Consider the following 55186-nt stretch of genomic DNA (forward strand, 5'->3'; position numbering starts at 1 on the left):
GGCCTTGAACTGGATGTGGTCGTTGCCCAGATCCAGGCCGCTGGTCGCGTCGAAGCCGATGTTCAGCACGATCTCGTTGTTGGACACGTACTCCATGGGCACCTGCACCGAACGGTCGACGTGGACCGCGATATAGGGCGTGAAGCCGTTGTCCGTGCACCAGTCGTGCAGGGCACGGATCAGATACGGGCGGGTGGAAGACCCCCCACCCGCACCGCCGGAAGCAGGGGTCTGGTCCATCAGCGGCGCATCACCTTTTCGGAGGGCGTCAGCGCTTCGATGTAGGCCGGGCGGCTGAAGATGCGCTCGGCGTACTTCAGCAGCGGCAGCGCGTTCTTGGACATGTCGATGCCGTAGTAGTCCAGGCGCCACAGCAGCGGGGCGATGGCCACGTCGAGCATCGAGAAGTCGTCGCCCAGCATGTACTTGTTCTTCAGGAAGATCGGGGCGAGCTGGGTCAGGCGGTCGCGGATCTGCGAGCGGGCCTTCTCGAGCTGCTTGTCCGTCGCCTTGGTCGCCGTGCCGCGGCCTTCGAGGATGTTCACATGGGCGAACAGCTCCTTCTCGAAGTTCAGCAGGAACAGGCGCACGCGGGCGCGGGCGACCGGGTCGCCGGGCATCAGCTGCGGATGCGGGAAGCGCTCGTCGATGTACTCGTTGATGATGTGCGATTCGTACAGGATGAGGTCGCGCTCGACGAGGATGGGCACCTCGTTGTACGGGTTCATCAGAGCGATGTCTTCGGGCTTCGCGAACAGGTCAACGTCACGGATTTCGAAGTCCATGCCTTTCTCGAACAGCACGAAACGGCAGCGGTGCGAGTAGGGGTCGGTGGTACCGGAGTAGAGGACCATCATGGCTTGGGCTCCCGAGGGGTCAGTCAATCAAAACACACGCGGCAGGCCGCCGCGCAAAAAGCAAACGCAGTGGGTGGCGGAAAGCCCTCCCCACTGCGTGTTTGGCGCCCTTTTGAGGTGCGCCGGAACGTCCAGGCTTACTTCACATCCTTCCAGTACGAGGCGTTCAGACGCCAGGCGAACACGGTCAGGACGGACAGGAAGATCAGCACGATGACGCCGAGCTGGAAACGCTGGCCCTGTGCGGGCTCACCCATCCACTGCAGATAGGCGACCAGGTCGGCCACCGCTTCGTCGTACTGGCGATCGGTCAGGGTACCGGGCGTCAGCTGCTGGTAGCCGGCGAAGACATGGGTCTTCTTGGCGTGGTCGTGCGGATCGGCGACCTCCTCGAACTTGGCGGCGCGCTGGCCCTGCAGTTCCCACATCACATGCGGCATCGCGACGCTCGGGAAGGCCAGGTTGTTCCAACCCGTGGCCTTGGTGTCGTCGCGGTAGAAGTTCCGCATATAGGTGTAGAGGTAGTCCGCACCCGAGCCCTTGGCGCCGTCGGCACGCGAGCGGGCGATGACGGTCAGGTCGGGCGGGTTGGCGCCGAAGAAGGCCTTGGCCTCCTTGGCGTCCATGCTGACCTTCATGGTCTCGCCGACCTTGTCGGCCGCGAACAGCAGGTTGTTCTTGATGTCGGCTTCGGTCAGGCCCAGGTCGCGCATGCGGTTGTAGCGCATGTAGGCGGCACCATGGCAGTTCAGGCAGTAGTTGACGAACAGCTTGGCGCCATGCTGCAGCGCGGCCATGTCCGACATCTTCTCCTTGGGGAACTTGTCCCACTCGATGCCGCCGCTCGAGGCGTGGGCGGCACCGGCCAGGCTCAGCGAAGCCAGCAGGATGGCGATCAGCTTTTTCATTTGTGTTGTTGCTCCGCGGCTCAGTGGGCGTGGAAGGTCACACGGTCGGGCACGGCCTTGGGCGTTCCCAGGCGGCTCCACCACGGCATCAGCAGGAAGAAGCCGAAGTAGAACAGCGTACCGGCCTGGGCGATCAGCGTGCCGATGTCGCTCGGCGGCTGGATGCCGAGGTAGCCCAGCCACAGGAAGAAGACGACGAAGACGGCGTACACATACTTGTGCCAGTCGGGGCGGTAGCGGATCGACTTGACCGGGCTGTGATCCAGCCAGGGCAGGAAGAACAGGATGATGACCGCGCCGCCCATGACGACCACGCCCCAGAACTTGGCGTCGAAGACCTTGAGCAGGAAGATCAGCACGGCAGCCGCGACCAGCAGGGCCACCTTGGCGGCGCCACCGAACTTGCCCTTCAGGAAGCTCACGATGGCGGCGACGGCGATGACGCCCACCAGCACGTTGACCATGGTGTCGGTCGTGGCGCGCAGCATCGAGTAGAACGGCGTGAAGTACCAGACCGGGGCGATGTGGGCGGGCGTCTTCAGCGGGTCGGCCGGGATGAAGTTGTTGTACTCCAGGAAGTAGCCACCCAGTTCCGGCGCGAAGAAGATGATGGCGGTGAAAGCCATCAGGAACAGGCAGACGCCGTAGAGGTCGTGCACCGTGTAGAAGGGATGGAAGGGCACGCCGTCCACGGGCTTGCCATTGGCATCCTTCGGGCCCTTCTTGATCTCGACGCCGTCGGGGTTGTTGGAGCCGACATCGTGCAGGGCCAGCAGGTGGGCCACCACCAGGCCCAGCAGCACCAGCGGCACGGCGATGACGTGGAAGCTGAAGAAGCGGTTCAGCGTGGCGTCGCCGACGACGTAGTCGCCGCGGATCATCAGGGCCAGGTCCGGGCCGACGAATGGCACGGCGGCGAACAGGTTCACGATGACCTGGGCGCCCCAGTAGGACATCTGGCCCCAGGGCAGCAGATAGCCCATGAAGGCTTCGGCCATCAGGCACAGGAAGATCGCGCAGCCGAAGATCCAGACCAGCTCGCGCGGCTTGCGGTAGCTGCCGTAGATCAGGCCGCGGAACATGTGCAGGTAGACGACCACGAAGAAGGCCGATGCACCGGTGGAGTGCATGTAGCGGATCAGCCAGCCCCAGGGCACGTCGCGCATGATGTACTCGACCGACGCGAAGGCCAGGCCGGCATCCGGCTTGTAGTGCATCACCAGGAAGATGCCGGTGACGATCTGGATCACCAGCACCAGCAGGGCCAGCGAACCGAAGATGTACCACCAGTTGAAGTTCTTCGGCGCGTAGTACTCCGACATGTGGACCTTGTAGGCGTCGAACGCGGTCGGGAACCGGTTCTCCAGCCAGGTCATGGTCTTCACGCCTACCGAGGCGCCTGCGGGAGCATCCTTGAATTCAGCCATGGCTTGTCCTTATGCCTTCTTGTCTTCGCCGATCAGCAGCCGGGAGTCGGACAGGTAGAAGTGCGGCGGCACCTCGAGGTTGTCCGGTGCGGGCTTGTTCTTGAAGACGCGGCCGGCCATGTCGAAGGTCGAGCCGTGGCAGGGGCACAGGAAGCCGCCCGTCCAGTCGTCGGGCAGCGAAGGCTGGGGGCCGGCGGCGAACTTGTCGCTCGGCGAGCAGCCCAGATGGGAGCAGATGCCCACGGCGACGAAGAATTCTTCCTTGCGCGAGCGATAGGCGTTCTTGGCGTATTCCGGCGTCGGATAGGCCTTGCGATCGGAATTCGGGTCGGCCAGCTGGCCCTCGTTCTTCTTCAGGGCCGCGACCTGCTCCGGCGTGCGGCGCACGATCCAGACCGGCTTGCCACGCCATTCGACGGTGAGCTTCTCGCCCGGCTTGATGCCGGAGATGTCGACCTCGACGGGGGCACCGGCGGCCTTGGCGCGCTCGCTCGGCGCGAAAGTGCTGACGAAGGGCACGGCTGTCGCGATACCACCGGCGGCGCCGGCGCAACCGGTTGCAATCAACCAGGTCCGCTTGCCTTGGTCCACTTGCTGGTCACTCATGAGGGTCCTCTAAAGAGACTTCTGATCAGGGGCAACTCAGGATTCTAGCGGACGCCCACCGCACCTCCCGGGCTTGCGCCGACCTGCCGACCCGAGGTTTACCCGGCTTCTGGCCTCCCGCACTTGGCGCCAACATCGGGCCCGCCCTGTTACATGCACCGCCAAGGAGGCGTGAATGAGTTTCCTCTCCGAGTTCAAGGAGTTCGCCGTCAAAGGCAATGTCGTCGACCTCGCGGTCGGCGTGATCATTGGCGGCGCGTTCGGCAAGATCGTCGATTCGCTGGTGGGCGACGTCATCATGCCGGTCGTCAGCAAGATCTTCGGTGGACTGGATTTCAGCAACTACTTCATCCCGCTGGCCGGCCAGACGGCCACGACGCTGGCCGACGCCAAGAAGGAAGGCGCCGTGCTGGCCTATGGCAGCTTCATCACCGTGTCCCTGAATTTCATGATCCTGGCCTTCGTCATCTTCCTGATGATCAAGCAGATCAACCGCCTCAAGCGCGAGCCCGCGTCGGCGGCGCCGGCCGAGCCGGCGCCCACGCCGGAAGATATTCAGCTGCTGCGTGAGATTCGCGATTCGCTGAAGCGCTAAGCTCTCACTCCGCTCCGCGGCCCGGTAAGCAATGGTTACCGGGCTTTTTTTTGCCACGGATTTGGCAGCCCGCTGAAAACCCGCGCTTGTTGCAGGCGCGATACTTTAGAAGCCGCTCGTGCCACTTGATTGATGAACGCGCCTGAGATACGCCTGAATCCGCACCTGGAAGCCTCGCTGACCCGCATCCGTCTGGCGGGAGAGCAGGCGGCCGAGCGCTGCGCGGAAGGCCTGGGCCTGTCCGCCCTGTCCGCCGGCCAGATCAAGAAGCGCGACACCCTGCTGGCGGCCCAGTTCGTGTTCCGGCAGCAACAAGGGGTGTTTTCACAGCGCTTCGTGCAGAGCCTGCGCAAGCAGGTCGCGGCCGAACAATCGGAAACACCGCCCGCCGCTGCGCCGACGGCGAAAAAGAAGGATTGGGGCGAGCTCTCGCTGATGGACGACGACCAGGTCAACAACCTCGTCGCCGCCGACCGCATCGGCCTGGCCATCGGCCACCACTGCGAGTGGGAGCTGCGCGAGGTCGAGTCCTATGTGGCGGGCATCCAGGTCGGCGAGCGCAACCCGCTGCGGCCCGAACTGATCGGCCAGGGCCTGCTCGATGCCATCCAGACCATCACCGACGACGCCATCACCCGCCAGACCCTGACCGATGAGCTGACCCGCGCGCTCGCCCAGGAGATGCGCGCCTGCTATGCCGACATCGCCGAGCTGCTGCGCTCGCGCGGCCTGCGCCCCCAGGACCTGCGCGTGCGCGCCACGCCGGACGGCAACTCCCGCCTGGGCGGCCTGGGCGGCGCCACCCAGCCGGGCGATCTCGACTCCGGCCATGGCGGCATGTCCACGCGCAGCGGCGGCTATGGCGGCTCCGGCCATGGCGGCCTGAGCCAGGGCGGCGGCCGCAACACGGGCTTCGGCGGCTTCGGCGGCGGCACGGGCGGCGGCTATGGTGGCCGGGGCGGTGGCGGCGGCATCGGCCGCGTCGAGCCCCAGATGATGGACCTGCTGCGCCGCCTGGCCCAGGCCCCCGCCGCGGCCTATGAGCCGAGCTTCGACAGCCACGGCAATTCCGGCCGCATGGGCCTGGACACCCTCAATGGCGAGCCCAGCGCCTGGGGGCAGATGCCCCTGCCGACCAACCTCATCCATCAGCACCGCGACGAGCTGCGCCAGATGGCCACGGGCCGGCTGGACCACATGGTCATCGACGTCGTCGCCGGCCTGTTCGACCAGATCCTGTCCGACCCCAAGGTGCCGCCCCAGATGGCGCGCCTGCTGGCCCGCCTGCAGCTGCCGGTGCTGCGCGTGGCCCTGGGCGACGAGACCTTCTTCTCCTCGCGCCGCCATCCGGTGCGCGTGTTCGTCAACCGCATGGCTTCGCTGGCCTGCGCCTTCGACGACTTCAGCGACGACCCCGGCCGCTCCTTCCTGTCCCATGTGCGCGACCTCGTGCAGGACGTCGCCCAGGGCGACTTCGACCGCATGGACGTCTACACGGCCAAGCTGGACGCGCTGGAAGCCTTCATCGCCGAGCAGACGCGCAACACGCTGAAGGCCGCCGGCGACGCCGCCGCCGTCGTCGAGCGCCGCGAGACCGACCTGCGCCTGCAGCAGCGCTACGCCCTGCAGCTGCAGCAGCAGCTCGCGCGCGTGCCGATGCAGGACTTCCTGCGCAGCTTCCTGGCCCAGGTCTGGAGCCAGGCCATCGTGCTGGCCTCGCGCGAAGGCGCGCCCGAGCGGGCCCTGCGCCTGCGCACCCTGGGCCGCACCCTGGTCATGAGCGTGCAGCCCAAGGGCGGCACGGCCGCGCGGGCCGATTTCCTGCGCGAGCTGCCCAATCTGATGCGCACCCTCAACGAGGGGATGGATCTGATCCGCTGGCCGGACGGCCCGCGCAAGGACTTCTTCGGCGTGCTGCTGCCCGCCCATGCCGAGTCGCTGAAGGGCCAGGCCCCCAGCGCCCTCGACACCAACCTGCTGATCAAGCAGCTCGACCAGATCTTCGGCGTCGCGCCGCCGGGCGAGGCCGATCTCGCCAAGCCCATCGCCGGCGAGTCCGCGCCTGGCGAACTCGACGCCAGCCAGCGCCTGACGCCGGCCGAGGCCAAGAGCCTGGGCCTGGTCGAAGAGGCCAACGTCGACTGGAATGGCGAGCTGGACCTGGACCTGTCCGGCAACGATGCCGTGGCCGCCGCCGAGCCGATGCAGGCGGTGGACATCTCCATCGATGGCCTGCCCGCCGCCGAAAGCGCGCCCGAGCCCAGCAGCAGCGCCCTGCTGATCGACAACATGGAGCTCGGCTTCGCCTACCAGATGCACACCGGCGAGCAGTGGCAGAAGGTGCGCCTCGCCCATGTCAGCGGCGGCCGCAGCTTCTTCATCTTCACGCACGGCAGCCGCCACCAGGAAACCGTGACCATGACGGCCCGCATGCTGAGGAAGCTCTGCGAGACCGGCCGCATGCGCGCCTACGAGCACGCGCTGCTGCTGGAGCGCGCGACGGCGCGCGCCCGCGCGCAGCTGGCGGCCCTTACACCCGCGCGCTGAGCCGGCGCGCCATCGCCACCGCCGCGCCGAGGCTGGCCGGATCGGCAATGCCGCGCCCCGCAATGTCAAAGGCCGTGCCGTGGTCGGGGCTTGTGCGCACGAAGGGCAGGCCCAGCGTCACGTTGACGCCCTGCTCCACGCCGAGATACTTGACCGGGATCAGGCCGTGGTCGTGCACCATGGCGACGACGACATCGAACTCGCCGCGGCGAGCGCGCATGAAGATGGTGTCTGGCGCGTAGGGGCCGCTGGCGTCCCAGCCTTCGGCGCGCGCAGCCGCGACCGCGGGCGCGATGTGGTGGATTTCCTCGTCGCCGAACAGGCCGCCCTCGCCGGCATGGGGATTCAGCCCGGCCACCGCGATGCGCGGCCTGGCAAAACCCATCTGGCGCAGAGCGGCACCGGTGATGCGCAGCGTCTCCAGCACGCTGTCGCGGGTCACGCGCGCGATCGCCTCGCGCAGCGAACAGTGGATGGTGACCAGCACCGTGCGCAGCTCCTCGTTGGCCAGCATCATGCGCACCGGCACACCACCCGCCAGCGCCTGCAGCATCTCGGTGTGGCCGGGATAGGGCGAGCCGGCCGCGTGCAGGGCTTCCTTGTGGATGGGCGCGGTGACCAGGGCCCGCGCGCGGCCGGACTGGATCAGCACGACGGCGGCCTCGATGCACAGCGCCGCCGCCGCGCCGGCACGGGCATCGACCTGGCCCAGCGGCGCATCGACCAGCCCCGCCGGCAGCCCGGCGGGCTGCCACACCGGCAGGCAGTGGGGCGGCACGCGGCCTAACTCTTCAGGCCCATGCAGCTCGGCCACGGCCAGGCCACCGCCCACGGCCGCGACGGCGCGACGCATGACGGCCACATCGCCGACGACAAGGGCGTCGCGCGGCGCCTGCTGCAGCCACAGCCTGGCAAGGATCTCGGGGCCGATGCCGCAGGCATCGCCCATGCTGAGGACCAGGGGCTGGCCTAGGGAGTTTTCCGGGGTCATGCCTGATTCTTTCATCACCCTTGGCGCCCCGCTGGCAGACTGCCTGCTGACCTTTGTCCGCTCTGGAGATCCCCTTGCGCACCACCCTCGTTGCAGCCCTGATCGCGGGCCTGCACCTGGCCGCACCGGCAGCCACACCCGCTGCCGCCAAGCCGGCCACCGCCACATCCGCCACCGACGCCTCCAGCAAGGCCCAGAAGGCCCTGCTGGCCCTCTTCGACGAAGCCTGGGAGGCCGAGGCCCAGGCCGCGCCCGAATGGGCGACGCTGCGCGGCGACCTGCGCTTCAACGACAAGCTCAGCGACCGCTCCGCCGCCGGCCTCGCGGCCCGCGACGCCTTCGCCCGCGACATGCTGGCCCGCGCCCGCGCCGTCGATGCCAGCCAGCTGGGCGACACCGATCGCGTCTCGCTGGCCCTCTTCATCAACCGCTACCAGCAGGACGTCGCCATGCAGGGCTTCGCCGGCTGGCGCACGCTGACGCTGGGCACGCTCTACGGGGCCCAGTCGGCCCTGGCCGGCTTTGCGCGCAATGTGCCGGTCAGCAACGAAACCCAGGTCAAGCAGTGGCTGGCCCGGCTGGCCGCCTACCCGGCGCGCGTCGACCAGGAGATCGCCATCCTGCGCCAGGGCCTGGCCCTGGGCTGGGTCACGTCCAAGCCGGTGCTGGCTCGCGCCATCGCCCAGGTCGAGGGCCAGCTGACCGAGGATGTCACCAAGAGCCCCGCCTACGAACCCTTCGCGCGCATGGCGGTGGATGCCAGCGTCAAGGCCGGCTACCAGGCCCAGGGCCAGGCGGCCATGCGCGAGCTCTTCTACCCGGCCCAGCGCAAGCTGCTCGCCGTGCTGAAGGACGAACTCGCCGCCAAGGCGCCCGACAGCGGCTCGCTGTCGACCTATCCGGGTGGCGACAAGGTCTACGAGGCCCTGATCCAGCGCCATGTGACGCTGCCGCTGGGCGCCGGCGACATCCACGCCACCGGCTTGCGCGAGGTCGCGCGCATCCGCGCCGAGATGGAGAAGGTCAGGGCCGAGGCCGGCTTCGACGGCGACCTGGCCGCCTTCAAGAAATTCCTCTACAGCGACCCCAGGTTCTTCAACCAGAGCGCCGAGGAGCTGCTGGACGGCTACCGCGCCATCGCCAAGCGCATCGACCCCGAGCTGCCCAAGCTGTTCGCCCAGCTGCCGCGCTCGCCCTATGGCGTTCGCGGCATGCCGCCCTACACCGGCGAAGGCGCAGCCGACAACTACAACGGCCCCTCGCTGGACGGCACGACGCCGGGCTGGTTCAACGCCAACGCCATCGCCTTCAAGCGCCGGCCGAAATGGGCCATGGAGACCCTGGTCGCCCACGAGACGGTGCCCGGCCACCATTTGCAGATCTCGCGCCAGGTCGAGCTCGGCGACCTGCCCAACTTCCGCCGCCAGTCGCAGTATTCGGTCTTCAGCGAAGGCTGGGCCCTGTATGCCGAGACCCTGGGCCCGCAGCTCGGCCTGTTCCGCGACCCCTACACCCGCTTCGGCCATCTGCAGGCGCAGATGTTCCGCGCGGCGCGCCTGGTCGTGGACACCGGCCTGCACGCCCTCGGCTGGAATCGCGACAAGGCCATCGCCTACATGATCGACCAGACCGGCCATGACGCCACCTTCATGACGGCCGAAGTCGACCGCTACCTGTCGCAGCCCGGCCAGGCCCTGAGCTACATGATGGGCGAGCTCAAGATCAAGGAGCTGCGCGCACGCTCGGAAGCCGCGCTGGGCGCGAAGTTCGACCAGCGCCGCTTCCACATGGCCGTCATCGACCAGGGCGCCATGCCCCTGCCGCTGCTGGAGCAGCGCATCATTGCCTGGATCACGAGCGAAAAGGCCCGGCCATGAGCTACCCCATCGGCATTCCCGGCCAGGCCTGGGGCCCGGCCGAGGTCAGCACCTGGCGCGCGCGCCTCGTCAAGCAGCGCAGCTATGCGCAAGACGTGCTGGCCGCCATCGAGGCCTTGAAGCAGGACTTCGACGTCAGCGAGTACGGCGCCGTGGACTGCGACGGCGAGCGCTTCCCGCTGCTGGCCATCCGCAGCCGCGGCTGGCGCGAGGACCGGCCCGTGCTGGTCGTGACCGGCGGCGTGCATGGCTACGAGACCAGCGGCGTGCACGGCGCCCTGCAGTTCCTGCGCGACCATGGCCAGGAAGCCGCCGGCCGCGCCAATCTGCTGGTGGTGCCCTGCGTCAGCCCCTGGGCCTATGAGCGCATCCAGCGCTGGAACTTCGACGCGCTGGACCCGAACCGCAACTTCCGCGAGGGCAGCCCGGTGGCCGAATCGGCGGCCCTGGTGGCCCTGCTGGCGCCGCTGCGCGGCCGCGTGCTGATGCACATCGACCTGCACGAGACGACGGACACCGACGAGTCCGAGTTCCGCCCTGCCCTGGCCGCGCGCGACGGCGAGGCCTTCGAGCCCGGCGTGATCCCCGACGGCTTCTACCTGGTCGATGACGCCGAGGCCCCCCAGCCGGCCTTCCAGCGCGCCGTCATCGACGCGGTGGCCCAGGTCACCCATATTGCCGAGCCTGACGCCAACGGCCAGATCATCGGCTGCCCGCTGCAGTCGCCGGGCGTCATCAGCTTTGCCGTGCGCAGCCGCCACCTGTGTGCCGCCATCACGGGGGCGCGCTTCACGACGACGACCGAGGTCTATCCCGACAGCCCGCGCGCCACGCCAGAGCAATGCAACGCCGCGCAGGTGGCGGCCTGCCGCGCCGCGGTGACCTACGCGCTGTCGGCCAGCTAGCTACCCATCGGTGCATTCGGGCCGAGCGCTGGGCCGCTTCCCGAGCCGGCCCGCCTGGGCGATGTGCTTGCGGCTCAATGCCGCAAGCATCGCCGTCTCCTCGGGGGACCGGTCAGGCTCGCCCGCGTCCAGCGCGGCGAGATTGGACGAGGGGCTCCAACTCAAGCCGGGTTGTCCACGTCGATGAACTGCCAGCTCAGGCCCAGGTCCCGCGCCAGCTGCGCGCCCAGGCCCTGCACGCCATAGCGCTCGGTCGCATGGTGGCCGGCGGCGATGAAGGCCACGCCGGTCTCGCGAGCGTAGTGCGCCTGGGGCTCCGAGATCTCGCCGGTGATGAAGACATCGGCGCCGGCGGCGATGGCGGATTCGAAATAGCCCTGGGCGCCGCCGGTGCACCAGGCGACGCGGCGCAGCGCGCGGCCGTCGCCGGGCACGGCGGTCACTTCACGGCCCAGGCTCTCGCGCAAACGTGCTGCCAATGACGGCAGGTCGGTGGATTCGATGGCGGCGCTGAAGCCCAGATCCTGCTCGCCAAAGCGCCGGTCGGCCGTCCAGCCCAAGCGCGCGCCGAGCTGAGCGTTGTTGCCGAGCGCCGGGTGGGCGTCCAGCGGCAGGTGGTAGGCGAAGAGGTTGATGTCATGGGCCAGCAGCCGGGCCAGGCGCTGCTTCATCCAGCCGGTCACGCGGCCGTCGTGGCCACGCCAGAACAGGCCGTGGTGGACGAGGATGGCATCGGCTTTCGCGGCGATGGCCGCGTCGATCAGCGCCAGGCTGGCCGTGACCCCGCAGACGAGATGGCGGACCTCCGCCCGGCCCTCGACCTGCAGACCGTTCGGCCCATAATCCTTGAAGCGCGCGGGCTCGAGCAGTTCGTTCAGTCGGCGTTCCAGCGCGGCGCGATCGGTCATGGCTTGGGAAGGATGTTGGGGTGTTGAAACGGCTCTGGCTGATTTTCGCGCAGGCGGTCACCGTGGTCCTGGCCGTCGTCTTCGTCGTCGCGACGCTCAAGCCCCAATGGCTGCAGCAGGCGCCCTGGCGCGAAACCTCCCGGGCCGTCACGGCCCAGACGGCCCGCCAGATCGCCCTGCCCCCGTCCCCCGCCGCCTCCGTCGTGCGTGCCGGCTTTGCGCAGGCGGCCCGCGCCGCGGCACCCGCCGTCGTCAGCATCACCGCCAGCAAGGCGCCGTCGCGCGCCGGCCGCGCCCACGAGCAGCTGTTCGGCTTTCCCTTCGGCTCGCGCCAGCCGCGCGGCAATCCCCAGCTCGGCCTGGGCTCGGGCGTCATCATCTCGGCCGACGGCGTGCTGCTGACCAACAACCATGTCGTCGAGGGCGCTTCCGATATCGAGGTGCAGCTCAGCGACGGCCGCCATGCACAGGCCAAGCTCATCGGCACCGACCCCGAGACCGATCTCGCCGTGCTGAAGATCGAGCTGGAAGGCCTGCCCGTCATTCCGCTGGGCGAGGCCGCCAACCTGCAGGTCGGCGACGCGGTGCTGGCCATCGGCAACCCGTTCAATGTCGGCCAGACGGTCACCTCGGGCATCGTGTCGGCGCTGGGGCGCAACCAGCTCGGCATCAACACCTTCGAGAACTTCATCCAGACCGATGCCGCCATCAACCCCGGCAACTCGGGCGGCGCGCTGGTGGACGGCGACGGCCGGCTGGTCGGCATCAACACCGCCATCTTCTCGCGCAGCGGCGGCTCGCTGGGCATAGGCTTCGCCATCCCCGTCGACGTGGCCCGCCAGGTGGCGTCGTCCCTGCTGCAGGACGGCGTCGTCGCGCGCGGCTGGATAGGCGTGCAGACGCGCGAGCTGACGCCGGAGCTGGCCGAGGCGCTGAAGCTGGGTGAAGCCAAGGGCGTGCTGATCGGCGGCGTCGTCAACGACGCGCCGGCCGCCAAGGCCGGCATCAAGCCCGGCGACGTGCTGACGCGCGTCGGCGAGCATGCGGTGGCGACACCGGCCGAACTGCTGGCCAGCGTGGCGGCCCTCAAGCCCAGGAGCCAGGTCGAGGTGGCCGTGCAGCGCTCCGGCAAGGCGATGAGCTTCCAGCTGGCCGTCGGGCAGCGCCCCCGGCCGCAGCGCGATCAGGACGACTGACCCGGCTCCTCGGGCGCCTTGGTGTGGCGCACGAAATAGGTGGCCGCGAACAGGCCCAGCTCATAGAGCAGGCACATCGGGATGGCCAGGGCCAGCTGGGAGACGATGTCGGGCGGCGTGATGACGGCCGCGATGATGAAGGCGACGACGATGAAATAGCCGCGCCATTCGCGCAGCTTCTCCACCGACACGATGCCCATGCGCGCCAGCACGACGACGACCACCGGGACCTCGAAGGCGGCGCCGAAGGCGATGAACATATTCATCACGAAGCCCAGATAGGCCTCGATGTCAGGTGCCGCCGTGATGCTCTTGGGCGCGAAGCTCTGGATGAAGGCGAAGACCTGGCCGAAGACGAAGAAGTAGCAGAAGGCCACGCCGCCGAAGAACAGCAGCGTGCTGCTCACCACCAGCGGCACCACCAGTCGCTTCTCGTGCGAGTACAGGCCCGGCGCGACAAAGGCCCAGGCCTGGTAGAGCACCACCGGCAGCGCCAGCAGGAAGCCGGCCAGCATGGTGATCTTGATGGGCACGAAGAAGGGCGCGATGACATTGGTCGCGATCATCTTGGTGCCTTCCGGCAGATGCGCGACCAGGGGCGCGGCCAGCCAGTCGTAGAGCTGGCCGGGGCCGGGGTAAAGGCACAGCACCCCGAAGCAGATGGCGATGGCGATGACGGCGCGCAGCAGCCGGTCGCGCAGCTCCAGCAGGTGGGCGACGAAGGGCTGCTCGGTGCCGGCCAGTTCGTCGTGGTCGGGATTCTGGAAGGAGCTCATGGTTTCAGGCCAGGCGGCCGGAACCGCGCCACGCGGGCCGCACCGGACTGGGTGTGGCGCTTCACGCCGGCTTTCTGCTTGAACCACATCGGCGTGGTCCCGCGCTTCAGGCGCCAGTTCTTCTTGGGATGGCGGTACTCGGGCGGCGGCGACGCGAGCGTCGTACCGCCGTCCCAGGACGTGTCGCTGGTCACGTCCTGCCAGGTCTGGTTGAGGGCCTGGGTGGCGGAGTCGACCTCCTGGCGCACGCTCTGTTCCACATCCTGGACCGCCGTCTGGAACTGGGTCTTCATCTTCTGAAGCTCTTCCAGCTCGATGGAGCGGTTGACCTCGGCCTTGACGTCGGCGACATAGCGCTGCGCCTTGCCCAGCAAGGTGCCTACCGTGCGGGCGACGCGCGGCAGCTTCTCGGGGCCGATGACGATCAGCGCGACCGCACCGATCAGCGCGATCTTGTCAAAGCCGAAGTCAAGCACTTAGGACTTGGTCTTGGCGTCGACGTCGACGGTGTTCGGATCGTTGACCTTGCTGGCGGTGACCTGCTGGGGCGCGGGGGCCGTCTCCGACGTGGAGGCCGTGCCGTCCTTCATGCCGTCCTTGAAACCCTTGACGGCGCCGCCCAGGTCCTTGCCGATATTGGTGAGCTTCTTGGTGCCGAAGATCAGAACGACGACCAGCAAGACGATCAGCCAGTGCCAAATGCTGAATGAACCCATGATGTTGACTCCTTGAGGACTGGCTCAAATTCTAGGTGAGGGATGACCCTGATTTAGGGGGTCGTTTCGAGGCGGAGTGCCCAGCGGTGCGATCGTGCTCAGACCTTAGGTTTGGTCACAAGTCAGCCTTTCAACCAAGGCCGCGGGCCGCCCATCACATGCAGATGCAGGTGAAACACTTCCTGACCGCCATCATGACCGGTGTTGATGACATGACGGAATCCGTTGCTCACGCCCAGTTCCTTCATCAGCTTGGGCCCCAGCGCCACCATCTTGCCCAGCAGCGCGGCCTCGGCCTCGGTCACATCGGCCATGGAGGCGATGTGGCGCTTGGGAATGATGAGGATGTGGACGGGCGCCCAGGGGTGGATGTCGTGGAAGGCCAGGACGTCCTCATCCTCGTAGGCCTTCTTGCTGGGGATATGGCCGGCGACGATCTTGCAGAACAGGCAGTTGGGGTCTTGGCTCATGCGTGTCTCCTTCAAACCGGCATGGGCTTGCCGTCGTTCCAGTTCAGGAAGCCCTTGACGATGCGGTAGAGGAACCAGATGCCGTCAATGGCGAGGATCACGAAGCCGATGCCGACCAGCATGGTGGCAATGCCCAGGAGGCACCACACCAAGCTCCACCAGAAGGTACGGATCTGCCAGGTGAAGTGGCTGGCATAGAGGGTGCCCGCGGTGTCCTCGCGCTTGATGTAGTTGATGATGATGGCGACGATGCCGGTGAAGCCGGTAAAGGCACTCAGCGCATAGAGGGCATAGACCACCATGGTCAGCTGCTTGAGACTGGCCAGCTTCTCGTCAGGCGCGCCGGCAAGCTGCGTCGCGGGGCTCAGGTCGTTGCTCATGGGGCGCCTTTCGCGGGCTGGTTGCGGGATGCGAATTCTTCCAGGCCCGACAGGCCTTCGCGACGTGCAAGTTCCCTGAGCACGTCCTCGGGCTTGAGGCCGAAATGGGCCAGGGCCACCATGCTGTGGAACCACAGGTCGGCCACCTCGTAGACCACCTTCTGCGCGTCGCCGTCCTTGGCCGCCATGACCGTCTCGGTGGCCTCCTCGCCGACCTTCTTCAGGATGCTGTCCAGACCCTTGTCGAAGAGCTTGGCGACATAGCTGGTGGCCGGATCGGCGCCCTTGCGTGATTCGATGACCGCGCCGACGCGGCGGAGGATGTCGTCACTCATAGATCTTGCTCGGGTCCTTCAAGACCGGCTCGGTGGCGCTCCAGACACCGTTTTCCAGCCTCTGGAAGAAGCAGCTGTGCCGGCCGGTGTGGCAGGCGATGCCGGGTTCATGGCCGAGCTGGGTGATGCTCAGCAGCACGACATCGTTGTCGCAGTCCATGCGGATGGCATGCACCTGCTGGAAATGGCCGCTCTCCTCGCCCTTGTGCCAGAGCTTGTTGCGCGAGCGGCTGAAATAGACCGCCTGGCCGCGTTCGGCCGTCAGGGCCAGGGCCTCGCGGTTCATCCACGCGAACATCAGCACGTCGCCCGTGCCCTGTTCCTGGGCGATGACGGGCACCAGGCCCTTGTCGTCCCATTTCACTTCGTCCAACCAGTTCATGGGATCAGTCTAGGTGAGTAGCGCCGACATGGCCGCGCTCCTCGGCAAACCAGTTCAGCACGGGGATGGTGCCGGGCAGCACGGGCTTGACCTGCACCGGCAGGCTGGCCCAGGCCATCTGCTGGTTCTCCAGCATCTGGAACTCGCCCGTCCACTCGAAGACCTTGCAGAAGTTCAGCCTCACCAGCGCATGGGGGTAGTCGAAGATCTCCGTCTTCCAGGGGTGGGCGGCACCGATCTCGATGCCGATCTCTTCCTTCAACTCGCGCGCCAGGGCCTGCTCGACGGTTTCGCCAGCCTCGACCTTGCCGCCCGGGAACTCCCAGTAGCCGGCGTAGACCTTGCCCTCGGGGCGCGAGGTCAGCAGGAACTGGCCGTCAGGGGCCACGAGCACGCCGACGGCCACCTCGGTGATGGGACGCTCTTGGCTCATTCCGCCCGCCCCGCCATGTCGCGCGCGAACTGGAAGGCCACGCGGCCCGAGCGCGAGCCGCGCTCCAAGGCCCAGATCAGCGCCTGCTGGCGCGCGCCGTCGATGGCCGCCTCGTCCAGGCCGAAATGGCGCAGCCATTGCGCCACGATGGCCAGGTACTCGTTCTGGCTGAAGGGGTAGAAGCTGATCCACAGGCCGAAGCGCTCGGACAGGGAGATCTTTTCCTCCACCGCCTCCCCGGGATGGATCTCGCCATGCTCGCCGTGGGTGCCGGAGAGGTTGTCCACCATCTTCTCGGGCAGCAGATGGCGGCGGTTGCTCGTCGCGTAGATCAGCACGTTGTCGCTGGCCGCGGCGACCGAACCGTCGAGGACGCTCTTCAGCGCCTTGTAGCTGGCCTCGCCTTCGTCGAAGCTCAAGTCGTCGCAGAAAACCACGAAGCGCTCGGGGCGGGCCGCGACCTGCTCGACAACATCCGGCAGGTCGACGAGGTCGGCCTTGTCGATCTCGATGAGGCGCAGACCCTGGCCGGAAAACTCATTCAGCACGGCCTTGATCAGCGAGCTTTTTCCCGTGCCCTTGGCGCCGGTCAACAGCACGTTGTTGGCCGGCTTGCCGGCGACGAACTGGGACGTGTTGCGCAACAGGCGCTCCTTCTGCGGCTCGACTTCCTTCAAGTCCGACAAGGAGATACGGCTGACCGACCGCACCGGCTCCAGGCACAGCGCGCCATGGCGTCGACGGGCGCGGAAGGCGGTGGAAGCGGCCCAGTCGGGCGGCGTCGCGGCATGCGGCAGGACGGCCTCGAGCCGGGTCAGCAGACCCTCGGCGCGGGCAAGGAAGGATTCCAGGGCGGCGGACATCCCGCCAGTGTAGTTAGCCGATGCTCTTCAACGAGGCTTCCAGCTGCTCCGTCGGCATCCGCTTGAAGCCCGAGCGCGCATAGCGCTGCAGCCGCCCGATGATGAAGCTGACCCAGACCGAGGCCTGGGCGTTGGCCTGCACGGTCGGCGTCATCGAGCCCTGCGCCTCGGCCGCGGCCCGCAGCACCTGGCGCAGCGAGGATTCGATGCGGTCGAAGAACTGGTTCATGCGCGCGACCAGGCGCTCGTTCTCGTAGACCAGGGCGTCACCCACCATCACGCGGGTCATGCCGGGGTTCTTCTCGCCGAACTGCAGCACGACGCTGGCGATGCGCGCGGCTTTTCCAGGCGGCGGCACCGGGTGCGGGTTGTCCGCGATCTGATTGACCAGGCCGAAGACGCTGGTCTCGATGAAGTCGATCAGCGCCTCGAACATCTGCGCCTTGCTGGCGAAGTGGCGGTACAGGGCCGCCTCGCTGACGTCCAGCTTGGCCGCCAGGGCGGCCGTGGTGATGCGGTCGGCCCCCGGCTGCTCCAGCATGCCGGCCAGCACCTGCAGGATCTGCGTGCGGCGCTCGCCGGGCTTGGGGCGCTTCTTCGGGGTGGAGGTGGGGTTGTCGGCGGGCTGGTCGGCGTCCATGGACGCGGATGCTAATCCCGCAACCAGCCCAGTCGACGCGCTTCATAAATCGCCTCGACCTTGGAGCGCACATGCAGCTTGCGGTAGACCCGCTTGACATAGGTCATCACCGTGTGCGGCGAGACCTGCATGAACTGGGCGATCTCGTCGAAGGTGAAGCCCTTGGCGGCCAGGTGCAGCACGCGGGACTCCTGTTCGGACAGGGCGACGACCTCTTCGTCCGCCATCGTCGCGGCCATGGCCTCCGGCGACGGACCGGTCGAGCCTTGCGTGCCGGGCGCCAGGCGCACCAGCAGGCGGCGCGCGATGACGGGGCTGATGGGGCTGCCGCCGGCGCGCAGGGAGCGCAGCTGGCCGGGCAGGTCCAGAGCCAGGCTGTCCTTGAGCAGATAGCCGGTAGCGCCGGCCTCGATGCTGGCCACCACATGCTGCTCGTCGCCGAACACGGAGATGACCATGACCTCGCACTGCGGCCGGGTCTGGGCGGCATGGCGGATCAGCTCGATGCCGCTGCCGCCGGGCAGGTCCAGGTCGACGAGAAGGACGTCGGGCTGCAACTGATCAAACATGCGCCGGCCCTGGGGCAGGTCGGGCGCGATGCCCAGCAGCTCGATGTCGGGCACGCTGCCCAGGGCATGCGTGAAAGCCTCGCGGAAGCGGGCTTGATCTTCGACGATCAGGACCGAAAAGGGCGTCATGGACTCGGTGGGACTCTTCAAAGCGCGGAAACCCCATTGTCCGACGAAGATTTGCCCTCAGCCATGCGCGTCTTCCTTCATTACTGGGGGGACCGTAACAGCGCCGCCAGGGAGCGCACCCGCCGGTCCACATAGGCGGGGCGGTGCTGCAGGCGGCGGCCGTCGGCGGCCTTGCGCAGCCAGCGCTGCATCCAGACCGTGCCCATGCCCAGGCTGCGGGCCGATTTCTGGTGGATCAGCGTGTCCTCGACCAGGATGCACTGCTCGGGCCTGAGCTTGAGCCGCGCCAGCACCATGCGGAACATGCGCGTATCCGGCTTGGGCCGGGAGTGGCCGAAGAGGATCATGTCCTCGATGCAGATCAGCCGCTCGAAGACGTCGGTCAGGCCCAGGGCCGCCAGCACGCGCTCGGCATAGCTGCGCGGCGCGTTCGTCATCAGCAGCTTGCGCCCCGGCAGGCGGCGCAGGGCCGACAGGTCATGGCCATGGCCGTGCAGATGCGCCTCCAGGCCGGGCAGCTTATGGGTCTCGGCGAGGAAATGGGCCGGCTTCACGCCATGGTGGCGCTGCAACCCCGTCAGCGTGGCGCCATAGCGCTGCCAATACAGCGTGCGCAGCACGGCCGCCTCCTCCTCGGTCAGGCCGAGGTAGGTGACCATATAGGCCGACATGGAGGTGTTCAGTTCCGTGAAGGCGCGGTGCGAGGCGTTGTGCAGCGTGTCGTCGAGGTCGAACAGCCAGACTTTGGAACGTCGACTCATCGTGAGCTGATCATCGTCCCGTACGCCTGATCTGTCAGCACCTCCAGCAACATCGCGTGCGGCACGCGGCCGTCGATGATGTGGACGGCGTTGACGCCGCTCTTGGCCGCGTCGATGGCGCCGGCGATCTTGGGGATCATGCCGCCGCTGATGGTGCCGTCCTCGACCAGCTCGTCGATGCGCCGCGGCGTCAGCTCGGTCAGCAGCTCGCCCTGTTTGTCCAGCACGCCGCGGATATTGGTCAGCATCAGCAGCTTCTCGGCCTGCAGCACGGTGGCCAGCTTGGCGGCGACGACGTCGGCGTTGATGTTGTAGCTCTCGTTGCTCTCGCCGAAGCCGATGGGGCTGACGACGGGGATGAACTGGTCGTCCTGCAGGGCCTTCACGACGCTGGGGTCGATGGAGACGATGTCGCCGACCTGGCCGATGTCGTGTTCCTTGCTGGGATCGTCCTTGTCCAGGATCTTCAGCTGCTTGGCGCGGATCATGCCGCCATCGCGGCCCGTCAGGCCCACGGCCTTGCCGCCGGCGGCGTTGATGAGGCCGACGATGTCCTGCTGCACCTCGCCGGCCAGCACCCATTCGACGACACCCATGGTCTCGGCGTCGGTGACGCGCATGCCCTGGATGAAGTGGCCCTTCTTGCCCAGCTTGTTCAGCGCGTCCTCGATCTGCGGGCCGCCGCCGTGCACCACCACCGGGTTCAGGCCGACGAGCTTCAGCAGCACCACGTCTTCGGCGAAGTCCTGCTGCAGCTCCGGGTCGGTCATGGCATTGCCGCCGTACTTGATGACGATGGTCTTGCCGTGGAACTTGCGGATATAGGGCAAGGCCTGGGAAAGGATCTCAGCCTTCTCGCGCGGCGCGATGTGGGAGACGTCGGTGGTGTGGGGCGTGGTCATTTCGGCTCCGGGGGGAATTGGAGCCATTCTAGGAAGACGTCCGCTCAACGGGTGCGGATGACCTGGGTCTTGGGGATGCTGTCATGCCAACCCTTCTCACCGAAGAAGAAGGAGAAGGGCTCGAAAGGGATGAAGCGGCTGAGCGTGCGGCCCAGCACCTGCCCGAATGACGGGGACAGGCCGTCGTTGGTGACCACCCGCGTGCCCATCAGCCACTTGCCCGGCGTGCGGGCCCAGATGCCCTCGAAGAACAGGTAGTACACCGAGAAGATGCTCATGCCGAGCAGCCAGTCCGGGATCCGCTTCAACACGTCCAGGCCGGCTTCGCCAAAGATCACGCCCGCGACGACGCCGATGCTGGCCGAGAAGACGAAGAAGCCCGCGTAGTCGATCAGGCAGGTGGCGAAGCGCCGCCCCTTGCCGGCGAGCTCCATCGATTCAGCATTGACGACGGCCGCCACATCGCTGGCGGGCGGCTCAAACCGCTTGGCTTCGGTATCCATGGCTTCTCCCTGATGTCGAGTCGGCACTCGTTCTGTCGCGTGCACGATCCAAGTGTCCACGCCTCGCGCCGGCGCCGGCAGACCGCGCCCTCATCGGAAACCCGGTCATGGTGAAAATGACCCTCATGCAAGCCCGTGCCTATTTGAAGCTCTCCGTGGCGGTCGCCCTCGTGACCATCGCGCTGAAGACGGCCGCCTGGTGGTGGACGGGGTCGGTCAGCCTGGCCGCCGATGCGCTGGAGTCCCTCGTCAATCTGGCCGGAGCGGTGTTCGCCCTGGCCATGGTGACCCTGGCCGCCCAGCCGGCCGACGACAACCACCCCTACGGCCACCACAAGGCCGAGTACTTCTCCAGCGGCTTCGAGGGCATCCTCATCATCGCGGCGGGGCTGGGCATCCTGTGGGGCGCGGTGGACCGCTGGCGCCATCCGCAGGCGCTCGACGCCATCGGCCTGGGCGTGGCCCTGGCCGTCGTCAGCTCGGCGCTGAACGGCGCCCTGGCCTGGGCCATGCTGCGCAAGGCGCGCGAGGTGCGCTCGGTGGCGCTGGAAGGCGATGCCCGCCACCTGATCACCGACGTCTGGACCTCGGCCGGCGTCGTGGCCGGCCTGATCGGCGTCATGGCCACGGGCTGGCAGTGGCTGGACCCGCTGCTGGCCGGCGTCGTCGCCTTTAACATCCTGCGCGAGGGCGTGCACCTGATGCGCGAGTCCACCGGCGGGCTGATGGACCAGGCCCTGGACGCCGAATCCCTGGCCCAGGTCCAGGCGGTGCTGGACGGCTTCAGGCATCCGCATGCCATCCGCTTCGACCACATCGCCAGCCGCGTGGCCGGCCAGCGCCGTTTCATCGACCTGCACATGCACATGCCGGCCAGCTGGACCCTGGGCCGCGCGGCCGCCCTGCGCGTCGACCTCGAACAGGCGCTGATGAGCGCGGTGCCCGGGCTGCGCGCCAGCATCCAGTTGCTGCCGATGGACGTCGAGGCCCACAACATGGACGAGGAGGACCTGGTTTGATCGCGATATTGCAAAGGGTGCGCGAGGCGCGCGTGGAGGTGGGCGGTGCCGTCGTCGGCCAGATCGGCCAAGGCTTTCTCATGCTGGTCTGCGCCGAGCCGACCGACAGCGAGGCCATCGCCGAGAAGCTCATCGCCAAGGTGCTGAAGCTGCGCGTCTTCAGCGACGAGGCCGGCAAGATGAACCGCAGCCTGCAGGATGTCGGCGGCGGCCTGCTCATCGTCAGCCAGTTCACGCTGGCAGCCGACACCAACGGCGGCAACCGCCCCAGCTTCTCGGGCGCGGCGCCGGCCGAGCTGGGTCGCAAGCTCTACGAGCACACGCTGGCGTTTGCGCGCCAGCAGCACCCGATCGTCGCGAACGGCGAGTTCGGCGCCGACATGCAGGTCCACCTCATCAACGACGGCCCCGTCACCATTCCGATGCGGATGAACTGATGAAGATCACGCTGATCGACTCCACGGCGGGTCTCGAGCCCGTCCATGACCAGCCGCGCGAAGACCGTCGCGTCAGTGGAGCACCGCAGCGCCAGACCTGGACGCTGCATGAAGCCGGCCCCATGAGCGCCGGCATCTGGGCCTGCGAGGTCGGGCGCTGGCGCATCGTCTTTCCCGCCGGCCGCCAGGAGTATTTCCATGTGCTCGAAGGCCGCGTGCGCCTGCACGGGCCGGCCGGCGCGGTCGACATCGGCCCCGGCCAGGGCGGCGTCATCCCGCCGGGCTTCGAGGGGGAGTTCGAGGTGCTGGAGCCGGTGCGCAAGCACTTCGTGCTGGTGGATGCGACCGGCTGAGCAGGCATCGAAGCTGACGTCGATCCCGTCAGTCAAGCTGGATCTTCCAAGCGCTTCAGCAGAAAGCGGATAGCCAGGGGCACCAGCACGATGTCGTCCATCACGCCCAGCACGGGGATGAAGTCGGGGATCAGGTCGATCGGCGACAGTACATAGAGCACGATGAGCGCCGTGCCGACCTTCAGCCATGCGGGCGCGGCGGGATGGCGCACGGCTGACCAGAGCCGGCGGGCATCGCCTCGCACGAGGGTCCAGAGCAGGGGCAGACGTTTCCACATGGCAGCTTCTCCAGCAAACGGCGATCAACGCCGTCCCGGTAGATGGCCCTCGTTCGACGCGTCACAAGGGCCGGCACCGGACGTTACAAACGCCGTTCAGGCCACCCGCTCGAAATCGATGTGGCCGTGGCGGGCGTCGATGGCGAGCAAACGCACGCGTGTTCTGTCGCCAACGTCCAGGCCCTCGAAGCCCTGCACGACTCGACCTTCGACGAGCGGCTGGCGCAGTCGCACGAAGGTGCCTTTGCGCGCAACGCCCGTCACGATGGCCTCGAAGACTTCGCCGATGCGCGGGTTGAGCAGGAAGGCGGCTGCCGCCTTGAGAACCTGGCGCTCGACGGCATTGGCCCGCCCCTCCTGCTCGGTGCAGTGCCTGGCGATGCCGTCCAGCGCGTCGGCCGTGTACGGCGGCGGCTTGCCAGCCAGTGCGGCCTTGACCAGGCGCTGCATGACCAGGTCGGGAAAGCGGCGATTGGGCGCAGTCGTATGAGCGTAGTCGTGGAGGGCCAGCCCGAAGTGGCCCTGACCCGGCCTCCCCGGCGCGGCGGCGAGGTATTCGCCGGCGCCGAGCAGCTTGACGACCGCGAGCGACAGGTCGGCAAAGCCGGCGGGATCGTCCTGGCGGCGTGCGGCGAGAAAGCGGTCGAGCGCGGCGGCATCCGGCTCGTCGGGCAGAAGGCCGCCGTGCGCGGCGGCGAGCGCTTCGATGCGGTCCCAGCGTTGCGGCGCTCGCAGGAAACGGCGCAGCGACGGAAAGCCGTGGTGCTCAAGGAAGCGGGCGGTCGCGCCATTCGCCGCAATCATCAGTTCGGCGATGAGGTCCTTTGCGCGATTCTTCGGGTCGGCCCGCAGGTCGACCAGCCGGCCGTCGGCGAACACCGGGCGCGCCGACACGGTGGTCATGGTCAAAGCCCCGCGCTCGTGACGCCAGCCTGCCAGCCGTGCCGCGAGCGCGTCGTGCAGGCGCAGCTGATCAGCCAGTTGCGGCACATCCCCGAGCCGTCGCAGCGGCAGCGACTCATCGGCGAGCCACGCGCTCACTGCGTCGTACGTCAGCTGGGCCTGGTTGACGACGACGGCTGCGTACAGCGATGCGTCGGACACCTCGCCATCCAGCTCGACGCGCATGTCGGCGACGACCGCCAGGCGCTCCTGGCCCTCGTGGAGCGAGCTGAGATCCGTGGACAGCGTCTCAGGCAGCATCGGGTAGACCCCGGCGGCCGTGTACACCGACGTGGTGTTGTTGGCGGCGTGCTCGTCGAGCGCGCTGCCTGCAGGCACGAATGCCTCGACATCGGCGACCGCCACGAGCAATCGGGTGGCGCCGCCCGGCAGAGGTTCTGCCACGCTGAGCTGGTCGAGGTCGCGGGTGTCGTCGTTGTCGATGGAGAACCACGCCAGCTGCCGGAGGTCGCGCACGTCGCCATGGCGGCGCGGACCGGTGCGGCGGCAGTCCTCCGCTTGCGCGAGCGCGGCGGGAGAGAAGCGTGACAGAAAGCCACGCTCCCGCAGGGCTTCCTCGGCAAGTCGGTGCAGGTCGTCAACGGTCATGCGGAGGTGCAAGCATTGCAGAAGGCGAGCGGCCGGATCGCTTGGCGTTGCCGACTGTAGCGGTGCGCGAGCGCCACCCTTCCTGCATGCGTGTGTACCCTTGTCAACCCAGGGCGCGGCTTGACGCACCCATCGCAATCCATGCCGCCGGCAGGCCGTCAGCGGCTCGACAGCGCACCATCGCGCAGGCGGATCACCAGCGTGCTGCCACCCACGGCCAGTGCTACGGCATCGCCTTGCGCATCCAGGGTCGGCGGGGCCTGAATCCAAGGGCCGTGACGGGCCCGTGCGGCCAGGGCGCCGAGGGGCACGCCAACGGCCACCCGCACGGCCTCCAGGTCATGCACGGCCAACGTACGGTTGTGCTTGTCGATCACCGTCACGGCCAGCGCGCTGCGAACATTCAGCCATTCGTCCAGCAGGACCACCTGGCACTTGTCGTTGACCAAAGCAAACCGCGGTCGCGGCCGGTGCGGCAACTCGCGCGTCCACACCACCTTGCGCGACGCGGCGCCAATTGCCAGCAGGGTGGCGGTGGTGCGGGCGGCATGCGGATTGGCGTCGGCCCGCAGCTTCAGTTCGAGAACGCAGCGGGCTGACGGCGAAGTGCGGGCTTCAAACTCGGGCGGCTGGGTGATCGTGTCGTTGGGCATCACAGCGCCGGACCAGGGCACCAGGCCCAGCCCGACCGCCAGCCCAGCACCCAATCCGCGGCAGGCTTGCACCTTCATCGTGTGGCCCGCCGCAGCTTCACGCCGTCAACGGACGGCAGCCTTGCGACGGCCCAGACCTGCGACCGACAGCGCCAGCGCGACCAATGCCACCGAGCCGGGCTCGGGCACCGTGGCGGCGCTCGTGGTGAACCGGCTCGAACGCGCCTCGGCGATCTGTTCGGCCGTGAGCTTTTCCAGACCCAGGCCATCGGGGTTCACGTCACCCAGCGCCTGCGCGATGGAACGGTTGCCGCCGGACGTCATCAGGTTGTCGGAGCCACCGGCACCGAAATCGTTATGACCGAGGCCGAGCACGTGGCCCAGTTCGTGCGACAGCGTGTCCACTCGGCCCACGGCCGAGAAATCAAACACCGCTTGCGTCATCGCGAACCAGCCCCCCGAAGTGCCGCAGCCGTACAGGCTGCCAAAGCCGTAATTGCCGCCGCAGTCACTCAGGTCGTTCAGGAACCAGAGGTCGATGATCGAGGCGTCACCCACGTTGCCGAGGTCGCTGAAATCGGTCTCGTTCAAACGGTCGCTGCTGTTGACCTGCTGCATGGCGAGGAAGTTCACCACGATGTCGGCCTGCGCCCAGATCTTCTGGGTGAAGGCATCGAAATAACTCGTGTTTGCACAGTTGTTGCCGGCGTCGTCGCAGACCTGCCAGGCCTGAATCGTGACCTGTCGGGTGGGTGCCGCTTGCGCGGGTGCGCTGAGGAACGCGGCAGCCAGGGCGCCGGCAAGGGCAAGGGCCACCCGTCCGCGTCGCAGTGCCCCGCCCTTCAGCGTTTGGGGGCGAGCAGACGTGGCGTGTTGCGGATAGGTCGACATGGTTGCCTCAATGAAGTTGATTCAGACCTGCGCCTACGCAAGTTCCATGCTTGCTTCCACGGCGTGTTGCGTTGAGCGAGGAAAAACCAATCGAATCAATCGCTTGGGGCTGAAAGGGAATATGACCGACCCGGTGGGCAGGCGGCGCGGCTCTACGACTGTCAAAGGCACCGACGCGCGGCGATGCGGACCTGCAGACGAAGCAGCCGCCCGTCGCATCAACCGAGTTCGACGGTCCAGCGGTGGGTGCCGCCCGCCACGGGCCGCGCCAGCGCCAGGGCGCCGATGCGGTAGGCATGCGGCCGACGCGTGGCTGCGATCTCCTGCCCCGCGTCATCCAGCACCCGCACGACGCCATGGCCGCGCGGACCGACGCGATAGCTCAGCTCGAAACGCATGTCGGCCAGCGCCAGCTGCACCGTCAGGCCGTCCAGCACCTCGGGCATCACGGGGTCGACGACCAGGGCCTCGTGCTCCAGCCTCAGGCCCAACAGCGAGTGGATGACCAGGCCCAGCGCAATGCCCGGACCGCTCGAATAGATGCGCCAACCGCCATCCAGCGCCACTTCGCCCGCCAACGCGCGGCCGTAATGGGCTTGCGCCTCGTAGCGGTCGGCAAAGGCGGCGTCGGAGCTGGAGTAGTAGCAATTGGCCTGGCGCCGGCCGGCGCTGGCCACCCGGTCGCTCAATCCGATGGGATGGGCCAGCGTCAAGGCCTGCAGGAAGGCTTCGGCACGGCCGAGATGGGCCAGCATCTGGGCGTAGCGCAGATGAGCATGCATATACATGATGCCGATCTCGCGGCCGAAGAAGCTGCTGGTCTCCGCACGCTGGAAGAGCTGGGACGGTCCGCCGCGATAGGGCAGCGGCGCATCGAACAGCCGAGCGCCATCGGGGCCCTTCAGATGCTGCTCAATCAGCGCGGCCTGGGTCGCCGCCTGCTCGGGCGTGAACAGCTCGTCGATGACGGCATGCATCATGGGCAGCAGGCTGTAGCGCAGGCCGGTGCGGCTGTCCCGCGGGTGGATCCACAGCTCGCGCTCGCCTTGCTCGGGGAATAGCGCATAGCCGGCAACGACGTCGTCCTGCACCAGCAGGCGCTGGAACTCGGCGCGCACGCTGACGGCCTCGGCCGCGAGGGCGGCGGCCTGGTCGGCGCGGCCGAGCCGGTTGAAGGCCGTGGCCAGCGTGTGCAGCATCTGGTGGTGCAGGGTCACCGTCCAGGCGCTGCACAGGCGCTCGCGCAGGGCCGGGTCGGCGGGCTGCAGCGAGTCGTTCCAGTCGCCATGCCAATAGGCGGCCAGGCCCGTGCCGGGCACGACGCGCTGGCGGATCAGGGCCAGCGCCTTCTCCACATGCGCCGACAGCGTGGCCGGCTCACCACCGTGGAAAGGCAGCACCTCGTCCAGCAGCCCGGCGTCGCCGCTGGCGATCAGGTAATGCGCCAGGCCCAGCAGCGGCCAGAAGACGATGTCGCCATGCGAGTCGCCGGCGCGGATGGCGGCCTCGCGCTCGAAGAACATGAACCACTGCGGCCAGTCGCCGTCGGGGTTCTGGTTGGCGAAGACGCGCAGCAGCAGGTCGCGCACGGGTTCCGTGCGGCCCAGGGCCAGCAGCATCTCGAGCGGGCCTTGGCAGACGTCGCGGGTACCCCAGCCGCCGCCCGAGTACTGCTCCAGGCCGCGCGGCGACAGGTAGTGCACCAGGGCGTTGTGGGCATACCAGGGCAGGATGTCGCTCAGCTGGGCCAGGGCCGGGTGCTGGCATTGCGGCAGCGTGAGCGGCTGCGCAGGCGGCGGCGCGGCCTCGAGCAGCTCGCCGCGCAGCGTCAGCGAGAAGGACGATGCAGGCGAGAAGTCGAGGCAGACCAGCGGCTCGCCGCGGCTGACGCCATCGTCGAAGAGCCGGCCGTCATCGCCGACTATTGATATGCCCGGCGCCTCGATGACGAGGCCGCCGCCGGGGAAGCGTGCCGCCAGCTCGCTGCCCTCCGGCGGCGTGATGCGCAGGCGGCCGTCGCCGTGCTCCCAGACCGGCTTGGCGGCAGCCGCACCGTCATCGCCACCCACGGCCAGGTTGAGGCTGGCCCGCAGCCGCAGCGCGCGGCCCTTGAGAACGCGCAGGCTGAGCTCCATCACGCCGGGCGCCGCGCCGGCCGATGCGACGACTTCGAGGACGCCGCTGTCAAAGGCATAGATCCAGCGGCAGCGCTGGGGCTGGATCTCGAAGGCCGAAGGCAGGCCGAGCAACTGCCAGTCGCTGACCTGGGGCTGCACGAAGAGGCGCAGGCCGGCCGTGCCGAACAGGCCCAGCAGGCTGCGCTGGGTGGACAGCAGGCGGTTGATGCTGACATGGCCCTGGGTCAGCATGGAGTGGAAGACGCCGCCCATCCAGCAGGTGGAGGTGAGCGCGCCCTCGTCGGGCACCAGGTGGTCGCCGCTGCGCAGGATGTGGCCGTGCGGGCGCTGCACCAGCAGCTCCTTGGCACGCAGCACGACGTGGGCCGCTTCGCCGGTGAAGAAGCTCAGGCACTGGCCGCCCTGCCATTCCTCGTGGCGGCGCTCGCCGGGCCACCAGTCGGACAGCTCCTCGTCGCTCGGGTCGCGGCTGGCCAGCATGGGCGCGCTCGCGAACAGGCTGGCCGCGGGGTCGAGGCCCGGGGCATCGACCATCTGGGCCGCCTGGGCTTGCGGCAAGGCCAGCAGTGCGGCCAGGCGATCCAGATCGGCATCGCTGCTGGCCTCGGGGTGGTGGGCTTGCAAGGCCAGGAAGAAGCCGGCGGCCATGCGCTCGCCGGGCGCCAGCGTGATGGCCTCATCCTGCAGGGCGATGACGGCATGCTCGTGTTGCAGGCGCTGCCCCGGCAGGCCCGTCAACAGGCCCGGGGGCTGTGCGCCTTCGCGGGCCGCATGGCCCCAGACCTGGCTCGCGTCGGTTGCAAAACTCTCGGCACGGCGCAGCGAGCCGGCCAGCAGCCAGGGATGCTTTCCTCCCTGGGCCTGGTTCTGGCGCGCGGCCAGCAGCGTGCCGCGGCCCGCATGCCGCAGCGGCTGCAGGTCGATGTAGTGGCTGACGTAGAACTCGTTGGTGCGCACGGCGCCGTAGTCGGCCAGGCCCACGTCCTGCACCAGCACGGGCGCGATCTCGACCGGCGCATCGCCCAGGTTGGCGGCCTGCAGATGCCAGAACAGCACCGGTTCATCGGCAGCCAGGCGCAGCGACAGCCTCAGGGCCAGGCCCTGCCACTCCCCCCGCATCTCGAAGCCGTCTTCATCCGCGAACACGCTGAGCGGCGACAAGGGCCCGAGCAGCGGCGCGACGCGCCAGCCGTCCTCCCCCGCCTCGCGCCGACGCAGCCAGACATTGGCTGGCCCGCCTTCCAGCTCGTTGCCGGGAAAGAGGTTGAGCATCAGCGCCGGCCCGAACATCAGTCGGCGCAGCGCGCCATGGGAGAGCAGCTCGGCTTCGAGGCCGGCAGCGTTGCGAAGGAAATGGACAGTCATGTCAGTTTCTGTGCCAACAGCCAAGGCAGCAGATCGGGGTCGTTGTAGGCAGGCGTCCAGGAGTCGTGGCCGACGCCGGGATAGATGGTCAGCGAGGCGTTGCCCCCGGCCGCGCGCAAGGCCTCCACGCAGGCGATGTGGGGTGCCAGCGGCACGGCCAGGTCCTGGTCGCCGTGGTAGCCGCGCACGGGCACGCTGCGCATGGCCGCCACCTGGGCGGCGTCGCCGAAACCGCACACCGGTGCGATGGCCGCCAGATCGCGCGGGTAGGCCGTGGCCCAGTGCCAAACGCCAAAGCCGCCGAGCGACAGGCCGGTGCCGACGCAGCGCTGCGGGTCGATATTGAGCCTCGCCTTGAGGGCGCCCAGCAGCCGGTGCAGGCGCTCGGGGTCCCAGTGCAGATTGTCCTCGAGCTGGGGGCTGACGACGATGCAGGGCCAGGCGGCGCCGGCGGCGACCAGCTTGGGCGGGCCGTGGACCTTGACCTTTTCCAGGTCGGTGCCGCGCTCGCCGGATCCGTGCAGGAACACGACCAGGGGCCAGGCCTGGGTGCGCTGGCTGTACTCGCGCGGCAGCCAGATCCAGAAGCGCTGGCCTTCCAGCTCCCAGGCGCGCTGCTCGCCGGCGGCCAGGCCGGCCGGCGGCGTCGGCGGCAGGGCCGCGCAGGCGCTCAGCAGCGCGGGCGTCGTCAACAACAGTTGGCGGCGGTTCATCGTCATGGCGTGGGCTCCAGCTGGATGGTCGTGGCATGGGCCGGCAGAGGCAATTCGCGGCCTTGCCAGTTCAGCACCTGAGTTTCGACGTTAGCGCGCGGTAACGCCGCCGTACCCGGCCAGGCAAGGCGCAATTCGCCGGGCAGGCGTTCCGGGCGGCGGTCGATGTGCAGGGTCCAGCCGCCGTCGGCCCGCCTCAGCAAGCGGTAGTCCAGCCGCCCCCAGGCCGTGGACAGGCCGGTCACGCCGATGTCGCCGGCAGCGCGCCAGGCCGGCGGGATGCCGGCTGCCAGCACCAGGCTGCCGCTCGCCTCGCGCTCGTAGGCCAGCAGGTCGAGGGCCGAGCGCAGATAGTCGGACGAGATCCAGGCATGCGGCATGTCACCGAGGAACTGGACCTTGCGCGCATCCGGCAGCACGACCTCGGCCCATTGATTCCAGCCGGCCGGACGCTGGTGGGTGAAGAACCAGGCCAGCAGGCGATGCGCCTCCTCCACGCGGCCCAGGCGCACCAGGGCGCTGACATTGCGCAGCTCGTAGGGCGTGTAGTCCTTCCAGGCCTTGCTGCCGTCAATGCGGGCGAAGGCCTCGCTCACATACCGGTTGAAGGTGGCGCGCAGCAGCTCGGGCGGCAGCTTGTCCGCCTGGGCCGGGTTCAGCGCCATGGTCGTGGACGTGGCATCGAAGTCGCCGCGGTCGGCGGCGCCGGCGATGTGGTCGAGCTTGAAGTGCCGCGCCGTCGCGGCGATGGACGCGCCCAGGTCGGCCTCGAACTCGTCCCGCGACACCGCCCAGCGGCTGGCGCTGGCCGTGTCGCCCAGGGCCTGGGCGATCTGCACGGCGTCCTTGTAGCCGCGCAGGGCCCAGAAGTCGTCCCAATAGGAATAGGCCGGCTTGTCGCTGTAGCCCTCATGGCTGATGGACGGCGGCATCAGGCCCTTGAAGCGCGGGTCGGCGCCGGGCCTGCGTTCGCTCTGGCGCAGGCCTTCCATCCAGGCGACGACACGCTGCACCTTCGACCAGTGGCGCTCCAGCAGCGCGCGGTCTTGCGTGTGCCGCCACAACTCGGCGACGGCAAACAGGTACTGGCCGTGGCTGTCGTTCTCGACGACGGGATCGGCGCCGCGCTGGTCGACGCAGCAGGGCACCTTGCCGGACTCGAAGATATAGCCGCCATACCAGTCGACGAACTCCCGAGCCGCCTGCAGCTCCCCCATGCGCACCAGGCCGGCCACCATCATGGCGCCGTCGCGCACCCAGGAGCGGGCATAGGAGCGCGTGCCGGGCCGCAGCGCCGGGCCTTCGCGGGACATCAGCATCTGGGCCAGGGCGCTGCGCATGGTGTCGACGACGGGCCGGGCCTGGGGCGGCAGCTGGAGCTCCAGCACCCCCAGGCGATCGCGCCATTGCGCGGCAGCCACGGCCAGGCGGGCGTCAAGGGCGGCGGCATCGCCCCCCGTCACCCAGCCCAGGCTGCGGGCCTCGCCGGCCGCGAGTTCGACATCGAAGCGCAGCAGCGCCGAGGGCAATTGCTCGGCATCCGCCAGCTGCGTGAGTGGCGCCGCCTGCAGCAGCGACGCCAGCCCGGGACCCGCACCCCAGGGCGCCGCACGCACTTCCGCGGGGGCCTCGCGCGGCTGGACGCTCAGCCCCGCCGCGCTGAGCTTGCCATCGCCCCAAGCCAGCGACGGCAGCGGGCTGATGCCGCCCTGGGTTGACAGGAACTGCTGCGGCGGGTTGACCTGCCAGGGGCGCAGCGCCAGCAGCAGCGAATAGCGCTGCGGCTTGGCCGTCGGGTTGCGCAGCGTGTAGCGAGCCAGCAGTTGCGGCGCCTTGGCGGGGCCGTCGGCGCCGGCTTCGACGCGCAATTCGACGTCGGCATGCCGCCATTGCACGACAGGCAATGAGTGCTCGACCAGGCTGTGCTCGGCACGCACCTGGGCCCAGCTGACAACCCGGCCGTCGGCCAGCCTCACCGCCGGCTCGATGCTGGGGCCGCCGCGCGTCAGCTCGATGGCGCCGTCCTCGCTGACCAGGCCGGACCGCTGCGCGCCGCCGTCCACGCCGACGACGGTCCAGTAGTTCTGCTCGCCGCGGAAGGCCCGCGGCAGCTCGCCGCGCGGCAGGGCCTTGGCGAGTTCGGCCACAGCGGCATTGCGATCCGGCCATTGGGCCGCATCGCGCAACTCGACCTCGGGCGGCTTCTTGCCCTCGCGGCGCAGGCGAATCCAGCGCCACTCCTGCTCGCCGAGGAAAAGCGCCCGGCCCGGCTGGGTGGACAGGGGCTTCCAGCGCCGGTTGTCGTCCGACACCTCGACGCGCAGAGGCGTGCCGCTCGCAAACCACAGGCCGTTGAACTCGCGCAGGGTCTGGAAGTCCAGCGTCACCTCGCCAGCCCCCGTCTTGCGGCGCGGCTCCGGCCAGGCCTTGGGCGCGGGCGCGCGCGCCTCCAGGCCGAGGCTGGCGACGCACAAGCTCCCTGCCCCGCCGCCGCCCTGCTGGCCGGCGACAACGACGAACTCGACGAACTGGCTGCGCTGCAGCACACGGTCGTCGGTGGGCCCCCAGGCGAAGGCGACGTGGCGGCGCTTGAAGCGCAGCTCGGTCAGCGCGTCGGGCAGGGGGAAGGCGGGACGGTGGATCCACCAGACGTTGTCGCCGCTGGCATCGACCAGCTTGATCTGCAGGTCGTTGCCAGCACCCTTGCCCTTGAGCTGGGTCGTCAAGGCGAAATCTGCCGGCCAGTCCAGCGGCAGTTCGCGGCGCAGCACGGCATAGCCGGAGACCCCGGCGAAGTCATAGTCCAGGCAGAGGCTGTCGTCGCGCACATCACGGCGCAGGCTGGCCTTGACCTGGTCGGAGGCAGTGGCCTGCCACAGCGCGGCGTCCTTCATGTCGTCGAGCACGGCGCCCACCGCCAACTGGGCGACCAGCAGCAGGGCGGTGACAAACAGCTTTTTCACTTCACGCTACCCATCAACAAGCCTTGCATGTAATAGCGCTGCAGGGCAACAAACAACAACAGCACCGGCAGCACCGTGATGACGGCACCGGCCATCATCAGCTCGCTGTCCTGCACATGCTCGCGCGACAGGGCCGCGAGCGCCACCGGCAGGGTGTGCATCTCGCCATCGGTCAGCACGATCAGCGGCCACATGAAGTCGTTCCAGCTGCCCAGGAAGGCGAACACGGCCAGCGTGACCAGCACGGGCTTCAAGGTCGGCAGCACGACGCTCCAGAAGATGCGCCATTCGCCGGCACCGTCGATGCGCGCCGCTTCGATGAGTTCATCCGGCACGCCACGCGCGTACTGGCGCACCAGGAAGATGCCGAAGATGCCGGCCATGCTGGGGATGATCACGCCCATCCAGGTGTTCACCAGGCCCATGCCCTTGAGCATCAGGAAGAGCGGCAGCATGGCCACCTGGCCGGGGATGACCAGGGCGGCGATCAGCAGGCCGAAGACGCGCTCGCGATGGCGGAAGCGCAGCTTGGCAAAGGCATAGCCGGCCAGGGTGTTGAAGCTGACTGACACGGCCGTGCTGACGATCGCCAGGCCCAGGCTGTTGATGAAGGCACGCTTCAGGCCGCCATCGCCGAGCAGCGCGCGGTAGTGCTCGAAGGTCGGCTCACGCGGGATCAGGGGCGGCGGCAGGCTCTGGGCCGTGCCGGCCGGCATCAGCGACACGCAGACCATCCACACCAGCGGGAAGGCTGCCAGCGCCGCGAAGGCCCACAGCAGGCCATTGAGGATGAGGGCCTTGGACTTCACGCGCCCTCCCCCGTCAGCCGCCTCTGCACCGCGATCAGGCCCTTGCTGACGGCGACGATGACAACAAAGAGCACGAAGGCCACGGCCGAGGCCAGGCCCAGGTTCCACCACTTGAAGCCTTCCTCGTACATCAGATAGAGCACGCTGACCGTGCTCTGCAGAGGCCCGCCCTGGGTCATCACATAGGGCTCGGCGAAGAGCTGGAAATAGCCCGCCGTCGTCAGGATGGTGACCATCAGCAGCGTCGGCGCAATGCTGGCCAGCGTGATGTAGCGGAACTGGGCCCAGGACTTCGCGCCGTCCAGCCGCGCGGCCTCGTACAGATCCTGGGGCACGGCTTGCAGGGCGGCGATGAAGATGATCATGTTGCCGCCGAAGTTCTTCCAGGCGGCGAACAGGATGATGGTGGGCATGGACCAGTGCGGGTCCCCCAGCCAGTCGACGGGCTCGAGCCCGAGCGATTGCAGGGTGTAGTTCACCAGGCCGTACTTCACATGGAAGAGATAGCGCCAGATGACGGCCACGGCGACCAGGGTGGTGACAACAGGAGCGAACAGGGCCGTGCGCAGCAGCGGCTTGAAGCGCACCAGCCGGGACTGCAGCAGCACCGCTGCGGCCAGCGACACGCCTATGGACAGCGGCACGCCCAGCACGACGAAATAGAAGGTGTTGCCCAGGGCCTTCCAGAACAGCGGCAGGCTCAGCACATGGACATAATTGTCCCAGCCCTGCCAGCGCAGATTGCTCAAGGAGGACAGCGCATAGATGTCGAAGTCGGTCAGGCTCAGCGCCAGGCCGGCGAAGACGGGCACGCCGAAGAACAGCGCGATGACGATGAGCGCCGGGGCGACAAAGGCCCAGGCGGCGAGGGCCTCGCGACCGGCGTGCCTCATGCGTGGCGCTCCAGCATCCAGCGCCGCTTCTCCAGGATGCCGTCGACCAGGGCATCCAGCCGCTTCACCGTGGTGTCGAGGTCGGTCACGCCATGCACGGCGCGCGTGGCGGCGAGCTGCATCTCCTTCTCGATGCGTTCCCACTCGGGCACGGCCGGCGCCGCACGCACGCGCTGCAGCTGGCGGTGGAAGGCGGCGGCATGGCGGTCCTCGGCCAGGGTCGCGCCGTTCAGCGGCAGGGCCCAGGCGCTGCGGCGCGCCGGCAGGTCGCCGGTCAGGCGGTAGAACTCCAGCTGCACGTCCGGCCGGCTCAGGTAGCTGATCAGCGCCCAGACCTCGGCCTTGTGGCGAGAGCGCTTGAACATGGCGAGGCTGGCACCGCCGGCAATGGAGGCACCGGGGCCGTCCGGCCCGGGCAGCTCGGCGGTGATCCACGCTTTGGCCAGCTCGGGCGGCAGGCGGCGCTTGAACTCGCCGATGTCCCAGGGGCCGGACATGTAGAAGGCGAAGTTGCCGCGCCCGAACTCCTGCCAGAGGTTGCCGATCTGCACCTCGCTGACGCCCGGTGCCTCACCGCGCTGGAAGCGCTCCAGGTAGAAGCTCAGGGCCTTGCGAAAGCCCGGGCCCGAGAAGTTGCCATAGCGGCCACCGTCGCGCAGCACCTCGCCGGGCTGCTGCAGGGCAAGGGCCAGCAGCGGCGCCGACTCGTTGGTGGGCAGCAGCATGGGTTTGTCCATGCCGCGCTCACGCAGCCGGGCCAGGGTCGCGCGCCAGTCGTCCCAGCTGACGGGCATGGACGGGATGCCGGCCTGGGCCAGCAGGTCCTGGCGCACGAACATCAGCCGCGTGTCCACATACCAGGGCAGGCCGACGCGCTGGCCGCCCGGTGCATTGGTGGCCCAGATGCCCTCGAAATAGTCGCCCGAAGCCAGCGCGGGCGTACGTGCCAGCCAGGCCTCCAGCGGCTCGAGCGCACCCAGGGCCTGCATCTCGGGCAGCCAGGTGTTGCCGACCTGGGCGAGGTCGGGCGTGGCGTCGCCGGCAAAGGCCGTCAGCAGCTTTTCGTGAGCAGCCGTCCAGGGCAGTTGCTCGACCTTGACGCGCACGCCGGGGTGCTCGCGCTCGAAGCCCGGCATCAGCTCGGCCACGACCTCGCTTTCGCGGCCCATGGCCCAGAAGCGCAGCGTGGTCGTGTCCTTGTCGCGCGCGCAGCCCGTGAGCGCGGCGGCTCCGGCAGCGGTGAGCAGGTCGCGGCGTCTCATTCAGTCGCTCATGAAACTCACGGGCCGAGCGCCGGGCCGCTCCCAAGCCGGCCCGTTCTGGCGATGTGCTTGCGGCTCAATGCCGCAAGCATCGCCGTCCCCGCGGGGGACCGACCGGGCGCGCCCGCGTTCAGCGGGGCGGGACTGGGCGAGGGGCGCCATCATCTCAACCCAGCCAGCCTCCGGTAAAGCCGGCGCGCTTCAAACCCCGCACCAGATGCGCGTTCTTGCGCATCACGCGCCAGATCAGTTCACCCCGATGGTTGCCCATCATGGCCAGCAGCGGCCCCTGGTCGATGCCCAGCACGTCGGTATCCACCCAGCCCTTGCCGGGCTCGACGCGGCCATGCGTGAGCCTGACGTCGGGATAGTTGAAGCTGGGGTTGAACGCATCCCAGAAGCCATACCGGCCCCAGGTGTGCGGGTAGCGGGTCTTGATGGCCATCAGCGCTGGCACGACGATCTCTGGCGCGAAGGCGATGGAGGAGCCCGCCGCATAGGGCGCCAGCGTGCCGTCGTCGTGCAGTCCCATGCCACGGCCGGCATAGCTGATGAAGCGGCGCTTCTGGGTCTTGCCGGCGGTCGTCGTGTAGTTCAGCGTGATGTCGGCCGGACCGTCGCTGGCGCTGACACCCCAGACCTCGGCGCTGTAGCCCTGCCAGCCCAGCGGGTTGGCGGCGGCGTAGTCGCGCTGCACATAGGTGGCGCGGCGCGAGTTCTCGAAGTAGTCCAGGCCCTTGGCACGCATATAGGAATCGTGGATGCCGCGGAAGTCCACCCAGCAGTGGGTGAACTGGTGGCCGAACAGCGGCGGGAAGCGCAGCAAGGTCTGGCCGTGGCTCTCGCCCCAGCTGTGTTCGTCGTAGGTGCTGAGCCAGGCGCCATAAGCCTCGGGCTTGACCGGCCGCGTGGGTGAGCCGAGTGCCAGCAGATAGACCATCATGGCCTCGTTATAGCCCTTCCAGTCATGGGGCAGATGGCCTTTCTCGGGCGTCCAGCCATGGCCGATGGAGGGCGGGCGCACCTGGGCCCAGGCCCAGTCGACGCGGCCATAGAGCTCGTCGACGAGGCCGCGGATGCTGGCCTCCTCGGGCTGCTCGCCGTCGAAGAAGCTCTGCGCATGCAGGGCGCCCATCAGCAGCAGGGCCGTGTCGACGGTCGAGAGCTCGCACCGGGCGAAGCGCAGGCCCTCCTTCATGTCGAGGAAGTGATAGAAGAAGCCCTTGTGGCCGGCCACGCCGGTCTTGCCCGGCCCCTGCGGCAACTGGGCCAGGAAGCGCAGCGTCGTCAGCGTGCGGTCGCGCGCCTGGTTGCGGGTGATGTAGCCCCGCGCCACGCCCAACGGGTAGGCGCTCAGCGCAAAGCCGATGGCGGCGATGCTGGCGAAGGACGGCGTTGGCCAGCGGTCGGGCGCGAGTCCCGTCTTCGCATCGGTCGTCTCCCAGAAAAAGTCGAAGGTGCGGCGTTCGAGGTCGGCGAGGAAGGCCTCGCTCGCAGGGATTTCGGCCCAGGTGGGCAGGGCCGAGGCCAGCGCCAGGCCGGCTCCCTGGCCGAGAAGGGCGCGTCGTGTCAGCAGATCCATGATGGGGAGGGATTGTGGGAGCCGGCGGTGACCGGCTCCCTTTTTCAAGGCCGGGATCAGAACGTGTAGCTCACGCCCAGCTTGAACTGGCGCATCGTGCCGCGCACGCCCGTGCGGGTGTCGAAGTGGGCGTTGTCGCCACCGAACACGTTCTGGGGCGGGTTGGCCGCGCCGCCGACCCAGTCGTCGTAATAGCCCCAGTTGGCGGTGTTGAACACGTTCAGCACGTCAATGCGGAACTGCAGCTCCCCGCCATAGACCTTGACGTTCTTGGCCAGGGCCAGGTCCAGTTGCTTGAAGTTGTCAGACCCTCGCTCGACGGCGACGCAGCCGGTCGGGATATTGAAGCCGGTGGTGCAGTTGATCACTCGACGAGGCTGTCCGTCGCCCATCGTGAGCTTGCCGGACAACTGCAGGTCCCAGGGCAGCTTGTCCATCAGGCCGCCGACCACCAGGCGATGCTTCTCCGCATCCTTGGCAGGGCGGAAGCCATAGGTGCTCTTGCCATAGGTCCAGTCGAAGATGTCGTCCGACCATTCGTTGTTGGTGGTCTTGGCGTCCGTGTAGGTGTAGGCCACCGTCATGCTCCAGCCGCTGGCCTGGGTGTAAGGCTTCTCCAGCGACAGGAACAGGCTGGTCGCCTTGTTCTGGCCGACGAAGTCGCCCAGCACCAGGGTGCCGAAGTTGCGCGGTGCGCCGCCCCAGAACGGGTCCACGGAGTTGGAGTTGCCAAAACCCCCGTTGGGGTCGCGGTTGCCGTTGAACCAGATGAACTGGTTCTTCGCATGGATCTTGGAGACGGCGACGTCCATGTTCCACAGGCCCAGGGCCTGGCGCACGCCCAGGCTCATCTGGTCAGCGAACGGCATCTTGAAGTCGTTCTTGATCATCCAGATCTCGCCACCCGGCGCCGCATTCTTCTGCAGTTCGTCCAGCGCGTTGTTGGCCATCTTGCGGTCGTAGCTGCGGCCCCAGCCGCCGTAGATGACGGTGGACTTGTCGCCCAGCACGTCGAACGACGCACCCAGGCGCGGCGCAAACGCACCCTTGAACGCCTTGCGCGAATTGCCGGTGGAGATGTAGTCGGCGATGTTGATGCCGCCCTTGGCGAGCGACTGCGCATAGGTCTGGCCCGCGGGCGCGGTGATGCCGTCCACCGTGCGGCCGTCCAGTGCATTCAACCCGGCGACGCGGTCGGCCGGCGTCACGTAGTTGTTGTTCAGCATGTTGTCTTCATAGTCCCAGCGCGCGCCGAGGTTGAGCTCGAGCTGCTTGGTCAGCTTCCAGTCGTCCTGCAGATAGAGGCCGTACTGCTTGTTGTTGAAGTTGGCCGAGGCGCTGGGGATGGCGAGGCGGATGTTGCACTGGTCGCTGGACAGGCCGTTGCTGCTGACGTTGGTGCCGGTGCAGGTCAGCCCGTTGAAATAGGGCTGGCCGGTCGTCGTGTTCAGCACCGTGTCGATGGCGGCCACGCGGAAAGCCGTGCCGCTGAGCTCGTACTTCATCGCCTTGACCTGGGCCCCGCCCTTGATGACGTGGCCGGCGAGGCCGGTGTAGCTGAGGTCGTTCTTCAGGTAGATGCCGCTCTGGCGCCGGTCCTGGGCATTGGGCGAGCCGCCGGTGAAGAAGATGTCCTGGACGTTGTTGATGGCATTGGTGGGCGAGTACTTGTAGCGCACCAGCGAGTCGGAAGAGTCCGACTGCGGGTTCCATTTGCTGCTCTCCCAGCCGGCGCGCGCCTCGTTCAGGAAGCGGTCGCCGGTGTACTCGTGGACGACGTCGATGCGGTAGGAGTCGTTGTTGTTGTTGATGGCCGTGCTCGGCGCGAAACGGTCGCCGTCGACCGAATAGCCGGTCTCCTTGCGCAGCGTGGTCGAGATGTCCAGGCGCTGGCGGTCGTCGATCTCGGCGGACAGCTTGCCGAACAGCAGATGCTCCTTGAACTGGCCCTTGAACGAACCCTGCTGGCCGGCCAGGGTCGGCACGATGCCGGGGCTGCCGGGATATTTGTCCAGATTCATCGCCGTCAGCTGGCGCGGCTTGTCCAGCGTCTTGCCGTCGTAGGCGAGGAAGTAATGCAGCGCGTCGGGCTTGATGGCGCCGCCGATGCTGAAGCCGCCTTCGATCTGCTTGTAGGAAGGGGGCTCGATCTTGTTGGCCTTGTCACGCTCCTGGATGGGGCTCAGCGAGGTCCAGTTGCTGCCGGTGCGATTGACGTAAACGTTTCCATGCGTTTCGTTGGTCCCGGATTTGGTGACTGCCGAGATGGCCACGCTGGACACCTGGTCGAACTCGGCCTTGTAGTTCTGCGTCAGCACGCGGTACTCGGCGATGGCCGTCTGCGGGAAGGGGTTGCCACGGCTGGTGTCCTGGCCGCTGACGCCGCCGCGCAGGATGTTGTTCTTCTGGCCGACGCCGTCGATGAAGACGTTGACCGAGTCGATGTTCTGCGAGCCGCCGCGCAGCCGCGTGTTGCCGCTGGAATCGGTGTCGAAGCGCACGCCGGGCGCGAAGTCGGCCGCCGACAGGAAGTTGCGCGAGGCCTGGGGGATGGCCTCGATCATCTTGTTGGAGACGGTGGTGCCGACCTGGGAGTCGATGACGCCCTGGCGCTGGGCCGTGCCCTGGATGACGACGGTGCCGAGCTGGTTGCTGCCGCTGCTGAGGTCCAGCGTCGCGTTCTGGCCCACCGACAGCGTGACCGTGCTGCCGCTGGCCGCGCCGCCGACGCGGATCTCGTAGCTGCCCGGGTTCAGGCCGAGCAGCACATAGCTGCCGTCGGCCAGGGTCTTGGTGCGATAGGTGTTGCCATTGGCCTTGTTGACGGCGACGACATCCGTTCCCGCCGGCGCGGTGGCGCCCGCCGCGGTGATGTTGCCGCGCACGGTGGCGTTGGAGCTCTGCGCCGATGCGGTGCCGGCCAGGGCGAAGCAGACGGCCGTGGCCAGCGCGTGGCGGCGCCAGTGCTTGCGGGTGGATGCGTCGTTCATGATGTCCTTGTCTCCTGGTTGTGTACTGTGGTTCGGACGGGATTCAGGGCGGCTTGCCACCGCAGGAGCCGCGCACGACGAGCTGCACCGGCATGACGGTGCTGTCGGCGACGAGCGACTGCGGGCTGTCGAGGGCGTTGGCCAGGGCATCCAGGGCCTGGATGCCGAGGTCGGCGATGGGGACATGCATGGTCGTCAGCGGCGGGCTGACGTAGCGCGCGATGGGGATGTCGTCGAAGCCGGCCAGGGCGATGGCGGTGGGCACCTGGACGCCACCGGCCTGCAGGGCGCCGAGCAGGCCGATGGCCATGATGTCGTTGGCGGCGAAGACGGCGTCGGGGCGGTCGGCCTGCGGCAGGGCCAGCAGGGCCGCGCCGGCGCGCTCGCCGGCGGACTCGGAGAAGTCGCCTTCGAGGATCCATGGCTGGCGACCGTCCACCAGGCCGGCGCGATAGCCGCGCTCGCGCTCGCGTGCCTCGAAGTTGGCCTGCGGCCCGCCCAGGAAGGCGATGCGGCGCCGGCCGCTGCGCACCAGGTGCTCGGTCATTGCCCGCGCGCCACCGAAGTTGTCGACCGCGAAGACGCGCTGCGTCGGCTTGCTGATGCCGGAGTTCAGCAGCACGGCCGGCAGCGTGGGCGGCAGGTTCTGCGACAGGAAGTCGTCGTCGGCATGCGGCGACATGACGACCAGGCCGTCGACGCGGCCGTTCATTGCGCGCAGCGCGGCGGCGGCCTCGTCGGCATCGTCATGCGAGCTGGACAGCAGCAGGTGCAGGCCGCGCGCGCGGGCCGCCTGGTCGATGCCGCGGATCAGCTCCGAGAAGAACTCGCCGTGCAGGTCAGGCAGCAGCGCGCCTATGGTGTCGGTGCGGCGCGTGATCAGGCTGCGCGCCGCGCCGGAAGGCGAATAGCGCAGTTCGCGGGCGACGTCCAGGATGCGCTGGCGCGTGTGGGGCAGCACGTTCTCGGCGCCGTTGAGGGCACGCGAGACCGTGGCCACCGAGACGCCGGCGGCGCGGGCAACATCCTTGATGGTGGCGGGGGAAGCCGTCATTGTCTTGTCAGAGATTGGCGCCATGCGCGGCGATGACCTCAGCATAGAAGCGCGCACTGCCCTTGGGCGTGCGGGTCTGTGTCTGAAAGTCCACATGCACCAGGCCGAAGCGCTTGGCAAAGCCCAGCGACCATTCGAGGTTGTCGAACAGCGACCAGGCGAAGTAGCCGCGCATGTCGGCGCCACGGGCCATCGCGTCCTGCACGGCAGCGATGTGGGTGCGCAGATAGTGCTGGCGCAGCGGATCGTCGACACGGCCATCGATGGCGCTGGGCGGGTCGTAGAAGGCGGCGCCGTTCTCGGTCACATACAGCGGCAGGCCGCCATAGCGCTCGTGCATCCAGACCAGGGTGTCCGCCAGGCTCTGCGGGTGGACCTCCCAACCCATCTCGGTATGGATGCCGCCGGGCTGGCGCTGCGGCGCGGCCGGCACCGGCCAGGCCTTGGCGTCGTGGCGAACGACGGCGCGGGTGTAGTAGTTCAGGCCGAGGAAGTCCACCGGCTGCTTCAGTGCTGCAACCTCGGCGGCCGGCCAGTCCGGCCAGGCTTCGCCGAAGACTTCGCGCAATTCCTCGGGATAGCTGCCGAGCAGGGCCGGGTCGAGGTATTGCCGGTTCATATAGGCATCGGCCAGCCTGGCGGCATGGCGGTCGGCCTCGCTGGCGTCGGCCGGCAGATGCTTGGGCTCGATGTTGACGACCAGGCCGATCTTGTTCTTGCCGACGGCGCGATAGGCCTGCACGCCCCTGGCATGCGCCTGCATCAGCCGGTGGGCAGCGATGGCCGCCTCATACGCGCTCCTGTGGCCCGGCGCCAGCGTGCCCTGCATGAAGCCGCCATCCGCGACGACCCAGGGTTCGTTCAGCGTGACCCACAGCGGCACGCGGTCGTCCAGGGCCTTGAAGCAGACTTGCGCGTAGTCCGCGAACCAGTCCGGCATGTCGGGGTTGAGCCAGCCGCCGCGATCGTCCAGGGCGGCGGGCAGGTCCCAGTGATGCAGGGTCGCCATGGGCTGGATGCCGTGGGCCAGCAGCTCGTCGACCAGACTCTCGTAGAAGCCCAGGCCCGCCGCATTGACCGCGCCCCGACCCTCGGGCAGCACGCGGTTCCAGGCGATGCTGAAGCGGTAGGCGGTCAGGCCGAGCTCGCGCATCAGCGCGACGTCGTCCTTCATGCGGCGGTAGTGGTCGCAGGCGACATCGCCGGTCTCGCCGCCATGCACGCGGCCCGGCGTGCGCACGAAGCGATGCCAGTTGCTGGCGCCGGCGCCATCGGCCAGCGGCGAGCCTTCGATCTGGTAGGCGGAAGTCGCGCAGCCCCAGAGGAAGCCAGGCGGGAACGGTTGTCTCATCCGTCGGACCGACGCTGCTTGCACAGGTCGGCTTTCATGTAAACGTTTACATGCATTCTTTCCACGATGGCGCTATCCGTCAACAGCGTGTTTACCCGGCACCACAGTGGCGGCACGGACCTGGCAGTTGGGCGGGTCCGGCTACCGCTTGCGAGCTTCGCCCGCGGCGGCCTTCGACCGCTACCGCCGTGCCCAAGCCGTAACCCGCGGTCTTGCCGGCATGGCTAGCATGCGCGCCCACAACAAACAGGAGGACGCGGATGCTGGAGCAAGCCGTGGGTCATGTCTTTGAATCGAGCGGCCTGGACGCGCTGCCGCCGCGCCAGCGCCTGCATCTCGTCCTGCTCGGCGTCGACAGCGTCGAGCGCTCGACGGCCTTCTATGAGGCCCTGGGCTGGAAGCGCTCGCCCACCAGCAGTGCCGGCTTCGTGAAGTTCGATCTGGGCGGCTACGCGCTCTGCCTGATCGGCCGCGCGGACTTCGCCCGCGATGCCGGCTTCGAGTCGCCGCAGGGCCAGGGCTTTGCTGGCGTCGGCCTGATCTACATCGCGCAATCAGCGGATGAAGTGCCGCGCATCCTGGCCCGGGCCGTCGCGGCAGGCGGGCGCCTCGTCAAGCCGGCCACGCGCACGCACTGGGGCGTGGCCGGCTATTTCACCGACCCGGACGGGCATCTCTTCGAGGTGGACTACGAAGCGGTCTGGGTGCTGGACGGCGACCACCGGCTGGTGGTCGATCGCGTCAACGGTTGAGTTGCGGGCCGAGCGCCGGGCCGCTCCCTGGCCGGCCCGCGCATGGCGATGTGCTTGCGGCTCGATGCCGCGAGCATCGCCGTCCTCTCGGGGGCTGAGGCCGGACACGGTGAGTCCAGTGGACTCGCCGTGCCTGCCGAAGAGCTGCGCCACTGGCGCAGCGCGGTCTGCAAGACCAGGCGAGGAGCCCCCTCTCAGTCGGCGTAGATGCCGGCAGCCTTGATGACGGGGCTCAGCTTGTTGATCTCGGCTTCGACGAACTTCTTGTGCTCGGCCGGGGCCAGGCGGGCGTCGTTGATGATGACCGCGCCCAGGGCTTCCTGGCGCTTGTGGAAATCGGCGTCCTTCAGGGCCGCACGCAGCGCCGTGTTGACCTTGTCGATGACGGCCTTGGGCGTGCCCTTGGGCGCGTACAGGCCGTGCCAGACGGCGAGGTTGAAGCCCTTGACGCCCGATTCGTCCGCCGTCGGCAGCTTGGCCAGCGCGCCGCTGGTCAGGCGCTTGGACGACATCACGGCATAGGCCTTGACCTTGCCGGCCTCGATCTGGCCGGTGGTGTTGGTGGTCTGGTCGCACATGATGTCGACCTGGCCGCCGAGCAGGTCATTCATGGCCGGCGCGGTGCCCTTGTAGGGCACGGTGGTCATGTCGATCTTGAGGGTGGACTGGTACATCAGGCCGCACAGATGCGAGGCCGAGCCGACGCCGGCATGGGCCAGGTTGATGTTGCCCTTGTTGGTGTCCAGCCACTTGCTGAGTTCGGCGTAGTTGTTGGGCGGCAGATTGGGCCGCGCGATCAGCGTCATCGGCACCTCGTTGATCATGCCGAGGTATTCGAAGTCTTCCAGCGTCTTGTAGGGCAAGGTGCGGTACAGCGCCACCGCGCTGGCGATGCCGATGTGGTGCAGCAGCAGCGTGTAGCCATCGGCCGAGGCCTTGGCGACCTTGTTGGCGCCCAGCGTGCCGCCGACGCCGCCGACGTTCTCGATGATGATGGTGCCGCCCAGGGGCTTGCGCAGGGCCTCGGCCAGGTCACGCGCGACCTTGTCGGTCGGGCCGCCCGCGGCGAAGGGCACGATGATGGTGACAGGCTTCTCGGGGTAGTCGGCCAGTGCAGGGAAGGCGGCCACGGCGGCCAGGCCGGCAGCGAGCAGATGGGTACGGCGCATCGTTTGTCTCCAACAGTTTTTGACGGCGCCTACGCAGGGGCCGTCGCTGGGCAGCTGCCGGGTGGCAGTAGGTCAGTGCGCAGTGTGGCAGGTCGCGGACGATCTGCATCGGGCTTTCCACGAGGCCGGGGGTTGTGGGTTTCCACATCCCGGGCACGGGCGACGCCGGTCAGACGCTGCGGCGATCCTCGATGACCCGGCCGTCATTGGGCAGGCTGCCCGGCGCGCACAGCTCGACCTCGCCGCGCAGCTTGGTGATGTCGCGCAGCGCCGTCTGCAGCTGCTCGGCGAGGCCGGCGGGCTGGCCGTCGGTCTCGAGCTGCAGGCACATGCGGTCGTTGGCCAGTTCGCCGTCGACGACGAGGCGGGCACGGCCGCGCTGGCCGCAGCGCGCCAGCACCTCGGCCACCTGGCCGGCATGCACGAACATGCCGCGCACCTTGGCCGACTGGTCGGCCCGGCCCAGCCAGCCGCGCAGACGCTGGTTGCTTCGTCCGCAAGGACTGGCACCGGGCATCACGGCGGACAGGTCACCGGTGGCGAAGCGGATCAGGGGATAGCCCGGCGACAGCGTCGTCACGACGACCTCGCCGACCTCGCCCTCCGGCAGCGGCTCGCCCGAGCCGGGCCGCACGATCTCGACGATGACGCCCTCGTCGACGACCAGCCCTTCGCGAGCCGTCGTTTGATAGGCGATGAGGCCGAGATCGGCCGTCGCATAGCACTGGTAGGCCTCGACGCCGCGCTCGGCGAACCAGGCGACGAGGGCCGGCGGGCAGGCCTCGCCGCTGACCAGGGCGCGCTGCAGATAGGGCAGCGCATGGCCGCCCTCGGCGGCCTTCTCGAGCAGGATGCGCAGGAAGCTCGGCGTGCCGGCATAGGCCTCGGGCTGCAGGTCCAGCAGAGCCTGCAGCTGCAGCTCGGTGTTGCCGACGCCGCCGGGCACGCTGGCCGCCCCCAGGGCGCGCAGGCCCGCTTCCATCATGGCGCCGGCCGGTGTCAGGTGGTAGCTGAAGCTGACATGGGCGAGCTGGCCCGCGCGGATGCCGGCCGCATGCAGGGCCCGCGCGACGCGCCAGGGGTCGCCGCCATCGGCATCGGGTTCGGGCTCGTAGAGCGGCCCGGGCGACTGGAAGATGCGCCGCGGCATGCCGGCTGCATAGCCCCCGAGGCGCAGCGCACGGCGCGCGGCCTGGGCGGCCGCAAGGCTGCTCTTGCGCGTCAGCGGCACGGCGGCGAGAGCGGCGCGCGATGTGATCGTGGCGGCATCGATCCCGGCCAGCAGCTCGGTGTAGGCCGGGCTGCTGGACTGGGCGTGGGCGATCTGCTCGGACAGCCCCGCCATCAGCGCCGATTCCCGCTCCGCCGGGTCGCGGGTTTCCAGCGCGTCGAAGAAGTCGCTCACTCGTCGTCCTTCCAGCGCGTCAGGCGTCGCTTGATCTCGTCCTGCAGCTTGCGCGAATCGGTGGCTGCCTTCAGCGTGAACATGTCCCACTCGGGCGTGCGCGCCGGCCGCTTGGCCAGCTGGACCTTGACGGTGGCGCCATCGACGGCGATCTTCATCACCAGGTCGGCACCCAGCATCCAGCCCTCGCTGCGCTCGGCCAGCACGCGCTGGTCGCGCGCAAAGCGCTTCAGGGTCTGCAGGGCCGCGTCGGCGTTGAACGGTGGCGGCGCGATATCCCAGCCGTCATCACTCATGTCTGTCTCCTCAAGCCAGCCAGCGCTTGCGGCGCTTGTAGCTCTTCACGTCCTTGAAGCTGCGCCGCCCTTCCCCGCCGACGCCGAGATAGAACTCCTTGACGTCCTCGTTCTCGCGCAGCTCGGCGGCGGCGCCGTCCATGACGACGCGACCGTTCTCCAGGATGTAGCCGTAATCGGCATAGCGCAGGGCCATGTTGGTGTTCTGCTCGGCCAGCAGGAAGGTCGTGCCCTCCTTGGTGTTGAGGTCGCGCACGATCTCGAACACCTCCTCGACGATCTGCGGCGCCAGGCCCATCGAGGGCTCGTCCAGCAGCACCATCCTGGGGTTGGCCATCAGCGCGCGGCCGATGGCGCACATCTGCTGCTCGCCGCCCGAGGTGTAGGCGGCCTGGCTGCTTCGGCGCGTCTTCAGGCGCGGGAAGTAGTTGTAGACCTTGTCCAGCGTGTCGCGCACCGCCGCCTTGCCGTTCTTGCGCGTGTAGGCGCCGGTCAGCAGGTTCTCCTCGATGGTCAGGTGGGCGAAGCAGTGCCGCCCCTCCATGACCTGGATGACGCCGCGCTCCACCATGGCCGCCGTCGACAGCTTCTCGATGCGCTCGCCGCGCAGCTCGATGCTGCCCTTGGTGACCTCGCCGCGCTCGCCTTCCAGCAGGTTGGAGACGGCGCGCAGCGTCGTCGTCTTGCCGGCGCCATTGCCACCGAGCAGGGCCACGACGCTGCCTTCCCGGACCTGAAGGGACACGCCCTTCAGGACCAGGATGACGTGGTTGTAGATGACCTCGATGCCATTGACGTTGAGGAGTGGTGGACTCATTGCGACGCTCGGCTCAGCATGCATGCTCTGGCAGGTGGTGCCCCTCCCCCCGGGGGAGGGGACAGGGGTAGGGCTTCGGCGCCCTGCCCTCCTGGAGGGCGGGGAAGGGGTGGGAGCGGGGCATTACCAGCTCGAAGAGCTGAGCCGCCCCGCGGCTCAGCTCTGACATTCGGCCGGCGTGCGACGAGTGATCTTCTTCTCACCCGCGTACTTGTCGGCGGCAGCCTTCACCATCGGCTTGATGATCTGCTCGTCGGCCTGGTACCAGTCGGAGCTGAAGGCCCATTGCTTGCCGTCCCAGGTGTGCACACGCACCGACGTCGAGCCCTGGTGGTCGTAGCAGCTGGTGCTGATGGGGCGGATGACGCCGGTCAGGCCCAGGCCGGCGAGCTTCTTGTCATCGAGGGCCAGGTTCTCCAGGCCCCAGCGCACCTGCTCGCCCGTCATGACCTTGCCCTTGCCGAAGCGCTCCTGGGCACGGCGCACGGCCTCCACGGCCAGGGCCTGGATGACCAGGCCGCGCGTGTAGAGCACCGAGCCGACCTCGTCCTTGGGGCCCGTGCCCTGGCCCTTGTCGTGCACCAGCTTCAGGATGTCCTGGATGACCTTCGGCGCCTGGCCCGAGGTGTTCAGGTTGAGGGCGTTGTAGCCCTTGGCGCCCTCGCCCACGTCCTTCACATCGGGCTCGGCACCCGACCACCAGACGCCGTACATCTTCTCGCGCGGATAGCCGGTGGCCTGAGCCTCCTTCAGCGCGGTGGAATTCATGACGCCCCAGCCCCACAGCAGCACATAGTCGGGCCGGGCCTGGCGCACCTGCAGCCAGGCCGACTTCTGCTCCACACCCGGCGCCGTCACCGGGATCTTGATGAACTCGAAGCCATGCGTCTTCTGGCGCTCCTCCAGCAGCGGGATGGGCTCCTTGCCGAAGGGGCTGTCGTGATAGACCAGGGCGATCTTCTTGCCCTTGAGCTTGTCCAGGCCGCCCTCCTTCTTGCCCAGATGCTGGATGAGGGCATCGGCCGCCGTCCAGTAGCTGCCCATCAGCGGGAAGTTCCACGCGAACACGCCACCATCGGCCGAGGCCGACAGGCCATAGCCCAGCGTGATCAGCGGGATCTTGTCATTGGGCACCTTGTCGGTCAGCGCGAAGGTGATGCCGGTGGCCTGCGGATCGAAGACGCTGGCGCCCTTGCCCTTCAGCCGCTCATAGCACTCCACGCCCTTGTCGGTGGCATAGCCGGTCTCGCATTCCTCGAACGTGAGCTTCACGCCGTTGACGCCGCCGTCACGCGCGTTGATGAGCTTGATGTAGTCCTGCTTGCCATTGGCCCAGGGCGTGCCGTTGGGCGAATAGGGGCCAGTGCGGTAGACCAGCAGCGGGAAGAACTGCTCCTTGGCCTGGGCGACCGCGGCGGGCGCTGCGAAGAGCTGCAGGGCGGCGAGGGCCGCGCAGGTGATGAGAGTCTTCATGCCTATGTCTCCTGTCGTTGTGTGACTCAATGAGGGAAGGGCCAGAGTCTGAGCTTTTCCTTGGCCGTAGCCCAGAGCCGCGCGAGGCCGTGCGGTTCCTTGATGAGGAAGAACACGATGAGGGCGCCGAAGATCATCAGCGCCAGGTGCGATGCGGTGGCCGTGTCCATGGGCAGGCCGGTCCAGTAGGGCAGCTTGTCCAGGATCAGCGGCAGCACGACGATGAAGGCCGCGCCGAAGAAGGCGCCGGAGATCGAGCCCAGGCCGCCGATGATGACCATGAAGAGCAGGTCGAAGCTGCGCGTGATGCCGAAGGCCGCCGGCTCCCAGGAGCCCAGGTGCACAAAGCCCCACAGCGCGCCGGCCACGCCGATGATGAAGCTGCTGACGGCGAAGGCGCTGAGCTTGGCCTGCATGGGCCGGATGCCGATGACGCTGGCCGCCACGTCCATGTCGCGCATGGCCATCCACGAGCGGCCGACATGGCCGCGCACGATGTTCTTGGTGATCAGCGCAAACAGGACGACCAGGCCCAGGCACAGCAGATAGCGCGCCGCCGGCGACTCGACCGGCAGGCCGAAGAGATGGAGGTTGGCGACGCTGACCGAGCCCGAGGTCGAATCATTGGTGACCCACTTCAGCCGCAGGCAGGCCCAGTCAACGAAGAACTGTGCCGCCAGCGTCGCGACCGCGAGATACAGGCCCTTGATGCGCAGCGATGGCAAGCCAAAGGCCACGCCCAGCACGGTCGCGCCCAGCCCGCCAGCCAGCAGCGACAAGATCAGCGGCATGCCCTCGATGCGTGCCTGGCAGTTGTAGGCCACATAGGCGCCCACCGCCATGAAGGCGCCCGAGCCCAGCGAGATCTGGCCGCAGTAGCCGACCAGCACATTCAGGCCCAGGGCCGCCAGGCTGAGGATGAGGAAGGGGATGAAGATGGCGCGCAGCAGGTATTCGCTGGACACCATCGGGATGACGACAAAGGCAGCGATCAGCATCAGCGCCATCGCGATGCGGTCCTGCCGGATGGGCAGGATCTGGCTGTCTGCCGAGTACGAGGTTTTGAACTGACCGTTTTCTCTGTACAGCATGGTTCAAACCCGATCGATGATCTTCTCGCCGAAGAGCCCTTGCGGCCTCACCAGCAGCACCACAAGAACGAGCACGTAGCCGAACCAATATTCGATGCCACCACCCAGCATCGGCCCGAGATAGGCCTCCGAAATCTTTTCCCCCACGCCGATCAGCAGCCCGCCAACGATGGCGCCGGGCACGCTGGTCAACCCGCCGAGGATCACCACCGGCAGCGCCTTCAAGGCCACCAGCGACAGCGAGAACTGCACACCCAGCTTGCTGCCCCAGATCATCCCGGCGACCAGCGCGACAAAGCCGGCCACGCTCCAGACGATGACCCAGATGCGCGACAGCGGGATGCCTATGCTCTGCGCGGCCTGGTGGTCGTCCGCGACGGCGCGCAGCGCGCGGCCGGTGGCGGTCTTCTGGAAGAACAGGCTGAGACCGGCCACAAGCGCCGCGGCGATCAGGGCGGCATAGAGGTCTTCCTTGCTGACGAGGATGCCGCCCTCAAACGTCTGCTCGAACAGGAACATCGGGTCCTTGGGCAGGCCGATGTCGATCTTGTAGATGTCGTTGCCGAACAGCATCTGGCCCGCGCCCTCGAGCAGATAGGCAATGCCCAGCGTGGCCATCAGCAGCGTGATGCCCTCCTGGTTGACGAGCTTGGACAAGGCCAACCGCTCCACCAGCCACGCCACGACCACCATGACGGCCAATGCGCCGGCAAAGGCCAGCACATTGATCAGCACCTTGCTGTCCATGCCCGTCAGCTTGGGCAGCCACTCGGCAAAGCGCGCCATCGCCAAGGCCGCGAACAGCACCATGGCCCCTTGGGCGAAATTGAAGACGCCGCTGGCCTTGAAGATGAGCACAAAGCCGAGGGCGATCAGCGAATACAGCATGCCCGCCATCAGGCCGCCGATCAGGGTTTCGAGGAAGGGTCCCATCACAAGCCCCCCCCGAAGCGCCTGCGGCGCCTCCCCCCAGGGGGCGCAGCCAGCAGCCCGGCAAAGCCGGTTCCGCGGCAGCCAGTCGGTCCAGGCACTACGCAGCTTGAAGTGTGTTCGGTAGCCATCGTGTTCAGTGCCCCGCGCCTAAGTAAGCCTTGATCACGTCTTCATTGCGGCGCACCTCATCCGGCGCGCCGTCGCCGATCTTCTTGCCGTAGTCCAGCACGACGACGCGGTCGGAGATGTCCATGACCACGCCCATGTCGTGCTCGATCAGCACGATGGTGGTGCCGAACTCATCGTTGACGTCGAGGATGAAGCGGCACATGTCCTGCTTCTCCTCCACGTTCATGCCGGCCATGGGCTCGTCCAGCAGCAGCAGGCAGGGCTCCATGGCGAGGGCTCGACCCAGGTCGACGCGCTTCTGCAGGCCGTAGGGCAGGCGGCCGACCGGCGTCTTGCGGTGCGCCTGGATCTCGAGGAAATCGATGATGCGTTCCACCTGTTCGCGCTGCTCGGTCTCCTCGCGCCGCGCGGGCCCGAGGTGCAGGGCCTGCCAGAACAGGCCGCGCTTCATGCGCAGGTTGCGGCCGGTCATGATGTTGTCCAGCACGCTCATGCCCTTGAACAGGGCCAGGTTCTGGAAGGTGCGCGCCACGCCCATCTCGGCGACCTGGCGCGGGCTCATGCCGTGATAGGTCTTGCCGCGCAGCGTGATCAGGCCTTGCTGCGGCTGGTAGACGCCGTTGATGCAGTTCAGCATCGAGCTCTTGCCGGCGCCGTTGGGGCCGATGATGGCGCGGATCTCGTGCTCGCGGACATCGAAGCTGATGTCGGTCAGCGCCTTCACGCCGCCAAAGGCCAGCGAGATGTTCTTCACGTCGAGGACGACGTCGCCGATCTTCTTGACGGTCATGCCGCTGCACCCTTCACGGCTGGAAAGGTCTTTGCCTCGACGATGCGCAGGTCGGCCGCGACCATGGACGTGCGGCCGTCCTCGAACTTCACCTGCGTCTCGATGTACTGCGAGACCTTGCCTGCATACAGCGCGTCGATCAGCACGCCGTACTTCTCGGCGATGGCGCCGCGGCGGACCTTGCGCGTGCGGGTCAGCTCCCCGTCGTCGGCGTCCAGCTCCTTGTGCAGCACCAGGAAGCGGCTGATCTGGCTGCCGGCCAGCAGTTCGTCCTGGGCCAGGTCGGCATTGACCTTCTGCACGCAGTCGAGGATCAACTCATAGACCTCTGCGCGCTGGGCCAGGTCGGTATAGCCGGCGTACGCAAGGTTGCGGCGCTCGGCCCAGTTGCCGACGGCCTCGAAGTCGATGTTGATGAAGGCGCAGACCTTCTCGCGCTTGTCGCCGAAGCAGACCGCCTCCTTGATGTGGGGAAAGAACTTCAGCTTGTTCTCGACGTATTTGGGCGCAAACATCGCGCCGTCGAAGCTGCCGCCCATCAGGCGTCCCACATCCTTGGCGCGGTCGATGATCTTCAGGTGGCCGCCCGGCGTCAGGAAGCCGGCGTCGCCGGTGTGGAACCAGCCATCGGCCGTCAGCGCTTCGGCCGTCGCGGCGTCGTTCTTGTAATAGCCCTTGAGCAGGCCGGGCGAGCGCACCAGCAGCTCGCCGCTGTCGGTCAGCTTGATCTCCACGCCGTCGATGGGCACGCCCACCGTGTCGGCTCGCGCCTCATGGTCGGGCTGCAGGCAGACGAAAACGGCGGTCTCGGTCGAGCCGTAGAGCTGCTTGAGATTGATGCCGATGGCGCGGTAGAAGCTGAACAGGTCGGGGCCGATGGCCTCACCCGCCGTGTAGGCGACGCGCACGCGCGAGAAGCCCAGGGTGTTGCGCAGCGGGCCGTAGATCAGCACATCGCCCAGCGCATAGGCCAGGCGGTCCAGCAGGCCGACGGGCTGCTTGTCCATCAGCCGCGGGCCGACGCGGCGGGCCAGCGTCATGCAGCGGTCGAACAGCCAGCGCTTGATCGCCGACGCATCCTCCATGCGGATCATGACCGTCGTCAGCAAGCCCTCGAAAACGCGCGGCGGCGCGAAGTAATAGGTCGGGCCGACCTCCTTCAGGTCGATGCTGACGGTGGACGCCGACTCCGGGCAGTTCACGACATAGCCGCAGGCCAGCCACTGCGCGAAGCTGAAGATGTTCTGGCCGATCCAGGCCGGCGGCAGATAGGCCAGCACCTCTTCGTCGGCCGTCAGCTTGTCGAAGCGCTGGCCGGCCTGCGCGCGGTCGATCAGCGTCGCATGCGTGTGGATGACGCCCTTGGGGTTGCCCGTCGTGCCCGAGGTGAAGAAGAGCGCGGCCACATCGCCGGGCTGGCCGGCGGCCACCTCTGACGCGAAGAAGTCGGGCCGCTGGGCGCGCGCCGCGTGGCCCTGCTCGATCAGCGCGTCCAGCGAGGCCAGGCCCGGCTCGTCATAGTTGCGCAGGCCGCGCGGGTCGTCGAACCAGATGCATTTCAGCTGCGGGCACTGCTCGCGCAGCTCCAGCAGCTTGTCGACCTGCTCCTGGTCCTCGACGACGGCGAAGGCAATCTCGGCGTTGTTCAGCGGGAAGACGAATTCGGCCGCGACGGCGTCCTGGTAGAGCGGCACCGGCACGGCGCCCAGGGACTGGGCGGCCAGCATGGTGGCATACAGGCGCGGGCGGTTCTCACCCACGACGACGAGGTGCTCGCCACGGCGCAGGCCGGCCGCCGACAGGCCCAGGGCCAGGTCTTGCACCAGGGCGGCGAGCTGGCTCCAGCTCAGCGTCTGCCACACGCCAAAGGCTTTCTCGCGCAGCGCAGGCGCGCCGGGGCGGCGGGTGGCGTGGTCCAGCAGGAGCCGTGGAAAGGTCGCGGTCAAGCCTGTCTCCGTTGCGGAAGCTCAAGCCCCCGTCTGTGAGCGCATTCTGGTCATGACTTTGACGCCCATCTGTCGGTACGACGACAATTTAGGGGCTTTCACGACCCAGACTTTCCCACCCCTCACCTTTGACATGGCCGACACCCCGCTGAGCCTGCGCCAACGCGCCCGCCGGCCGACGCCGGCCGAGCTGGATGCCATTCCCTGGCTGAAGCTGCTCGAGGGCCCACAGCGCGAACTGGCGGTCACGACGCTCGAGGTCGGCGATGCCGAACCCGGCGAGCGCCTGTGCCGCATCGGCCGGCCGGCCACGCTGTGGTTCGGCGTCGTCGATGGCCTGCTGAAGATGAACAACGACGACTCCATGGGCCAGGCCGTCACCTTCACCGGCATCCCGCCGGGGGGCTGGTTCGGCGAAGGCACCCTGCTCAAGCGCGAGGTCTACCGCTACAACATCCAGGCCCTGAGGCCCAGCGTTGTCGCGGGCCTGCCCATCAACAGCTTCCATGCCCTGCTGGACGGCAGCATCGCCTTCAACCGCTTCGTGCTGGACCAGCTGAACGAACGCCTGGGGCAGTTCATCGCCGCCCGCGAGACGGACAGAATCCACGACCCCGACGTGCGCGTCGCCCGCAACCTGGCCGCCCTCTTCCACCCGACGCTCTACCCGGGCGTGGGCAACTGGCTGCGCATCACCCAGCAGGAGCTGGGCTATCTGGTGGGCCTGTCACGCCAGCGCGTGAACCAGGCGCTGAACCGCCTGGGCGGCGCCGGCCTGATCCGCATCGAGTACGGCGGGCTGCGCGTGCTGGACCTGCAGGGGCTCAGGCGCTTCGATCCAGGCCCGACCTGAAGCGTTGCGGTGAGAGCTGCGCAGCCGTGACGCCCATATCGGCCAGGTCTTGCGGCAACGCCCGCCCGAGGGCAAGGGCCGCAGCGGCGCGACCCAGCGCAGGTGACGTCTGGATGCCATAGCCGCCCTGCCCAGCGCACCAGAAGAATCCCGGCGCTGAAGCCTCGAAGCCGACCACCGGCGAACGGTCGGGGCTGAAGACGCGCAGCCCCGCCCAGCGGTGGCGCACGCGGCGCACGGGCTGGCCGGTCAGCGTCTCGAAGCGGTCCACGGCGATGGCGACGTCCAGCTCCTCCGGCTGGGCGTCGCAGGGCGGGCTGGGGGTTTCATCGGCGGCCGAGATCAGCAGCAGGCCGGCGTCGGGCTTGAAGTACTGGCTCTCATCGATGGCGACGACGGCCGGCCACAGCGTCGCATCGACGCCGTCCGGCAGGTCGATGAGGACGGCCGTGCGGCGCAATGGCTGCAAGGGCACGGGTGCGACGCCGGCGAGGGCCGCCACCGCGTCAGCCCAGGCGCCGGCCGCATTGATGACGACGCCGGCGCGGAAACTG

55 protein-coding genes (2 of these 55 running past the window's edge) are annotated in these 55186 nt (G+C 68.1%); 10 read left to right on the forward strand and 45 right to left on the reverse strand.

The features are described from left to right. From AC07OY_RS18710 to petA, 5 genes are all read right to left on the reverse strand, one after another. Positions 1–240: the 5' end (the start) of a ClpXP protease specificity-enhancing factor gene (locus tag AC07OY_RS18710; protein ID WP_495044124.1), read on the reverse strand. The gene continues 267 nt to the left of window position 1, outside the view; 240 of the gene's 507 nt are visible here — the first part of the coding sequence; it begins with the start codon at positions 238–240; its stop codon lies beyond the left edge, outside the window. Further along, positions 240–857, reverse strand: a complete 618-nt coding sequence (locus tag AC07OY_RS18715; protein WP_495044125.1) for a glutathione S-transferase N-terminal domain-containing protein — start codon at positions 855–857, stop codon at positions 240–242. The genes AC07OY_RS18710 and AC07OY_RS18715 overlap by 1 nt, the downstream gene beginning before the upstream one ends. A gap of 137 nt (positions 858–994) precedes the next feature. After that, complete coding sequence (locus tag AC07OY_RS18720) at positions 995–1765, reverse strand: cytochrome c1 (protein ID WP_495044126.1); 771 nt, start codon at positions 1763–1765, stop codon at positions 995–997. Between the two features lie 20 nt (positions 1766–1785). Continuing rightward, a complete protein-coding gene (locus tag AC07OY_RS18725; protein ID WP_495044127.1) occupies positions 1786–3192 on the reverse strand; it encodes a cytochrome b in 1407 nt (468 codons plus the stop codon). A 9-nt stretch (positions 3193–3201) separates the two neighbouring features. Continuing rightward, a complete protein-coding gene (gene petA, locus AC07OY_RS18730; protein ID WP_495044128.1) occupies positions 3202–3798 on the reverse strand; it encodes a ubiquinol-cytochrome c reductase iron-sulfur subunit in 597 nt (198 codons plus the stop codon). Positions 3799–3973: 175 nt separating this feature from the next. On the opposite strand from petA, the gene mscL reads away from it, so the two are divergent. Next, entirely contained in the window at positions 3974–4393 is a 420-nt protein-coding gene (gene mscL, locus AC07OY_RS18735) for a large conductance mechanosensitive channel protein MscL (RefSeq protein WP_495044129.1), read from the forward strand. A 132-nt stretch (positions 4394–4525) separates the two neighbouring features. After that, positions 4526–6940 carry a DUF1631 family protein gene (locus tag AC07OY_RS18740; protein WP_495044130.1) on the forward strand — a complete coding sequence of 805 codons (2415 nt, stop codon included), beginning with the start codon at positions 4526–4528 and terminating at the stop codon, positions 6938–6940. Here AC07OY_RS18740 and pdxA read toward each other — a convergent pair. After that, complete coding sequence (gene pdxA / locus AC07OY_RS18745) at positions 6924–7931, reverse strand: 4-hydroxythreonine-4-phosphate dehydrogenase PdxA (RefSeq protein WP_495044131.1); 1008 nt, start codon at positions 7929–7931, stop codon at positions 6924–6926. The genes AC07OY_RS18740 and pdxA overlap by 17 nt on opposite strands. A gap of 74 nt (positions 7932–8005) precedes the next feature. On the opposite strand from pdxA, the gene AC07OY_RS18750 reads away from it, so the two are divergent. Both AC07OY_RS18750 and AC07OY_RS18755 read left to right on the forward strand, forming a co-directional pair. Next, positions 8006–9808, forward strand: coding sequence for a DUF885 domain-containing protein (locus AC07OY_RS18750; protein WP_495044132.1), 1803 nt, complete (start codon positions 8006–8008; stop codon positions 9806–9808). Continuing rightward, on the forward strand, positions 9805–10713 hold the full coding sequence (locus AC07OY_RS18755; protein ID WP_495044133.1) for a M14 family metallopeptidase: 909 nt from the start codon (positions 9805–9807) through the stop codon (positions 10711–10713). The genes AC07OY_RS18750 and AC07OY_RS18755 overlap by 4 nt, the downstream gene beginning before the upstream one ends. A 161-nt stretch (positions 10714–10874) precedes the next feature. Here AC07OY_RS18755 and AC07OY_RS18760 read toward each other — a convergent pair whose 3' ends face one another. Further along, a complete protein-coding gene (locus AC07OY_RS18760) occupies positions 10875–11621 on the reverse strand; it encodes a Nif3-like dinuclear metal center hexameric protein (RefSeq protein WP_495044134.1) in 747 nt (248 codons plus the stop codon). 23 nt (positions 11622–11644) lie between these two features. Here AC07OY_RS18760 and AC07OY_RS18765 point away from each other — a divergent pair, with 23 nt between their 5' ends. After that, the gene (locus tag AC07OY_RS18765) at positions 11645–12817 is read left to right on the forward strand and encodes a S1C family serine protease (protein ID WP_495044135.1); all 1173 of its coding nucleotides are present in this window, start codon (positions 11645–11647) and stop codon (positions 12815–12817) included. Here AC07OY_RS18765 and tatC read toward each other — a convergent pair. From tatC to AC07OY_RS18835, 14 genes are all read right to left on the reverse strand, one after another. Continuing rightward, a complete protein-coding gene (tatC, locus tag AC07OY_RS18770) occupies positions 12805–13593 on the reverse strand; it encodes a twin-arginine translocase subunit TatC (protein WP_495044136.1) in 789 nt (262 codons plus the stop codon). The two genes, AC07OY_RS18765 and tatC, sit on opposite strands and share 13 nt — an antisense overlap. Beyond that, positions 13590–14069 carry a Sec-independent protein translocase protein TatB gene (gene tatB, locus AC07OY_RS18775; protein WP_495044137.1) on the reverse strand — a complete coding sequence of 160 codons (480 nt, stop codon included), beginning with the start codon at positions 14067–14069 and terminating at the stop codon, positions 13590–13592. Before tatB ends, tatC begins: the two co-directional genes overlap by 4 nt. Next, the gene (tatA, locus tag AC07OY_RS18780) at positions 14070–14309 is read right to left on the reverse strand and encodes a Sec-independent protein translocase subunit TatA (protein ID WP_495044138.1); all 240 of its coding nucleotides are present in this window, start codon (positions 14307–14309) and stop codon (positions 14070–14072) included. A gap of 122 nt (positions 14310–14431) precedes the next feature. Further along, positions 14432–14779: a histidine triad nucleotide-binding protein gene (locus AC07OY_RS18785; RefSeq protein ID WP_495044139.1), complete on the reverse strand. Its 348-nt coding sequence runs from the start codon at positions 14777–14779 to the stop codon at positions 14432–14434. Positions 14780–14790: 11 nt separating this feature from the next. Further along, complete coding sequence (locus tag AC07OY_RS18790; RefSeq protein ID WP_495044140.1) at positions 14791–15159, reverse strand: DUF4870 family protein; 369 nt, start codon at positions 15157–15159, stop codon at positions 14791–14793. Further along, positions 15156–15494, reverse strand: coding sequence for a phosphoribosyl-ATP diphosphatase (locus AC07OY_RS18795; RefSeq protein ID WP_495044141.1), 339 nt, complete (start codon positions 15492–15494; stop codon positions 15156–15158). The genes AC07OY_RS18790 and AC07OY_RS18795 overlap by 4 nt, the downstream gene beginning before the upstream one ends. Next, positions 15487–15876: a phosphoribosyl-AMP cyclohydrolase gene (gene hisI / locus AC07OY_RS18800; RefSeq protein WP_495044142.1), complete on the reverse strand. Its 390-nt coding sequence runs from the start codon at positions 15874–15876 to the stop codon at positions 15487–15489. The genes AC07OY_RS18795 and hisI overlap by 8 nt, the downstream gene beginning before the upstream one ends. 4 nt (positions 15877–15880) lie before the next feature. Beyond that, positions 15881–16309 (reverse strand): NUDIX domain-containing protein, encoded by a 429-nt coding sequence (locus tag AC07OY_RS18805; RefSeq protein ID WP_495044143.1) that lies wholly within the window; start codon positions 16307–16309, stop codon positions 15881–15883. Continuing rightward, entirely contained in the window at positions 16306–17172 is an 867-nt protein-coding gene (locus tag AC07OY_RS18810; protein ID WP_495044144.1) for an ATP-binding protein, read from the reverse strand. The genes AC07OY_RS18805 and AC07OY_RS18810 overlap by 4 nt, the downstream gene beginning before the upstream one ends. Before the next feature lie 13 nt (positions 17173–17185). Continuing rightward, the gene (gene slmA, locus AC07OY_RS18815) at positions 17186–17812 is read right to left on the reverse strand and encodes a nucleoid occlusion factor SlmA (protein ID WP_495044145.1); all 627 of its coding nucleotides are present in this window, start codon (positions 17810–17812) and stop codon (positions 17186–17188) included. Positions 17813–17823: 11 nt separating this feature from the next. Beyond that, the gene (locus AC07OY_RS18820) at positions 17824–18510 is read right to left on the reverse strand and encodes a response regulator transcription factor (protein ID WP_119047125.1); all 687 of its coding nucleotides are present in this window, start codon (positions 18508–18510) and stop codon (positions 17824–17826) included. A gap of 80 nt (positions 18511–18590) precedes the next feature. Then, positions 18591–19271 carry a pyrimidine 5'-nucleotidase gene (locus AC07OY_RS18825; protein WP_495044146.1) on the reverse strand — a complete coding sequence of 227 codons (681 nt, stop codon included), beginning with the start codon at positions 19269–19271 and terminating at the stop codon, positions 18591–18593. Next, entirely contained in the window at positions 19268–20173 is a 906-nt protein-coding gene (argB, locus tag AC07OY_RS18830) for an acetylglutamate kinase (protein WP_495044147.1), read from the reverse strand. Before argB ends, AC07OY_RS18825 begins: the two co-directional genes overlap by 4 nt. Before the next feature lie 44 nt (positions 20174–20217). Continuing rightward, positions 20218–20676: an RDD family protein gene (locus tag AC07OY_RS18835; protein ID WP_495044148.1), complete on the reverse strand. Its 459-nt coding sequence runs from the start codon at positions 20674–20676 to the stop codon at positions 20218–20220. A gap of 125 nt (positions 20677–20801) precedes the next feature. On the opposite strand from AC07OY_RS18835, the gene AC07OY_RS18840 reads away from it, so the two are divergent. Genes AC07OY_RS18840 through AC07OY_RS18850 form a run of 3 tightly spaced genes read left to right on the forward strand, consistent with a single transcriptional unit; the run spans position 20802 to position 22485 of the window. Continuing rightward, positions 20802–21695: a cation diffusion facilitator family transporter gene (locus AC07OY_RS18840; RefSeq protein WP_495044149.1), complete on the forward strand. Its 894-nt coding sequence runs from the start codon at positions 20802–20804 to the stop codon at positions 21693–21695. Then, positions 21692–22132, forward strand: a complete 441-nt coding sequence (dtd, locus tag AC07OY_RS18845) for a D-aminoacyl-tRNA deacylase (protein WP_495044150.1) — start codon at positions 21692–21694, stop codon at positions 22130–22132. The genes AC07OY_RS18840 and dtd overlap by 4 nt, the downstream gene beginning before the upstream one ends. Further along, entirely contained in the window at positions 22132–22485 is a 354-nt protein-coding gene (locus AC07OY_RS18850; RefSeq protein ID WP_495044151.1) for a cupin domain-containing protein, read from the forward strand. The genes dtd and AC07OY_RS18850 overlap by 1 nt, the downstream gene beginning before the upstream one ends. A gap of 32 nt (positions 22486–22517) precedes the next feature. On the opposite strand, the gene AC07OY_RS18855 is transcribed toward AC07OY_RS18850, so the two are convergent. From AC07OY_RS18855 to AC07OY_RS18920, 14 genes are all read right to left on the reverse strand, one after another. Next, positions 22518–22763, reverse strand: coding sequence for a YkvA family protein (locus tag AC07OY_RS18855; protein WP_495044152.1), 246 nt, complete (start codon positions 22761–22763; stop codon positions 22518–22520). Positions 22764–22859: 96 nt separating this feature from the next. After that, entirely contained in the window at positions 22860–24314 is a 1455-nt protein-coding gene (locus tag AC07OY_RS18860; protein WP_495044153.1) for an RNB domain-containing ribonuclease, read from the reverse strand. A 158-nt stretch (positions 24315–24472) separates the two neighbouring features. After that, on the reverse strand, positions 24473–25045 hold the full coding sequence (locus AC07OY_RS18865; protein WP_495044154.1) for a hypothetical protein: 573 nt from the start codon (positions 25043–25045) through the stop codon (positions 24473–24475). A gap of 27 nt (positions 25046–25072) precedes the next feature. Beyond that, complete coding sequence (locus AC07OY_RS18870; RefSeq protein ID WP_495044155.1) at positions 25073–25858, reverse strand: PEP-CTERM sorting domain-containing protein; 786 nt, start codon at positions 25856–25858, stop codon at positions 25073–25075. Positions 25859–26076: 218 nt separating this feature from the next. Next, positions 26077–29361 carry a GH36-type glycosyl hydrolase domain-containing protein gene (locus AC07OY_RS18875; protein ID WP_495044156.1) on the reverse strand — a complete coding sequence of 1095 codons (3285 nt, stop codon included), beginning with the start codon at positions 29359–29361 and terminating at the stop codon, positions 26077–26079. Next, entirely contained in the window at positions 29358–30080 is a 723-nt protein-coding gene (locus tag AC07OY_RS18880) for a carboxylesterase family protein (protein ID WP_495044157.1), read from the reverse strand. The genes AC07OY_RS18875 and AC07OY_RS18880 overlap by 4 nt, the downstream gene beginning before the upstream one ends. Further along, entirely contained in the window at positions 30077–33037 is a 2961-nt protein-coding gene (locus tag AC07OY_RS18885) for a hypothetical protein (RefSeq protein ID WP_495044158.1), read from the reverse strand. Before AC07OY_RS18885 ends, AC07OY_RS18880 begins: the two co-directional genes overlap by 4 nt. Beyond that, positions 33034–33846 (reverse strand): carbohydrate ABC transporter permease, encoded by an 813-nt coding sequence (locus AC07OY_RS18890; RefSeq protein ID WP_495044159.1) that lies wholly within the window; start codon positions 33844–33846, stop codon positions 33034–33036. Before AC07OY_RS18890 ends, AC07OY_RS18885 begins: the two co-directional genes overlap by 4 nt. Then, the gene (locus tag AC07OY_RS18895; protein WP_495044160.1) at positions 33843–34739 is read right to left on the reverse strand and encodes a carbohydrate ABC transporter permease; all 897 of its coding nucleotides are present in this window, start codon (positions 34737–34739) and stop codon (positions 33843–33845) included. The genes AC07OY_RS18890 and AC07OY_RS18895 overlap by 4 nt, the downstream gene beginning before the upstream one ends. Further along, on the reverse strand, positions 34736–36001 hold the full coding sequence (locus tag AC07OY_RS18900; protein WP_495044161.1) for a sugar ABC transporter substrate-binding protein: 1266 nt from the start codon (positions 35999–36001) through the stop codon (positions 34736–34738). Before AC07OY_RS18900 ends, AC07OY_RS18895 begins: the two co-directional genes overlap by 4 nt. 166 nt (positions 36002–36167) lie before the next feature. Then, entirely contained in the window at positions 36168–37583 is a 1416-nt protein-coding gene (locus AC07OY_RS18905; RefSeq protein ID WP_495044162.1) for a glucoamylase family protein, read from the reverse strand. A 56-nt stretch (positions 37584–37639) separates the two neighbouring features. Beyond that, a complete protein-coding gene (locus tag AC07OY_RS18910) occupies positions 37640–40573 on the reverse strand; it encodes a TonB-dependent receptor (protein ID WP_495044163.1) in 2934 nt (977 codons plus the stop codon). Between the two features lie 43 nt (positions 40574–40616). Further along, positions 40617–41627, reverse strand: coding sequence for a LacI family DNA-binding transcriptional regulator (locus AC07OY_RS18915; protein WP_495044164.1), 1011 nt, complete (start codon positions 41625–41627; stop codon positions 40617–40619). A 7-nt stretch (positions 41628–41634) separates the two neighbouring features. Continuing rightward, complete coding sequence (locus tag AC07OY_RS18920) at positions 41635–42978, reverse strand: GH1 family beta-glucosidase (RefSeq protein ID WP_495044165.1); 1344 nt, start codon at positions 42976–42978, stop codon at positions 41635–41637. A gap of 260 nt (positions 42979–43238) precedes the next feature. On the opposite strand from AC07OY_RS18920, the gene AC07OY_RS18925 reads away from it, so the two are divergent. Continuing rightward, complete coding sequence (locus tag AC07OY_RS18925; RefSeq protein WP_495044166.1) at positions 43239–43730, forward strand: VOC family protein; 492 nt, start codon at positions 43239–43241, stop codon at positions 43728–43730. A 194-nt stretch (positions 43731–43924) separates the two neighbouring features. Here the strand turns inward: AC07OY_RS18925 and AC07OY_RS18930 are convergent, their stop codons facing one another. From AC07OY_RS18930 to AC07OY_RS18970, 9 genes are all read right to left on the reverse strand, one after another. After that, complete coding sequence (locus tag AC07OY_RS18930; RefSeq protein ID WP_495044167.1) at positions 43925–44899, reverse strand: tripartite tricarboxylate transporter substrate-binding protein; 975 nt, start codon at positions 44897–44899, stop codon at positions 43925–43927. A gap of 169 nt (positions 44900–45068) precedes the next feature. After that, a complete protein-coding gene (locus tag AC07OY_RS18935; RefSeq protein ID WP_495044168.1) occupies positions 45069–46304 on the reverse strand; it encodes a phenylacetate--CoA ligase family protein in 1236 nt (411 codons plus the stop codon). Beyond that, positions 46301–46600 (reverse strand): hypothetical protein, encoded by a 300-nt coding sequence (locus AC07OY_RS18940; protein ID WP_495044169.1) that lies wholly within the window; start codon positions 46598–46600, stop codon positions 46301–46303. The genes AC07OY_RS18935 and AC07OY_RS18940 overlap by 4 nt, the downstream gene beginning before the upstream one ends. Before the next feature lie 10 nt (positions 46601–46610). Continuing rightward, positions 46611–47417 (reverse strand): ABC transporter ATP-binding protein, encoded by an 807-nt coding sequence (locus tag AC07OY_RS18945; RefSeq protein ID WP_495044170.1) that lies wholly within the window; start codon positions 47415–47417, stop codon positions 46611–46613. 156 nt (positions 47418–47573) lie between these two features. After that, positions 47574–48890 carry an ABC transporter substrate-binding protein gene (locus tag AC07OY_RS18950; RefSeq protein WP_495044171.1) on the reverse strand — a complete coding sequence of 439 codons (1317 nt, stop codon included), beginning with the start codon at positions 48888–48890 and terminating at the stop codon, positions 47574–47576. Between the two features lie 26 nt (positions 48891–48916). After that, positions 48917–49981, reverse strand: a complete 1065-nt coding sequence (locus AC07OY_RS18955; protein WP_495044172.1) for a branched-chain amino acid ABC transporter permease — start codon at positions 49979–49981, stop codon at positions 48917–48919. Between the two features lie 3 nt (positions 49982–49984). Beyond that, the gene (locus tag AC07OY_RS18960; RefSeq protein WP_495044173.1) at positions 49985–50914 is read right to left on the reverse strand and encodes a branched-chain amino acid ABC transporter permease; all 930 of its coding nucleotides are present in this window, start codon (positions 50912–50914) and stop codon (positions 49985–49987) included. Between the two features lie 133 nt (positions 50915–51047). Continuing rightward, positions 51048–51833, reverse strand: coding sequence for an ABC transporter ATP-binding protein (locus AC07OY_RS18965; RefSeq protein ID WP_495044174.1), 786 nt, complete (start codon positions 51831–51833; stop codon positions 51048–51050). Next, on the reverse strand, positions 51830–53779 hold the full coding sequence (locus AC07OY_RS18970; protein WP_495044175.1) for an AMP-dependent synthetase/ligase: 1950 nt from the start codon (positions 53777–53779) through the stop codon (positions 51830–51832). The genes AC07OY_RS18965 and AC07OY_RS18970 overlap by 4 nt, the downstream gene beginning before the upstream one ends. Before the next feature lie 133 nt (positions 53780–53912). Here AC07OY_RS18970 and AC07OY_RS18975 point away from each other — a divergent pair, with 133 nt between their 5' ends. Then, positions 53913–54632: a Crp/Fnr family transcriptional regulator gene (locus AC07OY_RS18975; protein WP_495044176.1), complete on the forward strand. Its 720-nt coding sequence runs from the start codon at positions 53913–53915 to the stop codon at positions 54630–54632. On the opposite strand, the gene AC07OY_RS18980 is transcribed toward AC07OY_RS18975, so the two are convergent. Next, positions 54604–55186, reverse strand: partial view of an NAD(P)/FAD-dependent oxidoreductase gene (locus AC07OY_RS18980; RefSeq protein WP_495044177.1) — the 3' portion only. Its footprint extends 581 nt past the window's final position; 583 of the gene's 1164 nt are visible here — the last part of the coding sequence; its start codon lies off the right edge, out of view; its stop codon occupies positions 54604–54606. The two genes, AC07OY_RS18975 and AC07OY_RS18980, sit on opposite strands and share 29 nt — an antisense overlap.

The organism is Roseateles sp. GW821-FHT09H10, from assembly GCF_059415865.1.

Coding starts and splice junctions, on each gene's coding strand:
- AC07OY_RS18835 (WP_495044148.1), bottom strand. CDS start 20,676: ATGGATACCGAAGCCAAGCGGTTTGAGCCGCCCGCCAGCGATGTGGCG.
- AC07OY_RS18825 (WP_495044146.1), bottom strand. CDS start 19,271: ATGAGTCGACGTTCCAAAGTCTGGCTGTTCGACCTCGACGACACGCTG.
- AC07OY_RS18725 (WP_495044127.1), bottom strand. CDS start 3,192: ATGGCTGAATTCAAGGATGCTCCCGCAGGCGCCTCGGTAGGCGTGAAG.
- AC07OY_RS18945 (WP_495044170.1), bottom strand. CDS start 47,417: ATGAGTCCACCACTCCTCAACGTCAATGGCATCGAGGTCATCTACAAC.
- AC07OY_RS18880 (WP_495044157.1), bottom strand. CDS start 30,080: ATGACGATGAACCGCCGCCAACTGTTGTTGACGACGCCCGCGCTGCTG.
- AC07OY_RS18805 (WP_495044143.1), bottom strand. CDS start 16,309: ATGAGCCAAGAGCGTCCCATCACCGAGGTGGCCGTCGGCGTGCTCGTG.
- AC07OY_RS18975 (WP_495044176.1), top strand. CDS start 53,913: ATGGCCGACACCCCGCTGAGCCTGCGCCAACGCGCCCGCCGGCCGACG.
- AC07OY_RS18930 (WP_495044167.1), bottom strand. CDS start 44,899: ATGCGCCGTACCCATCTGCTCGCTGCCGGCCTGGCCGCCGTGGCCGCC.
- AC07OY_RS18855 (WP_495044152.1), bottom strand. CDS start 22,763: ATGTGGAAACGTCTGCCCCTGCTCTGGACCCTCGTGCGAGGCGATGCC.
- petA (WP_495044128.1), bottom strand. CDS start 3,798: ATGAGTGACCAGCAAGTGGACCAAGGCAAGCGGACCTGGTTGATTGCA.
- AC07OY_RS18920 (WP_495044165.1), bottom strand. CDS start 42,978: ATGAGACAACCGTTCCCGCCTGGCTTCCTCTGGGGCTGCGCGACTTCC.
- AC07OY_RS18865 (WP_495044154.1), bottom strand. CDS start 25,045: ATGAAGGTGCAAGCCTGCCGCGGATTGGGTGCTGGGCTGGCGGTCGGG.
- AC07OY_RS18895 (WP_495044160.1), bottom strand. CDS start 34,739: ATGAGGCACGCCGGTCGCGAGGCCCTCGCCGCCTGGGCCTTTGTCGCC.
- argB (WP_495044147.1), bottom strand. CDS start 20,173: ATGACCACGCCCCACACCACCGACGTCTCCCACATCGCGCCGCGCGAG.
- tatA (WP_495044138.1), bottom strand. CDS start 14,309: ATGGGTTCATTCAGCATTTGGCACTGGCTGATCGTCTTGCTGGTCGTC.
- AC07OY_RS18840 (WP_495044149.1), top strand. CDS start 20,802: ATGCAAGCCCGTGCCTATTTGAAGCTCTCCGTGGCGGTCGCCCTCGTG.
- AC07OY_RS18960 (WP_495044173.1), bottom strand. CDS start 50,914: ATGGGACCCTTCCTCGAAACCCTGATCGGCGGCCTGATGGCGGGCATG.
- pdxA (WP_495044131.1), bottom strand. CDS start 7,931: ATGACCCCGGAAAACTCCCTAGGCCAGCCCCTGGTCCTCAGCATGGGC.
- AC07OY_RS18870 (WP_495044155.1), bottom strand. CDS start 25,858: ATGTCGACCTATCCGCAACACGCCACGTCTGCTCGCCCCCAAACGCTG.
- AC07OY_RS18785 (WP_495044139.1), bottom strand. CDS start 14,779: ATGAGCCAAGACCCCAACTGCCTGTTCTGCAAGATCGTCGCCGGCCAT.
- AC07OY_RS18720 (WP_495044126.1), bottom strand. CDS start 1,765: ATGAAAAAGCTGATCGCCATCCTGCTGGCTTCGCTGAGCCTGGCCGGT.
- AC07OY_RS18910 (WP_495044163.1), bottom strand. CDS start 40,573: ATGAACGACGCATCCACCCGCAAGCACTGGCGCCGCCACGCGCTGGCC.
- AC07OY_RS18905 (WP_495044162.1), bottom strand. CDS start 37,583: ATGGATCTGCTGACACGACGCGCCCTTCTCGGCCAGGGAGCCGGCCTG.
- AC07OY_RS18820 (WP_119047125.1), bottom strand. CDS start 18,510: ATGACGCCCTTTTCGGTCCTGATCGTCGAAGATCAAGCCCGCTTCCGC.
- AC07OY_RS18795 (WP_495044141.1), bottom strand. CDS start 15,494: ATGAGTGACGACATCCTCCGCCGCGTCGGCGCGGTCATCGAATCACGC.
- AC07OY_RS18850 (WP_495044151.1), top strand. CDS start 22,132: ATGAAGATCACGCTGATCGACTCCACGGCGGGTCTCGAGCCCGTCCAT.
- AC07OY_RS18715 (WP_495044125.1), bottom strand. CDS start 857: ATGATGGTCCTCTACTCCGGTACCACCGACCCCTACTCGCACCGCTGC.
- AC07OY_RS18925 (WP_495044166.1), top strand. CDS start 43,239: ATGCTGGAGCAAGCCGTGGGTCATGTCTTTGAATCGAGCGGCCTGGAC.
- AC07OY_RS18740 (WP_495044130.1), top strand. CDS start 4,526: ATGAACGCGCCTGAGATACGCCTGAATCCGCACCTGGAAGCCTCGCTG.
- AC07OY_RS18915 (WP_495044164.1), bottom strand. CDS start 41,627: ATGACGGCTTCCCCCGCCACCATCAAGGATGTTGCCCGCGCCGCCGGC.
- AC07OY_RS18875 (WP_495044156.1), bottom strand. CDS start 29,361: ATGACTGTCCATTTCCTTCGCAACGCTGCCGGCCTCGAAGCCGAGCTG.
- slmA (WP_495044145.1), bottom strand. CDS start 17,812: ATGGACGCCGACCAGCCCGCCGACAACCCCACCTCCACCCCGAAGAAG.
- AC07OY_RS18950 (WP_495044171.1), bottom strand. CDS start 48,890: ATGAAGACTCTCATCACCTGCGCGGCCCTCGCCGCCCTGCAGCTCTTC.
- AC07OY_RS18965 (WP_495044174.1), bottom strand. CDS start 51,833: ATGACCGTCAAGAAGATCGGCGACGTCGTCCTCGACGTGAAGAACATC.
- AC07OY_RS18955 (WP_495044172.1), bottom strand. CDS start 49,981: ATGCTGTACAGAGAAAACGGTCAGTTCAAAACCTCGTACTCGGCAGAC.
- AC07OY_RS18940 (WP_495044169.1), bottom strand. CDS start 46,600: ATGAGTGATGACGGCTGGGATATCGCGCCGCCACCGTTCAACGCCGAC.
- AC07OY_RS18860 (WP_495044153.1), bottom strand. CDS start 24,314: ATGACCGTTGACGACCTGCACCGACTTGCCGAGGAAGCCCTGCGGGAG.
- hisI (WP_495044142.1), bottom strand. CDS start 15,876: ATGAACTGGTTGGACGAAGTGAAATGGGACGACAAGGGCCTGGTGCCC.
- AC07OY_RS18810 (WP_495044144.1), bottom strand. CDS start 17,172: ATGTCCGCCGCCCTGGAATCCTTCCTTGCCCGCGCCGAGGGTCTGCTG.
- AC07OY_RS18760 (WP_495044134.1), bottom strand. CDS start 11,621: ATGACCGATCGCGCCGCGCTGGAACGCCGACTGAACGAACTGCTCGAG.
- tatC (WP_495044136.1), bottom strand. CDS start 13,593: ATGAGCTCCTTCCAGAATCCCGACCACGACGAACTGGCCGGCACCGAG.
- AC07OY_RS18900 (WP_495044161.1), bottom strand. CDS start 36,001: ATGAGACGCCGCGACCTGCTCACCGCTGCCGGAGCCGCCGCGCTCACG.
- AC07OY_RS18755 (WP_495044133.1), top strand. CDS start 9,805: ATGAGCTACCCCATCGGCATTCCCGGCCAGGCCTGGGGCCCGGCCGAG.
- mscL (WP_495044129.1), top strand. CDS start 3,974: ATGAGTTTCCTCTCCGAGTTCAAGGAGTTCGCCGTCAAAGGCAATGTC.
- AC07OY_RS18790 (WP_495044140.1), bottom strand. CDS start 15,159: ATGAGCAACGACCTGAGCCCCGCGACGCAGCTTGCCGGCGCGCCTGAC.